The organism is Microbacterium sp. NPDC055988, assembly GCF_042269505.1.
Classification (GTDB): Bacteria; Actinomycetota; Actinomycetes; order Actinomycetales; family Microbacteriaceae; genus Microbacterium.
Window position 1 is genome coordinate 1 of record NZ_JBHJXY010000001.1, and the last position, 54,521, is coordinate 54,521.

Genomic DNA, 54,521 nt, shown 5'->3' on the forward strand with positions numbered 1-54,521 from the left:
AGCTAGACGAGGATAATTTGGCATTTGACAAGTGCACGCTGTTGAGTTCTCAAGGATCGGATGCTCCCACGACCCAGCCATCACAGCCAGGCCCGTAGGGCAACTTCTCTATCTTACCGATCTCGTTTCCGTTGTCAAGTCCGAGTTATTTCGGCCTGACCGTGGGAACGGATCAGCACCTTCATCCTTTTCACTCAGTGAGTGTCTGGGATTCGGGAGGTGTTCGATGCTTGACGGGAGCCGGTCCGAGGACCTCCGCTCAACCGTTTGGGGCGAACAAGTAATAAGTTACGCGGATCCCGGGGATCCGGCAAATCAGGGCGGACCGCCGGGCGTGTCGCGCAGAAACCCGCCTCACAGCGCTGCCTTCGACGGGCGTCGAGAGCACGCCCCTCGATCACGCCCATGCGCGCGCGAGTGCGCTCGAGAACAGGTGCGTCCGACAACGGGTGCGTTCGACGGGGAGAGAAACCGGCGTCGTCGCTCACTCTCTCCGCGGTCACTCCGGCCGCCTGCCGAGCGAGTACGTCGGCCTCGGGAGTCCGAGGAGACAATGAGAAACCGGCAAAAGAAGAAAGCCCCCGGTTCTCACCGGGGGCTTTCATGTTCTGTGGACCTAAGGGGATTCGAACCCCTGACCTCCTCGATGCGAACGAGGCGCGCTACCAACTGCGCCATAGGCCCGTGAACGAGATCTACGCTATCACGACGAAAGCGCTGCTCGCGTCTGCACCGATCAACCGGCGGCACGTCGCGAGAGCATCTCCCGCACATGCGCCTCGATCTCGGCATCGTCGACGAATCCCATCTTCGAATACGGAGACGACGCGGCAGGAAGCTGCACGGGTGCGGCCGGCGCCATCTGCTCGGCGCGCTCACGCAGCGCTGCGACTCTGGCCGCCTTGCGGCGCTGCTCCTGCGCCTCGATCTGGGCCTGCGCCGCCTGCGCGCGTGACCCCGACACGGACACGAGCGGCTCGGGCAGCGGACGCGGAGTCCACGTCGCCGGCCCCTGGTCGTGCAGTACGGGCGTCGCGCGCTCCGCGATCGGCGCCTTCACCTCGTGGGTGGCGCGCGCCGCACGATTCGCGACGGCAGCCATCCTCTGCAGCGCGATCCCGGCGGGCAGGATCAACGCCCCACCGAGCCACAGCAGCAAAGACGAACCGGCAGCCACGAACTGCCAGACGCCGAAACCGACCACGGCAAGACCGAGCAGGAGGGAGATGGTCGCGACCATGCGCACCCTGCGACGGGCACGAGCACGACGGATCACCGGGTCGGCTCGGGTCGCAGCAAGCTCCTGGCGAAGCGACTCGAGCTCGGCGGCCTCACGTTCCGACTGCACCCGCTTGGCGAGCTTCTGCTGAGCCAGCGCCGTGCGGGCGTTCAGCTCGACGTGCACCTCGCCCGGCGTCTCGCTCGTCTCGGCGAGGATGCGGAGCGCCTGGTTCAGTCGAACGGCGTTGCGTTCCGCGGCGTTGTACTGGAAGCGGCCTCTCCACGACGGGAGGAGATAGAGCATCCACAGGAGCACGGCGACGAGCACGATCACTCCCCCGCTCAGCACCGGCCCGTCCATATCGACAACGGTACGGGTTCGGAGGTGACAGAGCCGTACAGAAGGGCGCGTGTCGCGGCGAGTCCGTCAGGATCGCCCGGTGATCACCGGCTCAGAGAGCGATGCGGTCGGACGGGGGCACCGTCGCGGCGTCGGGCGGCACCTGACCGCTGAGCCAGCGTGCGAGAACACCCTGAGGAACGTCTTCGCGGGTCAGCGCGAACGCGTAGTGGTCACGCCAGTCGCCGTCGATATGGATGTACCGGCGGCGCAGACCCTCGTAGCGGAATCCGAGCTTCTGGACGATCCGAAGGCTCGCGGCGTTCTCCGGTCGGATGCAGATCTCCATCCGATGCAGTCCGTACTCCGTGAAGCAGGCATCCGTCGCCAGCGCCACGGCGGTGGGAGTGATGCCCCGCCCCGCGAAACGCTCGCTCACCCAATACCCGATCGTCGCCGAGCAGAGGGAGCCGCGCGAGACTCCCCACACGTTGAGCTGCCCGGCGACCTCGCCGTCGTACTCCATGACGAACGGATAGCCCGAGCCGTCACGGTACTGCTGAAGCAGCCGCCTGATGCTGAGCCGCATGTCGAACGAGACGGAACCGTAGGGGACGGTCGCCTCCCACGGCTGGAGCCATGATCTGTTCGCGAGCAGCTCGTGCTGCAGCGGACGGGCGTCCTTCGCACGCACGAGCCGCAGCTCGATCGGTCCGTGTCGCATTCCCGTCGCCAGATCCATGCCGCACCGACCTCCGCAGAATCGCCTAGAGGCGCTCTGCGAACTCCTTGAGCCAGGGCCGCAGCTCGGGGCCGAGGTCCTCCCGATCCGAGGCGAGCTGGACGATCGCCTTGATGTAGTCGACGCGGTCGCCCGTGTCGTAGCGGCGTCCGCCGAAGACGACGCCGACGACGCCGGGGCCCTCGGGATCGGTCGCGAGCTCCTGCAGCGCATCCGTGAGCTGGATCTCGCCGCCCTTGCCAGGCTCGGTGCGCTCGAGGATCTCGAACACGGATGCGGGAAGCACGTAGCGGCCGATGATGGCGAGGTTCGAGGGAGCGTCTTCCGGCGCCGGCTTCTCGACCAGACCGGTCACACGGACGGCATCCGAGCCCTCGATCGGCTCGACCGCTGCCGCGCCGTACATGTGGATGTTGGCCGGGTCGACCTCCATCAGGGCGATCACCGCGGCGCCGGTGCGTTCGTGCTCGGCGATCATGTCGGTCAGGAGCGGATCGCGCTCGTCGATGAGGTCGTCACCCAGCAGCACGGCGAACGAGCTGTCGCCGACGTGGGTGCGCGCGCGCAGGACCGCGTGTCCGAGACCCTTCGGCTCGCCCTGCCGGACGAAGTGGATGTCGGCGAGGTCGCTGGACTTCATCACGCGCTCGAGGCGCCCCGTGTCGCCCTTCTCCATGAGCTTCACCTCGAGCTCGGGCACCGAGTCGAAGTGGTTGGAGATCGCGTTCTTGTTGCGGCCGATGATGACGAGGATATCGTCGATACCAGCGTCCGCCGCCTCTTCGACGACGTATTGGATCGCCGGCTTGTCGACGACGGGAAGCATCTCTTTCGGCATCGCCTTCGTCGCGGGCAGGAATCGCGTGCCCAGTCCTGCCGCGGGAATGACGGCTTTGATCTTGTGGTCAGCCATCCTCCCAGCCTAGCGGTGAGCGTCGCCGTAGACTCGGAGCCATGTCGAATGACGTCGAACACGCCAAACGCGCACTCCGCGCCGAACTGCGCGAACGACGCCAGCTCCTCTCCGATCCGCAGCGCGAGGCCGCTGCCCTGGCGATCGGCGAGCGCCTCGACGCCCTGGTCGACGAGCTCGGCGCGCGGTCGATCTCCTGCTTCCTGTCGACGACGACCGAGCCGGGCACCCGTGACTTCGTGACGAGGGCGGTGCGCCGCGGCATCCGCGTCCTGCTGCCGGTCACCCGCGCCGACGGTTTGCTGGACTGGGCGGTGGCCACCGACGACGACGAGGTCGCCGAGGGGCTGCATGGTCTGCCGGAGCCGACCGGAGAAGTCCTCGGGCCGATCGCGGTCAACGACGTCGACCTCATGATCGTCCCGGCCGCCGCCGTGGACCGCACCGGGATGCGGATGGGCTGGGGACGCGGCTACTTCGACAAGACGATCGGCTCCATGGAGCAGTGTCCGCCCGTCTATGCGGTCATCTATGATTCCGAGGTACTCGACGAACTTCCGCGAGAGGTGCACGACCAGCCCGTGAACGGGATCGTGACGCCGTCGCAGACTCTCACCCTGTCGCCTCGGCGACGCTGAACCGCAAGGACCTCCATGCCCACCTACGCCTATGCCTGCACGTCGTGCGGACACAAGTTCGACGCCGTGCAGAGCTTCGCGGATGACGCCCTGACGGTGTGCCCCGAGTGCGGCGGCCAGCTGCGCAAGCAGTACGGCTCGATCGGCGTGACCTTCAACGGGTCCGGCTTCTATCGCACGGACTCGCGCGCCAAATCCGGTGGATCCTCGGATGCTTCGGCATCATCGAAGACGGAATCGACGACGAGCGCCAAACCGGCAGCTGCGTCGACTCCGGCCTCTTCGTGAGGCCCTGATCTACTGGGGGTTCCCATGCTCAAGGGGTTCAAGGACTTCATCCTGCGCGGCAACGTCATCGACCTCGCGGTCGCGGTCGTCATCGGCGCGGCTTTCACCTCAATCGTCAACGCGGTGGTGTCCAGCATCATCACACCGCTCATCTCGCTCTTCTTCAAGGCCGACTCGATGGGCGGCTTCGGGCCGCAGATCACAAACATCTACGGCGACAAGGTGACGTTCCCGATCGGTGACCTGATCTCGGCGATCATCAGCTTCCTCGCCGTCGCCGTCGTCGTCTACTTCGTCTTCGTCCTGCCGATGAACACTTTCAAGGCGCATGTCGAGGCCCGCAAGGGAACGCCTGCCGAGGAGCCCGAGGAAGAGCCCGCGGCAGCGACCGAGGCTGAGCTGCTGGTCGAGATCCGCGACCTGCTCAAGGCTCAGCGCGGCGCCTGACGGCCTCCGCTCTTACGCAAGACGCACGGTTCCTCTTCGGAGGGACCGTGCGTCTTTCGTTCGTGGCGCACTCGCCGTCGAACGATCAATAGTGCGGCGGCACGTCCTGGATGAGCTGATCGTCGTTCGGGCCCTTCGCGCCCTTCGGCCGGGCACGCGGCGGGGCCGGATGATCGGTCCCGGTCTCCGGCGCCGGATCGCTCCCGGGCACCGGCGTCAGCCGTGCGCGACGCGATCCGGGGACTCGCACCACCCGCTGACGCGGAACATCAGGGTCGACCTGGTCAGTCATTCGGGGTGTCGGCGATGTCGAGCGGCTGGGTGTCGTTCTCGGCCCGCGGCACGGTGTCGGAGATACCCAGCACGGCAGCAATACGTGTCGCGACCGTCGCCGGATCGCTGTAGAGATCGAAAGCATGCACGCGCACGTAGTGCCAGCCGAGGCGACGGAGCACGTGCGGCCGCAGCCGCAGCGTCTCGCGCAGGGACTCTCCGCGTGACTCCGGGTCGGGCTCGATCACGACCGCTTTGCCCCCGTGCTGCGCGACCAGCGGCAGGAGTCCGCGATAGTCGACGTCGACAGAGGCTCCGAGCCGCCGCAGTTCCCTAGCCAGTGCGAGGGTGAGCGGATCGGCCAGATCCTCGAGCCGCGCATCCCGGCCACGTGCGGCGAGGCCACCGAGGATCGACATGAGTGTGGCTGCGCCGTGCTCGAGGCGTCCGTCATCGAAGGAGGACGGACGGATCGACGAGACGAGGACCATCGAGCGCCGCGCTCGGGTCATCCCGACCGTGAGCAGACGCTCGCCGTCGGGCGTGGAGAGGTCACCGAAGTCGCTCAGGACGCGGCCGTGCTTGGTGAGTCCGAACCCGAGCGAGAAGATCACACGATCGCGACTCTCGGCCACGGACTCCTCGAGGGTCAGGACGGCGAACGGCTCCGCAGTGTCACGACCGACGAAGTCCGCCACGTCGGAACGTCCGGCGAAGGCGGAGGTGACCGCGGCGCGCACGCGCTCGGCATGACGCGCGCTGGCGGTGACGACCATGAGGGATTCCGTCGGCCGGTGCACGGCGTGCTCGACCACGAGGGTCACCACTCGCGCGACCTCGGCATCGGGGCTCTCGACCGCACCGGACACCGGGTCGGGGGTCCCGGTGCCGCCCTCGACGTAGTCGACCGTGAGGCTGCCTCGCCCCAGATACGAGCCCGCCCACGGGAGGGACACGATCTCGCCCCCGTAGAACGCGTCGTTGATGAGCTCGGCGAGATCCTCGCCGCCGGCGCGGTAGCTGCGCGTCAGAGTCATCACGGGCAGGAGCTCGGACAGGCGCTCGAACACGGAGACGTCGTCGAACGGCACCTCCGCCTCCCACGTATCCTCCGGATCGACGGCGATATGGAACGGCGTGGGGCGCTGCGTGACCGGATCGCCGAACGCGACCACCTGGCGTGCTCGGCGGATTGCCGGTGCGGCCTCGGCCAGATTGATCGCTGCGGCATCGACGAGCAGCACGGTGTCGAACTCGACCGACTCCGGGATCTCAGGTACGAGGTACGGGGAGGAGATCCAGACGGGAGCGAGCACGTCGACGAGCGTCGGCGCGGCGCTGACGACCTGCGCCGTGGTCGCGGCGGGCTGAGTCAGCGCGCGCCGGAGATGCTGCGACTGCTGCGGCTCGTCGACGATCCCGATCCGCCACTGGTTGGCGAGCTGCCATGCGAGGAGGGGGCCCGCCATCGCGGCATGCGCCTCGTCGACGAGCCGGAAGTCGCGTTCGAGGCGATCCACGACGGCGGTGTTCGCGCCGAGGAGCGCGCGGTTGTCCTGCAGTGCGCGCTCGAGGAGCGACTGCCACCAGGCGAACTCGAGCTCCTCCCCCACCTGCGACTCGGCCACGTGCCGCACCGATAGCTCGGCGAGCAGCGGCTCGAGCCCGAGGAGCGCGAGGCGATCGCGCAACTGCGCGCGTTCCACGAGGTTCTCGAAGACGTCGGATTTGGCGGCGAGACCGGCAAGAGTGCGGACGAGCCGTGCGACAGGGAGCGATGCGAGCGGCTCGCGGCGGCCCAGGGCGGCATCCAGCTCGGCGAGCTCGGCCTCGACCCGCTGCCAGGCCACGTACACATCGGCGAGACCGAGCGGGATCTCCGGCGCGACGCCCGCCTCGACGTAACGCTGCCACTGTGTGCGCTGGGTCTGGATCCGCAGCAGCGCCTCGTGCATCTCGGTGACGTGGACGCCAGGACGCACGTACTCCTTCGCCAGACGCCGGAGCCGCCGCCGGTTCGCTCCGGAGAGACCAGGGGCGTCACGACGCGAGCCGTGCGCCTGGATGAGCTCGCCGAGCGGCCGCTCGAAGACTGTGGGACTGAAGCGGTCGAGCGAGTCGCGGATGCCCTGCAGCAGGCGCAGATACTCGCCGAGCTCGTCGATCGTCGCGAACGGTCGCATGTGCGTCTGAGCGATCAGTTCGTAGCCGCGCTCGAGAAGAGCGGGGACGCTGTCCGAGTGCAGCCGACCGGCCAGCTCGTGCGCAGCCCGGGCTGCCTCGGTGCTGGTGAAGGTCACGCCGTACCACGGCGAATCGTTCGGGCCGAAGCGGAACTCGCCGAGACGCGCAGCTTGCGCGAGCGCTTCTGCCGCCTCACGTCGATCTGCCGCGAGCCGGCGAAGGGCATCGGTTCCGAGCCGGGCAGTGGTCGACGGCGGCACCGGCAGCGACGCGAGCCGGGTGAGCTGGCGGGTCGCGTCGAGCACCGAGGCGTTCACGCCGGCGATGGGAGCCGTGAGCGCCTGGCGATAGTCGCGCAGGACCGTCCGGAGGCGCACCAGCGCGTCGTCGACCTCGCTGACCTTGGGGGCCGTCGCCTTCTCGTTGCGGCCGATCGCCCTGACCAGGTCGCGACGCACGCTCGCCGGCGAGATCGCCAGGCTGTCGAGCCCGATGCCGGCGAGCCGATGACGAACGCCGTCGAGCGTCGAACGACGGGCCGAGACCACGAGCACGCGCTTGCCGCCGCGGACGAGTTCGCCGAGTGCATTGATCACCGTCTGCGTTCCGCCCGTGCCGGGGAGCGTCGCCACCGTGAGCGAGTGCCCGGCGGCGATGCGGGCGAGAACGGCCTCCTGCTCGGCGTCCGCGTCGAGAAGGAGATTGTCCGATGCGGGAGCCCGATCGTCGGGTCCGGTGTGGTGGGGCGTGGCCCGAGGCGCCGTGACACGCTCTCGGTCGCCGACATGACCGCCCAGCGCGTTGAGGAGCACGTGATCGAGGCTGCCGGCGTCACGCGCCATCGCTCCGGAGACGTCGGCGAAGGTCGACACGACCAGGCGCGGCTCCACCGAGAAGGTGTCGATCGAGCGGGTCAACACGCGCAGGTTGTCGATCACGGGTTGCGGCTTGAAGATCCCGCCGTCGTACGCGAGCGCTGCAAGCGATGCGGCATCGATCGACAGGCCGAAATGGTCCCGGGCGATGCGGACGAGTTCGGGATTGACTTCGAAAGCCCCCTGAAGCTTGAGTTCGAAGTCGGAGTGATGCCGGCGGATCGCCAGCGGCCGCAGCAGTACCGGCGCGGCGAATCCTGCTCCGCCGATGCGCCACCGGGCGACTCCTACCGCCAGGTGCACCGCCTCGATTCCGCGGACCGTGCGCAGTTCGGTGTTCTTCGCCGTGATGCGCTCGGCGGCGAGACGCGCCGTGCGCAGCCCCACCTCGTCGCGGAAGAGATTCGACAGGAGTGTCGATTTTCCGGTGATGAACTGCGGCAGGCTGCCGGGATGGGCCTTGGAGATGTCGATGCCCGATTCCGGGCTGTCGCGGAAGCTGACCAGCGGAGACGGGCCGCCGAGGTCGGCCGCTTCCGCCCGCAACCGGGTGCGCTCAGCCTCGGCGGCATGGGCGATATCGACGCCGGTCGTGGTCTCGTGCAGATCGCCGATGGACACAGCAGCGTCCGCCGCTGTGTTCTCCGCAGTCTTGTCATCACGTCGCCACACAATGACACCCTAGGCGCGAGACCGGGCGAGCTGGGGTATCCCAGGCGGGTTTCCGCCGAATCTCCGCCCTCGAGAGCCGATCCACACTTCTCCTGCCCTGAGCCGATCAGCGTCACGTTCTCCACTCCGCCCGGGAGGCCGGCGCTCGCCGCACGGCGATGCCGGTCAGGATGGTCGCATGACCTTCCGCTATGACTTCGCCCCGACTCCGTTCGGCGATGCCCTCGCGGTGTTCTCGGACGAGGGCATCGTGCGATTCGACCTCTCCGAGTCCGAAGACCCGCTGGTGCCCTGGCTTCTCGAGGGCATCACGCGACAGCTGGGCACCGTTCCCGTCCCCGACCCCGGTGCCGCCGACGAGCTCGCACATCTTCTGGCCGACTACTTCGACGGTGATCCGGTGCGCTTCGACCAGCACCTCCCGCTCGACTGGCGGCTGGTGGATGGCTTCGCTCTGACCGCCCTGCAGACGATCTGCACGATCGAATGGGGCGAGACCATGAGCTACGGGGAGATCGCCGTCCGCGCCGGCCACCCCGGCGCGGCCCGCGCCGTCGGCACCGCGTGCAGGCTCACGCCGTTCTCGATCATCGTGCCGGTGCATCGCGTCGTACGGTCGGACGGAAGCATGGGCCAGTACGGCGCGCACCCGGAGCGCAAGCGATACCTGCTCGACCTCGAGGCCGGTTGAGCGGAGCGGACGCAGACGTGGACCCGGCGAGTAGGCCGCCGGGTCCACGTCTTGCTCGGGTCCGATCCTCCGGACCCCTCGGTCAGTGCTCGACTGCCTTCTCCGCACCGAAGCCCGTGAGGGAGCGCACTTCCATCTCGGCGGCGAGCTGCGGGGACTCCTTGCGGGAGCTCGTCACCGTTCCCAGCCAGCCGAGAAGGAAGCCCAACGGGATCGAGATGATCCCCGGATTGTTGAGCGGCCATACGGCGATGTCGATCCCGGGGATCATCGACGTCGGCGTTCCCGAGAACACCGGCGACAGCATGATGAGCAGGATCGCCGAACCGAGCCCGCCGTACATGCTCCACACCGCGCCGCGCGTCGTGAACCGGCGCCAGAAGAGCGAGTAGAGGATGGTCGGCAGGTTGGCGGAGGCGGCGACGGCGAAAGCGAGCGCGACGAGGAATGCGATGTTCTGCCCCTGAGCTCCGATACCACCGAGAATCGCCAGGATGCCGATCACGATCACCGTACGACGGGCCACCCGAACCTCGCCGTTCGGGTCGGCTTCCACCGGGTTGCCGGCAGCATCCTTGCGCCCCTTCTGGATCACGTTCGCGTAGATGTCATGCGCGAACGATGCGGCCGCCGTGATCGTCAGCCCCGCGACCACCGCGAGGATCGTCGCGAAGGCCACAGCGGAGATGAAGCCCAACAGCACCGGACCGCCGAGCCGGAGCGCGAGCAGCGGCGCCGCGGAGTTGACGCCGCCGGGAGCGGCCGCGATCACATCCGCCCCGACCAGTGCGCCGGCACCGTAGCCGAGTACGAGGGTCAGCAGGTAGAAGCCGCCGATGAGCCAGATCGCCCAGACGACCGAGCGACGTGCCTCCTTCGCCGTCGGCACCGTGTAGAAGCGCATGAGCACGTGCGGCAGGCCCGCGGTCCCGAGCACCAGCGCCATGCCGAGGGACAGGAAGTCCCACGGGTTCGCGCCGTACTGCAGCCCCGGAGCCAGGATCGCATCGCCCTTGTCGGAGTTCGCCACGGCGGCCTCGAGAAGGGTGTTCAGGCTGAAGCCGTTGATCGCGAGCACCCAGATCGTCATGCCGACGGCACCGCCGATCAGCAGGACCGCCTTCACGATCTGCACCCAGGTGGTCCCCTTCATCCCGCCGATCAAGACGTAGACGATCATCAGCAGTCCGACCACGGCGATCACGATCGACTGGCCGAGCCGTCCGTCGATGCCGAGCAGCAGCGACACCAGCCCGCCTGCGCCGGCCATCTGCGCGAGCAGATAAAAGAAGCACACGGCGAGCGTCGTGATCGCGGCCGCCATGCGCACCGGCCGCTGCTTCAGGCGGAACGACAGCACATCCGCCATCGTGAACTTCCCGGTGTTGCGCATCAGCTCCGCCACCAGCAGCAGCGCGACGAGCCAGGCGACCAGGAAACCGATCGAATAGAGGAAGCCGTCGTAGCCGTTGATCGCGATGGCGCCGCAGATGCCGAGGAAGGACGCCGCGGACAGATAGTCACCGGCGATGGCGAATCCGTTCTGCGGCCCCGTGAAAGAACGGCCGGCCGCGTAGTAATCGGCGGCCGTCTTGTTGTTGCGGCTGGCGCGTATGACGATGAAAAGCGTCACCGCGACGAAAGCCAGGAAGATCGAGATGTTGAAGACGGGATTGATTTCGAGAGCGACCGGATCGACCGCCGTGCGTACCGCGTTCATGCGTGTCCCTGCGCCTTCTCGAGTTCTTCACGGATCTCCGTCGCCAGTGGGTCGAGCTTTCGATTGGCGAACGAGACGTACGCCATCGTTATGCCGAACGTGGTGACGAACTGTCCCAGACCGAGGAGGAGCCCGATGGTGATATCACCCCACACCCGTTGCCCCATGAACTCGGGAGCGAATGCTGCAAGGAGCACGTAAGCGAAATACCACAGCAGGAAAAACACGGCGAGCGGAAAGATGAACGATCTCTGGGTGCGTTTCAAACTCTGGAACCGTGGAGACTGCTCGACGGCGATGTAGTCGATCCGACCGTTCGAATCGGCGTGCGTCTGATCACTCATGGGGCCTCCTTGCCACATGTCCGGTCCCCGCGCAGTGGCACTGCGCGGATGCTAAAGTCGACGCTACGAAACGGGGAACGCAGTCGTCACCCCCGGAAGTAGGTAGTTGTGAGCGCACCAGTCCCTCTCGGATCCGAGTCGGAGCTCGTCGCCCAGGCGGTGCGAGAGCTCGCCCGGCGAACACGCTTCCCTGTCGCGTTCGGTGGCCTCATCGAAGAGGGCGTCGTGAGCGTCACCAGCATCGTGGGCGCACGAACGCGATCGCTGGACGGGCTGCGGGTGCGACCGGAGCGCGGTCTCGGCGGGCGGGCGATGATGGAGCTCCGACCCCGGATGACGAGCGACTACGGCTCGTCGCAACAGATCACCCACGACTACGACGTCTTCGTCCTCGGCGAAGGGCTGCGTACGCTCCTCGCGCTCCCGATCGTCGTGCACGGACGGTCCCGCGGCGTGCTCTACGCCGGCGCGTGGGACGAAGAACAGGTGGGCGGCATCACGACGGCACCTGCCATGCAGGTCGCGCAGTCCGTCGCCGATGAACTGCGGATCCGCGACGAGGTGCAGCGGCGACTGGAGGCGAGCCCGTTCGCGAGTGACGTCGTGGCGCCCCCGCAACGAGAGGCGCTCCGAGAGAGCTTCGCCGAATTGCGCAGCATCGCTGCTTCCGTCGACGACGCGGCGATACGCGCTCGGATCGCGGAGGTCGAGCGTCGCCTGGTCGCTCTCGCCGCGGACGCGGCGCCCGCGACGACAGCTCCTGTTCCGACCGTCCACCTCTCGCCGCGTGAGACCGACGTGCTCGCGTGCGCGGCACTGGGATCGACCAACGCGGAGATCGCCGCCCAACTCGGGCTCCGCGAAGGCACGGTGAAGGCATACCTTGGCACCGCGATGTCGAAACTCGACGCGTCCACGCGTCATGCTGCGGTCACCCGGGCACGGCGTGCGGGACTTCTTCCCTGAGCCCATCGACGACGTGAATCATGACGGTGCGATATTCATTTCTTGTCGCATTGCCCTTATGCCGGTAAAGTCACTCGCATGGCGAGACGAATTGTGCACCAGCTGGTCGACGATATCGATGGCAGCGTCCTGGAAGTCGGAGAAGGCGAGACCGTGCATTTCTCGGTCAACGGCACTTCCTACGAGATCGACTTGAATGCCGCGCACGCGGAGGAATTGCGAAAGGCGCTCGAGCCGTATATCGCTGCGGGCCGTCGCGCCGGCTCCTCCAGCACCGCACGTTCCTCTTCTCCTTCCCGCAAGCGACCGGCGCGCAATCCTGAGGTCGCCGCCATCCGCGCGTGGGCCAACGAGAACGGCTACACCCTCTCCGAGCGGGGGCGCATCCCGGCCCCGATCCTGGACGCATACAAGGCAGCGCACTGAGTTCGGCCCCTCGCGGGCCGAACTCTCTCAGTCGGACGTCTGCTGTAACCAGGCTTCGTCGCGCAGCGTGATCTCGTCCGTCATGTCCGTGAGGAATCGGATCACGACATCTCGTTCCGAAGGGGACAGACGGGCGGCGGCATAGAACCGCTTGGCCTGCTGCCGACCGACGGTCTCCATCGCCGCGAGCCGGGTCTCCTTCGTGATGCTGATGCGGAGCGCCCTTCGGTCGGTCGGGTGGGGTGCGCGGGTGATATGCCCGCCCTTCTCCAGCCGATCGAGCAGCTTGGTGGTCGCAGCCGTCGACACGTCCAGGTGGTGAGCGATTCCGCCGGGCGTCGCGACCAGGTTCCGGTTCGCGCACACGATCAGATAATGCAGCGCGCGCATGTCCGTCTCGTTCAATCGCATGTAGCGCCGCGAGGCCTGAGAGAGAGTCTGCTCGGCTTCTCGCAGCCCGGCGAGCGACTCCATGAGGCGGGCGATCTGCCGCAGCTCCTCCGGCGGCACGCCCGTTCGGTCGACCAGCGCGCTTCGAGGGTCGCTGGCTTCCACGTCGTAGATCGCGGCGTGGCTCAGGCCGTCCGGCGCGCGGTCGACACGGCTCATATCGCCGTCTTCCGGCGGATCCGTCGCCTGCGACCCCGCGCGCGGGGTGGTGCCGGGCTCGGTGTCCATGCGATCATGTTACACACCCACAGTTTCATGCTAAGTTGACTACTCACCAAGTTAGCAATCTTGAGAGGCTTCGAAAAGGGAGATGCCATGGACTACGTGACCCTCCTGGCCGAAGACGGACGCGCGGTCGGCACGCTGCCGAAGAGCGACGTGCACACGAACGACACCCCGCTGCATCTCGCCTTCTCCTGCTACGTCCTCGACGCCGGAGGGCGTCTGCTGGTGACTCGCCGATCCCTCGCGAAGCGGACGTGGCCCGGCGTGTGGACGAACAGCTTCTGCGGCCATCCGCGCCCCGACGAGGAGATGCTCGACGCTGTGCGGCGGCGAGGCCTCGATGAACTCGGCATCCGACTCTCCGACATCCGCCTCGCACTGCCCGACTACCGCTACCGCGCCGTCGATGCGAGCGGAATCGTCGAGAACGAGATGTGCCCCGTGCACGTCGCGATCGTCGAGGGACACCCCACCGCCGACCCGGACGAGGTGTCCGAGTGGACGTGGGTCGAAGTTCCCGACCTGATCGAAGCCGTCACACACGCGCCGTTCGCGTTCAGCCCATGGCTCGTCGAGCAGCTTCCTCTGCTGCGACGGCTCGGCGAGGTCTGAACAATGAGTGCGACCGCGACGGAAGAAGCACTCGGCACGCAGATCGAAGCAGCGCTGCGGCAGCGCTTCTCCACCCACACCGCGGCGGCCGAGAAGTACGGCCCCGAGTTCACGGAGCTCTGGGCAGTGGCGGCTGAGCACGCCCTCGGCGGCAAGCTCATCCGTCCACGACTGCTCGTCGATCTGGTGCAGGCGCTCTCCCCCACACCCCTCTCCGAAGAGGCGAGCAGAGCCGCGATCGACGTCGCGGCCGAGGTCGAGTTGCTGCACTTCGCGTTCCTCCTGCACGACGACGTCATCGACGGAGACCTCATCCGACGGCGCGGCCCGAACCTCATCGGCGCTCTCGTCGCCGATCGCCCCGAAGCCCCGGCCGAGTCCGCACTGCACTGGGCGCGCTCGAGCGCGATTCTCCTCGGAGATCTCCTCTTGACCGCGGCGGTGCTCGGGTTCGCGAGGGTGGAAGTCCCGGCACAAGCCCGCGATCGCCTGCTCTCGCTGCTGGAACAGACCATCCTCGAGACGGTCGCCGGCGAGCATGCCGATGTCGCTCTCAGCGACGGCATCATCACTCCTGATCTGCGGACGATCCTCGCGACCAGCGCCTACAAGACGGCGACGTACTCATTCGTGCTCCCTCTGCGCGCCGCGGCTGTGCTGGCCGGGTCGTCGTCGGCGACCGAGCAGCGACTCACGTCGATCGGCCGACACCTCGGACTCGCGTATCAGCTGCAGGACGATCTGCTCTCCGTGTTCGGTGACCCCGATGAGCACGGGAAAGACCCCTTCTCCGACCTCCGGGAAGGAAAGGAGACCGCGATCATCTCGTACGCCCGCATGACGAGTCATTGGGAGGGGATCGAAGAGCACTTCGGCAGACCGGATCTCAGCGGTGCAGACGGCTCACGCGCACGCGATCGGCTGCGCGAGTGCGGGGCGGAGGCGTTCGTGCGCGGGCTCGTCCGCGAGCACCTCGAGGCCGCGTCGACCATCCTCGGCGATGCGGAGTCCGCGGGCATCCTCCCGACGGCTGCCGCCCGGACGATCCGCGCGCTGGCTTCCCGTGTCGACGGTCGCGAGCGATGAGCGCGAATCCGCACGATCCCTCCGATGACGCCGCCCTCCGCCGATTCAACCGCACGGCGGAGATCGCGACGAGCGACGTCATCCGCACCTACTCGACATCTTTCGGACTCGCGACCCGCCTTCTCGGACGGAGACACCGTCAGCATGTGCGCAACATCTACGCCATGGTGCGTATCGCCGATGAGATCGTCGACGGTGTCGCGGCCGAGGCCGGACTGGACAGCGCGGCGCAGTCGGCGGCTCTCGCCTCCTACGTGGAGGCGACGCACCGCTCGATGCGCAGCGGGTACAGCAGCGACCTGATCCTGCACGCCTTCGCTCGGACGGCGCGCGAGTGCGGCATCGGCGAAGACCTGACCACGCCGTTCTTCGATTCGATGAGTGCCGACATCGATCGTGAGCCGGGGTTCGCCGCCTACGACGCCGATGCCCACGCCGCCTACGTTTACGGGTCCGCCGAAGTCGTCGGACTGATGTGTCTCCAGGTCTTCCTGCGCGACTCGCCCCGCACCCCCGAGGAGGTCGAGATTCTCCGACGCGGTGCGCGACAGCTCGGCGCAGCCTTCCAGAACGTGAACTTCCTGCGCGACCTCGCCGACGACACGGATCGTCTGCACCGCGGCTACCTCGGCGGAACCGCGCGTCTGAACGATGCCGACCGGGACGCCTGGGTCGACACGATCCGTCGACAGCTGTCCGACGCCCGCGCCGCGATCCCGCTGCTCCCGAAGGACGCCCGCGCGGCCGTGCGCAGCGCACTGGCGCTGTTCGCGGCACTCACTCGCCGCGTCGCGAAGACGCCCGCCGACGTCCTGTACCGACGGCGCGTGCGCGTCCCCGACCCGATCAAGGCCCTGCTCGCCGCTCGCGCAGTCGCCGTCACCTCGATGGAACGTGACCGATGAGCCGCGTGGTGGTGATCGGTGCGGGCGTCGCCGGCCTCGCGACTGCGGGACTGCTCGCGCGAGACGGGCACGAAGTCGTCGTCCTCGAGAAGAACGACCGCGTCGGAGGGCGGGCCGGAACGATCGAGCGCGAGGGCTTCCGTTTCGACTCCGGACCATCGTGGTATCTGATGCCCGAGGTGTTCGATCATTTCTTCGCGATGATGGGCACCACGACCGAGGAACAGCTCGACCTCACCCGACTGGATCCCGGCTACCGCGTGTTCCGCGACCCGACGGCAGCGGATGCCCCGTGCGACGCCGTGACGGTGCCCGCCGGCCGGGAGGCCGTGACCCGGCTCTTCGAAGCTCTGGAACCGGGATCTGCGCCAGCTCTGGACTCCTACCTGCAGTCGGCGCGTCAGGCCGGCGAGATGGCGCAGAAGTACTTCCTCTACAACCCGTTCACCCGGACACGGTCGCTCATGGCACCGGAAGTGCTGCGGGCGCTGCCCCGGTTGTTCTCGCTGCTCGGCACTCGGCTGCAATCCTTCGCGGCGCGACGTTTCCGGCATCCGGTCGTGCGGCAGATCCTCGGCTACCCGGCCGTGTTCCTCGGCACCGACCCGCGCAGCGCCCCCGCGATGTACCACCTGATGAGCGCCCTCGACCTGGACCAGGGAGTCAGCTATCCGCAGGGCGGCTTCTGGCGGGTGATCGAACGCATCGAGTCCTTGGCCCGCGATGCGGGAGCCCGGATCGTGACGGGAGCCGACGTCACCGGCATACGCACCCAGGACGGCGACGGCGGAACATGTGTGACCGGCGTCGATTGGGTGGACGGCTCGGGAGCCTCGCATGTCGAGCGCGCCGACGTCGTCGTCTCCGCCGCGGACCTGCACCACACCGAGACCCGGCTGCTGCCGCGATCGCTGCAGAGCTATCCCGAATCGTGGTGGACTCGTCGCACCAGCGGCCCCGGCGGGGTGCTCGTGATGCTCGGAGTGAAAGGCACCCTGCCTGAGCTCCCTCATCACTCCCTGTTCTTCACCGATGACTGGGATGCGAACTTCGACGCGATCTTCGGCCCCACCCCGTCCGTCCCCGCCCCGGCCTCGACATACGTCTGCAGACCGAGCGCGTCCGACCCCGATGTCGCGCCGCCCGGCTACGAGAACCTGTTCATCCTGGTTCCCGTTCCGGCAGATGTCGAGCTCGGGCATGGCGGATCCGACGGATCGGGATCAGCGGAGATCGAGCGAGCAGCCGATGCCGCGATCGACCAGGTCGCGGCGTGGGCGGGCATCCCCGATCTCCGGGAGCGGATCGTCGTACGAGAGACCAAGGGGCCGGCCGACTTCCGCGACGACTACCGCTCGTGGCGGGGCGGGATGCTCGGGCCGGCGCACATCCTGTCCCAGAGTGCGATGTTCCGTGCCCAGAATGCGTCTCGGCGCGTGCAGGGCCTCTTCTACGCCGGGGCCACGACGGCCCCCGGCGTCGGGGTGCCGATGTGCTTGATCAGCGCCGAGATCGTCCTGAAGCACCTCCGCGGTGATCACTCCCCCGGCCCACTCCCGGAGGCGGCTCCGGCTGCGGGCGGAACGGCGGACTCTTGATGGGCGCGTTGTACCTGACTGCGCTGCTGGTCTCGCTGGGCTGCATGCTTCTTCTGGACTGGCGGTTCCGGCTGTTCTTCTGGCGGGATGCGATCTCGGCCGCCGTCGTGACCCTGGTCGGCCTGGTCTTCTTCCTCCTGTGGGACGTGGCGGGCATCGTGAACGGCATCTTCCTCCGCGGCGACGCGGCGATCGCGACGGGGCTGGTGCTCGCACCCGAACTGCCCGTGGAAGAGCCGGTGTTCCTGCTCTTCCTCGTCGTGTGCACGATGGTCATCTACACCGGCTCGGCCCGCCTGCTCGCTCGGAGGCGCGACCGGATCCGGACCAAGGGGGGTGGCGCATGAGCTACATCCACGTCGCGGCCTGCTTCCTCCTGTTCGCCGCCGGCGGTGGCCTGATCCTGACCCTCGCCTCGCGTCGACGCGGCCCCGTGCCCGCGGCCGTCCTGCTGACGGTGCTCGTGCTGTTCCTCCTCACGGCTGTGTTCGACACCGTGATGATCGCGAGCGGGCTGTTCCACTACGCGCAGGATCCACTTCTCGGTCTGCATATCGGCCTCGCCCCCATTGAGGACTTCGCGTATCCGCTCGCGGGCGCGCTGCTCCTCCCCGCTGTGTGGACGGCTCTGCGCGCACGGCGGCGAGCGCGCGAAGCATCGCCCGAGGATGACGAGGCCCGCGGATGAACGCCCGATCCGCACCCGAGCGCACCTTCGGACGGGATCTCGCGCAGATCGTGCTCTCCTCGCGGCCGATCAGCTGGATCAACACCGCGTTCCCCTTCGCGGCGGCCTATCTCCTCGCCACCCGAGAGCTCGACGTCACCTTCGTGATCGGGACCCTCTACTTCCTCGTCCCATACAACCTCGCCATGTACGGGATCAACGACGTCTTCGACTACGCCTCCGATCTGGCGAACCCGCGCAAGGGCGGCATCGAGGGCGCACTCCTGGCACCTCGCATCCACCGCGCCACGCTCTGGGCGGCGGCCGCCACGAACATCCCATTCCTCGTCTACCTCGTGGTCGTCGGGAACCCGGCATCCTGGTTCTGGCTCGCCGTCAGCGTGTTCGCCGTGATCGCCTACTCGGCACCCGTGCTGCGGTTCAAGGAGCGGCCGTTCCTCGATTCGATCACCTCGAGCACGCACTTCGTGAGTCCGGCGATCGTCGCTCTCGCCCTGGTCGGCGCCCCGGTGACGGGCAGCACGATCATCACTCTCGCCGCCTTCTTCCTGTGGGGCATGGCCGCCCACGCCTTCGGCGCCGTGCAGGACATCGGCCCTGATCGGGAGGGCGGCATCTCATCGACGGCCACCGTGATCGGGGCTCGGGCGACGGTACGGCTCTCCCTCGGCCTCTGGACGGTCGCCGGAGCCGCGATGTTGTTCACCCCCTGGCCCGGCCCGCTCGCCGCCATCCTCGCCCTGCCGTACATCGTCAATGCGGCGCCGTGGTGGAACGTCGACGACGCCGGCTCCGCGTCGACGAATCGCGCCTGGCGTCGGTTCATCGCCCTCAACTACTTCGCCGGATTCCTCGCGACGATGATCCTCATCCTCGCCTGGGTCTCGTGACTGCCGACTCCGCTTCTGAACGACCGTCTCCCGAAAGGCACCTGATGTCCCGCCCCGACTCTCCACCGACTCCGCCCCTCAGGGAGCGCTCGCGAAACCACTCCTGGGCGCGTGTCTTCATCCCCGTGGCTCTGATCCTCGTGTGGCTGGTCGGCGCCTCCCTCGGCGGCCCGCTGTTCGGCAAGGTCGATGAGGTCTCCTCCAACGAGCAGACGACGTACCTCCCCGAGTCCGCACAGGCCACCGAGGTGCAGGAGCTGCTGGGAGAGTTCAACGACAGCGACTCGATCCCGGCGATCGCGGTGTTCACGTCCGAGGACGAGCTCACGCAGACCGAACTCGACGCGATCGCGGATGCTGTGGCGGATGCGTCGTCCGTGGAGGGCGTCGGCGAGGACGTGTCCCCCGCCCTGCCCTCGGACGACGGGCAGGCGGTTCAGGCATTCATCCCGATCGACAGCGACGCCGAACTGGCCGACACGACGGCGGCGCTCGGTGACGAACTGCGCGGCGCCGTTCCGGACGGCATCACCGTGTACATCACCGGGCCCGCGGGGTTCAGTGCCGACCTGGTCGCGGGCTTCGCCGGGATCGACGGGCTGCTCCTCGGTGTCGCGCTCCTGGCGGTGCTGGTCATCCTGGTTCTCGTCTACCGCTCGTTCCTGCTGCCTCTGGTCGTGCTCTCGACGAGCCTGTTCGCCCTTTGCGTGGCGCTCCTCGTGGTGTGGTGGCTGGCGAAGTTCGAGGTGCTGCTGCTCAGCGGCCAGACACAGGGGATCCTGTTCATCCTCGTGATCGGCGCCGCGACCGACTACGCGCTGCTCCTCGTCGCACGCTTCCGCGAGGAGCTGCGAGTCGCACAGGACAAGGGCGTCGCGCTCCTGGCCGCGTGGAAGGGCTCCGTCGAACCGATCGTCGCCTCGGGCGGCACCGTGATCGCCGGGCTCCTCTGCCTGCTGCTCAGCGACCTGAAGTCGAACAGCACGCTGGGCCCCGTGGCGGCGATCGGCATCGTGTTCGCCATGCTCTCCGCCCTCACGCTGCTTCCATCGCTGCTGCTGCTCTTCGGTCGGGCCGTGTTCTGGCCCCGGCGCCCGCGCTTCGAACCCGACGTCGTCACCGCCGAACACGGCATGCGCACGACGGGACTGTGGGCGCGGCTGGCCGGTTTCATCAAGCGGCGACCGCGGGTCATCTGGATCGTGACGACCCTCGTCCTCGTCGCCGGAGCGGCGGGTGTCACCCAACTCGACGCGAACGGCGTACCGCAGTCCGACCTGGTGCTCGGGGCTTCGGAGGCTCGCGACGGTCAGGTGGCGCTGGGCGAGCACTTCCCCGGCGGATCCGGCAGCCCGGTGTACGTGGTCGTCGATGAGGACCGGCTGCAGGATGCCGCGGACGTCCTTCTCGCGAACGACGGGATCGATGCGGTCTCCGTCACCGCCGCGGACTCCCCCAGCGGCACCGCCCCCGTGACCGAGGAAGGCATCACCGCTGTCGGCCCTCCGGGGACGCCCGCGCCCGACCCCACGACGGTCGACGGGCAGGTGCTGCTTCAGGGCACGCTGACGGACGCGGCCGATTCGGATGCCGCTGCCGTCACCGTGCGAGAGCTGCGATCCGATCTCCAGGGCACGGAGGCGCTCGTGGGCGGCGTCACCGCGACCTCGATCGACACGAACGACGCCTCCATCCACGACCGCAACCTGATCATCCCCGTCATCCTCCTCGTGATCATGGTGATCCTGATGCTGTTGCTGCGTTCGATCCTCGCGCCGGTGCTGCTGATCCTGACGACGGTTCTGTCGTTCGGAACCGCGATGGGGGTGTCCGCGCTGGTGTTCAACGGAATCTTCGACTTCCCCGGTGCGGACCCGGCTGTTCCGCTCTTCGGGTTCGTGTTCCTGGTGGCGCTCGGCATCGACTACAACATCTTCCTGATGACGCGGGTCCGCGAGGAGTCGAAGCAGCACGGCACCCGCGAGGGAATCCTTCGGGGCCTGTCGATCACGGGCGGAGTGATCACCTCAGCGGGGCTCGTGCTCGCGGCGACGTTCGCCGCGCTCTCCGTGATCCCCATCCTGTTCCTCGTGCAGCTGGCGTTCATCGTCGCGTTCGGGGTGCTGCTGGACACGTTCGTCGTCCGTTCGCTGCTCGTCCCGGCGCTGACGTACGACATCGGCAAGGCGATCTGGTGGCCGTCCAAGCTGTGGCGCCGCGGCGAGGACTGATGCGCGAGGGGGCGTGTGGACGGTCGCCTAGACTGGACGCACGCCCTCGTAGCTCAGGGGATAGAGCAGCCCTCTCCTAAAGGGCAGGTCGCAGGTTCGAATCCTGTCGAGGGCACGACGTGCTGAAGGGGAGCCGCCCGGAGGGTGGCTCCCCTTCAGCACGTCTCAGGGTCTCGTCAGCGGGCCCCGCCGGCCAGGAGGCTCCGCGCGCCGCCCCCTGTTCCCACCGTTCCGCGCCTGCGATCTCGCGGCGCGTGGAGGGGCTGGCGGAGGACTCGAGGGCAGGTCACGCCGCCAGTGCCAGGTACGGCTCCCACCGCGGGTCGCTGCGCTCGGTTCCGCGCACGGTCCAGGCAGTGCCATGCGGAGGGCGAGGGGTGAACCGCAACTGCCAGCGCATCTCCTGCGGGGTGCGGTCGCTCTTGACGTTGTTGCACCGAAGGCAGCAGGCCACCAGGTTCTCCCAGGAGTCCGCTCCCCCGCGCGAGCGTGGCAGCACGTGGTCGATGGTCGAAGCCGCCTTCCCGCAGTAGCCGCAGCGGTGGTCATCGCGACGCAGCACACCGCGGCGAGTGACCGGCACACGTCTGCTCGTCGGCACCCGGACGTACCGGGCGAGGATGATGACGGCCGGACGTTCATACACGCCGTGGGTCCCCCAGACGGGGTCATCTTCCACGCGTTCGATCACCGTCGCCTTGTCGTTCATCACGAGGACCAGGGCTCGCTTGAACGACACGATCGCGAGCGGCTCGTATCCGGCATTCAGGACCAGTGTGCGCATTCGTCATCCTCTCGATCCGCCGGGACGGCTTCCCGGCACTCTCGACTCACACGAGGTCGTGCAGGAGGCAGATCGATCGCGGGGACGAAAAAAGGCGCCGTCTAAAGACAGCGCCTTTCGCGCACGGCAACGCCGTGGCATCCCTGCGGGCTATGCAGAAGGACGTGACGACCGAGGGCATCCATGGTTCGGATGGTCGGTATTCGCTCCATCAGCCTCTCCCACCTGTACGACAACGGGATCAGGCTAACCCATCCAGCTGCATGCGAGGCGAAACGGCGGGTGAATGGAGCGAGGCGTGTCCGGGAATCAGCCGGCGTTGACCGAGAGCCACGACATGGGCTCGACGAGTCCGCCGTTGATCCAGGTCTCGAAGTGGAGGTGGTTCGCGGTCGAGCGCCCGGTGCTGCCGACGTAGCCGATCAACTGGCCTGCCGCGACCGTCTGTCCGACCTGCACCTGTCGCGAACCGTAGATCATGTGGCCGTAGGTGGTCTGCACTCGCTGACCACCGACGACGCTGTCGAGCATGACGCAGACGCCGTATCCGCCGATGCTCTCGGCAGATGCACGGACGACGCCGGCAGCGGCGGCGTAGATCGGAGTGCCGGCGGGAGCGAGCATGTCTGCGCCGTTGTGGCCGCCGCCGATCGTGCGGCTGACGTTCCAGGAGCCCATCGGGAGCGGATAGCGCACCTCGCCCGAGCCCGGCGAGGTCAGTGCGTAGCCGGCGGTGTTGAACTGGCCCGACGACGACGCCGTGGATGCCTTCGCCGCGGCGGCGGCGCGAGCGGCAGCAGCCTCTTCGGCCTTCTTCTTCGCGATCTCCTCCGGAGTCGTCGCGCTGAAAGTGCCTCGACTCAACGGAGCGGCCGTGGCCTGCGAGGCCACGACCAGGGACTGCGCGTCGACTGCGGCGAGCTGCTGCAGGGTCGTCGGAGCGGCTTCGCTCGGCTTCGACTGCGCGAAGGCAGGAAGGGCGATGCCGGCGACCAGCGCACCGACGGCTCCGAAGATGGCGATCGATCGGAGTGGCTTGACGGCCTTGCGAGCAGTCGCCCGCGCACCTGCGCGTCGGGCGGGTACTCGGTCTTCAGATGTCTTCTTCGCGGGCTGTTCGATGTCTGCGGCCAAAACGTGGTCCTCCTGGGCCCTTGCGCTTTCGGGTAGCGCTGGCTCGTCGGCACTCTGCTCTCGTGGCACGAACGCATCTCGGGCATTTTGTGCGTTCCTGCCGTGAAGACGACGAGCCTCAAAGGCGTATCTTCGCGATCCATCTCCAGCGGGCTTCTTCGCTGGCGACTCGACCGAGGTTACCGGAAGATAACGATCATGTCACCCCGGGAACCTGACAATCGCCGCAGAGGGCGGTCGTGGAGCGCTCCGTCGCCGACAGTCGGGCTCGGAAACCCCTTCGGATCAGGCGGGTTCGCCCACCAGGAAGATGTGCGACGCAAGCTCCACGGGGAGCTCGAGACCGTCTTCCTTGCCGTCCATCTGGATGAGGACGTAGCCCTCGCTGAAGCGGAAGTCGCCGTGCGCCCCGGGAACCACCCCGGCGTCGCGCAACTGCTCCAGCAGCTCGGGGTCGACCTGTGCGGGCTCGGCGAGGCGGCGCACGGTCCCCTCGACGGGCTCGCCTGCGGCGTTGAGCCGTTGGACGAGACCGATGACGCCCTCGTCGAAGGTGCGAGCCGGCAGGTCGCCGAGCTGGTCGAGCCCCGGGATCGGGTTTCCGTAGGGCGATTCGGTCGGGTGGCCGAGCAGCTCCACCAATCGTCGCTCGACCTGTTCGCTCATCACGTGCTCCCAGCGGCAAGCCTCTTCGTGCACGTACGCCCAGTCGAGTCCGATGACGTCCGACAGCAGGCGCTCTGCGAGACGGTGCTTGCGCATCACGTCGACGGCCTTGCGGCGGCCGGCGTCGGTGAGCTCGAGGGTGCGGTCCTCGGAGACGATGACGAGACCGTCTCGTTCCATGCGCCCGACCGTCTGCGAGACCGTGGGACCGGAGTGGCCGAGCCGTTCGGAGATGCGCGCGCGCAGCGGCACGATGTTCTCTTCCTCGAGTTCGAGGATGGTGCGGAGATACATCTCCGTGGTGTCGATCAGATCGGTCATGTGCAGGCCCTCCGAGGTTCTTAGGCAAGCCTACATTCCCGGACGGACATCCGGCCGCCGACGGTCGGGGCCTCGCCCGGCGCCCCCTTAGAATCAACCCATGGCGATCGAGATTCCCCGTGACCTCCTGCCCGCTGACGGCCGCTTCGGCTGCGGTCCCTCGAAAGTGCGCCCGGCGCAGCTCGAGGCGCTCGTCTCATCCGGGGCGACGATCCTGGGCACCTCCCACCGCCAGGCCCCCGTGAAGAACCTCGTCGGGAGTGTCCGCGAACAGCTCGCCGCCCTCTTCCGGGTCCCCGAAGGCTACGAGATCCTCGTCGGCAACGGCGGCTCGACCGCGTTCTGGGACGCGGCGGCCTTCGGTCTCATCGAGCGACGCAGCCAGAACCTCGTCTTCGGTGAGTTCGGAGGTAAATTCGCTGCATCCGCCGGAGCCCCCTGGCTCGAGGCGCCGGACGTGCGCAAGGCGGAGCCCGGATCCCTGACCGTCGCCGAGATCGTGCCCGGCGTCGACGTGTACGCCTGGCCCCACAACGAGACCTCGACCGGCGTCGCAGCGCCCGTCCGGCGCATCGAGGCCGACGGCGCACTGACCGTTATCGACGCCACGAGCGCCGCCGGCGGGATCGAGTTCGACGCAAGCCAGGCCGACGTCTACTACTTCGCCCCGCAGAAGAACCTCGGCTCGGACGGCGGACTGTGGTTCGCGGCGGTTTCGCCGGCGGCGATCGAGCGCATCGAGCGCATCGCGGCATCCGGTCGCTACATTCCCGAGTTCCTGAGCCTGAAGAACGCCGTGGACAACTCCCGGCTCAACCAGACGCTCAACACCCCCGCGATCACGACGCTGCACCTTCTCGACAGCCAGCTCCAGTGGATCCTCGACAACGGCGGGCTCGCCTGGGCGGCGTCCCGGACATCCGAGTCGTCGTCGGTGCTGTACGACTGGGCCGAAGCCTCAGCGGTCGCGACACCCTTCGTGGCGGAGGCCGCGGATCGCTCTCCTGTGGTCGCCACGATCGATTTCGATGACAGCATCGACGCCGCGGCGATCGCGAAGACCCTCCGCGCCAACGGCATCGTCGACACCGAGCCGTACCGCAAGCTCGGCCGCAACCAGTTGCGCGTCGCGACCTTCGTGTCGATCGACCCGGACGACGTGCGTCAGCTCACCCGCTCGATCGACTTCGTGCTGGAGAACCTGGGCGCCTGAGCGCCCGGGATTCACTCCTCTTCGTCGACCTCGCCGGCGTCCGCATCCAGGGCGTCGGCGTCGTCGTCTTCGTCTTCGTCTTCGTCTTCGTCTTCGTCGGACGAGTCGTCGAGTTCGTCGATGTCGACCCCGTCGAGGTCGCCCGCGTGCAGGGTGTCCGCGGCACGGTCATCGTCATCGTCATCGTCATCGTCGAGTTCGTCGTCGTCGAGGATGTCGTCATCGAGCGCGTCTTCGTCATCGATGCCATCGGCATCGTCGAGGGCGTCGGCATTCTCGCCCCCCGCGGCGGCCGCTGCCTCCGCGATCTCGACCTGATGCGCACGATACTCCGCCAGGCGCTCGGCCCACGGCACCCATTCCGGCGCCAGGAGCGCGCCGTCTCCGGGCAGCAGCTCGATCTCGAGGACCGTGGGGTCCTCATCGTCCACCTGCGCGACGGTCACGGTCCAGTACCAGCCGGGGTAGCCGGCGAGGCGGTTCTCGAACCGCAACGACACCGAGCCGTCTTCCTCGGCGAGGTACCCGGCTGCCGGACCGACCGTGGACGCCGGAGTGATCTCCCCCAGGGCTGCCAGGGCGAGGTCGTGGGCGCCGATGAGACGGGCGTCGGCGTCAGGCTTCGAGGTCATCAGCGACCTTGCGCAGGACGGCAGCGATCTTGCGGCCGTGTCCGGAAGCGGGGTAGCGCCCGCGACGCAGGTCTCCGCCGATGCCGTCGAGCAGCTTCACGAGGTCTTCGACGATGATCGCCATGTCATCGGCCGGCTTCCGCTTGGCCTTCGAGAGGCTGGGCGGCGCTTCGAGCACTCGCACCGACAGCGCCTGCAGACCGCGCTTGCCGTCGGCCACGCCGAACTCCACGCGCGCACCCGCCTTCACCGCGGTGCCGGTCGGCATCGCTGAGGCGTGCAGGAAGACGTCCTGGCCGTCATCGCTGGCGATGAAGCCGAAACCCTTGTCTTCGTCGTAGAACCTGACCTTGCCGGTGGGCATGGGAGAACCTCGCTGGAATCGATATGCAGAACGATGGGCGCGCTCGAGCGCGTACCCCCAGCCTACCGGTCGCCTGGGCCGCGGAACCGAAGGCCGCGGTACGAGTAGGCTGGGACGGATGAGCACGCAGAATTCCGAACCGGATGTCCCCATCCGGCGGGTCGATCGCTTCCTGGCCTTCGGTGCGCTCGGAATCGCTGCAGCGTCGGTCGTGTGCTTCTTCGCCATCATCATCGGCACCTGGGTCGGGATGGATCAGGCCGCTTTCGGCGAGGGAGCGTGGCCGATCATCGCGGCGATCCCCTACTGGGGCCTGCCTCTCGCCTTCGTGATGATCATCGCTCTCCTCACGATGAGCTTCATCCGGAAGGGCCGCGCGTCTTCGCGTTCGTGAGGCATCGGCCATGAGCACTCACGCGCGACCGCTGGCTGATTGGCTGTCGGCTGCGAGCGATGACGACCTCCGAGGGCTGTTCGCGGCGCGGCGGGTGCGACCGGACGTCAGCTGGCAGGACTTCTTCGACGCGGCGGAGTCGCTGCTCGACCCCGCCTCCCTGTCGAAGGTGTTCCCGTCGCTGACCGCAGCCGAAGCGAGGGCGCTGATGGATGCCGCATCGGGAGAAGGCGCCGGAATCCTGCAGAAGAGCCTGACGGCGCTCGCCCTGCTCCGCCCGGACGGCACACCGTATCCTCCCGTGGCGGCGGCGCTCGCCGGGCGTCCGGTTCCGGACGTCTCCGCAGATCAGCCGGCTGCCGATCCGTCCTCCGAGACGGCATCGGCCCACGCCGCGGAGCGCGCGTTCACGACCGTCGCCGTGCTCGCGGACCTACTTCTCGTCGCGAGAGAGAATCCCTTCTCGCTGCTCACCGGCGGCGGGGTGAACGCCGGCGAGAAACGACAGCTCGGCGAAGCCGGCGTCCCCGTGGAGATCGTGGACACGCTCGTGTCGATCGCGCTCGAGTCCGGGCTCGCGGTCGCGGCGGACCGCCGATTGCGGTCGAGCCGCGCCGCGGAGGACTGGCTGCGATCCTCGGCCGTCACGCGCTGGAGCGTGCTCGCGACGTCGTTCCGGGACGCCCTCCCACGCGGTGTCCGTTCGCCGGGCGGCGGCTGGATCGCGCCGCAGGCATGGAGCGACGCGCATCCCTGGGATCCGACCTGGCCCGATCGCGCCCGCGTCCTGCGCGAGGCTGCGCGACTGCTCGGCTTGATCGCCGAAGACGGCAGCGAACCGGAATGGGCGGTCGGCCTGCGCAGCGGCGGTGCGGCCGACCCTCGCGCCCTCGTGCGCCTGCTGCCGGCCGAAGTGGACCGCATCTTCCTGCAGAACGACCTCACGGCGATCGCCCCCGGCCCGTTGGAGCCCGCACTCGACGTGCGTCTGCGCACGATCGCCGCGCGCGAGTCGGCGGCGCAGGCGTCGTCGTACCGGTTCACCACGGAGTCGGTGGCACACGCCTTCGTCGCCGGCGAGACCGAGCAGTCGATCCTCGAGTTCCTCGGCTCCCTCTCCCTGACGGGTATCCCGCAGCCGCTCGGATACCTGATCGCGCAGACCGCGCAACGCCACGGCCTCGTCCGCGTGTTCACCGATGAGGAGACCGGGCGCACGCGGATCGAGAGCACGGATTCACATCTCATCCAGGCTATGGCGGTCGACCAGTCGCTGCGCCCCCTCGCACTCGCCGCGCACGTCGGTTCGCTCACCACGCGTGTCGGCCGGGAGACCGTGTACTGGGCGCTCACCGACGCACGGTATCCGGCGACACTGGTCGGAGCCGACGGTGGCCTCCTCGTGCGCGAGCGACACCCAGCTGTCCCGGCGACGCAGCCCGAGCCGGACGCCGGCGACCTGACACCCCTTATCGCGCGTCTGCGTTCCCACCAGGGCCCGGACGCCGACGCCGCCTGGCTCGACCGGGAACTGGAGGCGGCGGTGCGCGCGAAATCCGTCCTGCAGGTCACGGTCGGCATGCCGGACGGCTCGACACGAGAACTCCTCCTCGAGGCGACGGGGATGGGCGGTGGTCGCCTTCGCGGCCGTGACCGCGCGGCCGACGTCGAGCGCACTCTTCCGGTGTCGAGCATCCTCGCCGCGACGATCGTCGCGCCGTAGGCCGAGTGGCTTCCGCGACCGGTAAACTGGACAGCTATGTCTGATGGCCCCCTGATCGTCCAGAGCGATCGCACCGTGCTGCTCGAAGTCGCCCACGCCGATGCCGAGAGCGCCCGCCATGAACTCGCGATCTTCGCCGAGCTGGAGCGCGCTCCCGAGCACATCCACACGTACCGGATCACCCGCCTCGGGCTGTGGAACGCCCGCGCCGCCGGGCACACCGCGGAGGACATGCTCGAGACGCTCGACCGCTGGTCGCGCTTCCCGGTCCCGCCGTCGGTCTCCGTCGATCTGCGCGAGACGGTGAACCGCTACGGGCGACTGGTCATCGAGCGCGACGACGAGGGGACGCTGATCCTGCGCTCCACGGATCCCGCGGTCCTGGCCCAGGTCGCGAACAACAAGCGCATCCAGCCCCTCCTGATCGGGCATCCGACTCCCGAGACCTTCGTGGTGGATGCCTGGGCACGCGGGCAGATCAAGCAGGAGCTGCTGAAGATCGGCTGGCCCGCCGAGGACCTCGCCGGGTACACGCCGGGTACTCCGCACGAGATCGATCTCGCGGAAGACGGCTGGCGCATCCGCCCCTACCAGCAGGATGCCGTCGACGCCTTCTCGAAGGACGGATCGGGCGTCGTCGTGCTGCCGTGCGGTGCGGGTAAGACGATCGTCGGAGCCGGCGCGATGGCGGCCACCAAGACCACCACACTGATCCTCGTCACCAACACCGTCTCCGCCCGCCAGTGGCGCGACGAGCTGCTCAAGCGCACGAGCCTTACCCCGGAAGAGATCGGCGAGTACTCCGGCCAGGCCAAAGAGGTCAAGCCCGTCACGATCGCGACCTACCAGATCCTGACCGCCAAGCGGAAAGGCGAATACGCACACCTCGCGCTGCTGGACGCGCTCGACTGGGGCCTCATCGTGTACGACGAGGTCCACCTGCTCCCGGCGCCCGTGTTCAAGCTCACCGCCGACCTCCAGGCCCGCCGCCGCATCGGGCTCACCGCGACGCTCGTGCGTGAGGATGGTCGCGAGGGCGACGTTTTCAGCCTGATCGGCCCCAAGCGCTTCGACGCGCCGTGGAAGCAGATCGAGGCCCAGGGCTTCATCTCCCCTGCTGCCTGCTACGAGGTGCGCGTGGACCTCCCGCCGAGCGACCGGCTCGAGTACGCCGCGGCGACGGACGACGAACGATACCGACTCGCCGCTTCCGCTCCGGCCAAGGTCAAAGCGGTGCGTGAGTTGATCGCGAAGCACGAGGGCGAGCGCATCCTCGTGATCGGGCAGTACCTCGATCAGCTCGAGTCCCTGTCGGCGGCGCTGGACGCTCCCCAGATCACGGGCGCGACTCCGATCGACGAGCGCGAAGAGCTGTATCGCGCGTTCCGCGAAGGCGACATCTCGCTTCTCGTCGTGTCGAAGGTCGCGAACTTCTCCATCGACCTGCCCGAGGCATCGGTCGCCATCCAGGTATCCGGCTCGTTCGGATCGCGCCAGGAGGAGGCACAGCGACTCGGCCGGCTGCTGCGCCCCAAGCAGTCAGGGCACACGGCGAGCTTCTACACGCTCGTCGCGCGGGACACGATCGACCAGGACTACGCGCAGAACCGTCAGCGCTTCCTCGCTGAGCAGGGCTACAGCTACACGATCATGGATTCGGCCGCCATCGCTGCGTGAATCACCCTTCGGCTGTCGTACGGCTCAGCCGTGCAGCATCCGGTCCAGGCGATGGGTGCCGCTTCCGACGGCGACCCGGCTCGCGGTCCGCGCGATGCCGAGCCTGCCCGCCCAACGATCGGCGAGAAGCGCGTAGACGACCATCGCGATCGTCGACGCGAGCAGATCGACCGGCGTCCCCGTAGTGGCGTTGGCATCGACCGGGCCGACGGCGCCGAGCAGGAAGATGAGCGCATTGTTGACGATGTGCAGGGAGATCGCGGCTTCCAGACCGCCCGTGCGCCAGGTCAGCCACGCAGCGACGAGCGCGAACATGCCCACGCTCGCGGCCCCCCAGATGTCGTAGCCGTGGCCGAGGACGAACAGCGGCACCGGAAGCAGGATGGCGAACGCCGGATGCCGCAGCCAGCCGCCGACGAGCTGCATCAGATAGCCGCGGAACACATACTCCTCTGCGGCGGCCTGCAACGGGATCAACAGCAGCACGAGCAGCACCATGACCCACAAGGTGGGATGGGAGAAGTCGACGACGATCGCCTCGCCCGTAGCGGCCGCCCAGCCGAGCACGACGGCGAAGTACATCACGAACACGGCGAGTGCCAGCAGCAGGCTCCTGCCGAGCCAGCCCATCCGCAGCCGTCCGGTGACCGATGACAGCAGGCCGACACCGCGCCCCTCGACGATGCGCGACGCGAGCAGCAGCGCCGGGATCATCAGGATCAGCGGCACCACCAGAGCGAGGAAGAGCCACGGGCGGTCGAGGTCGAAGTATTGGACGGTCGTGAGGAGGACCTGCATCTCCGCTCCCCACCCCGGCACCAGCAGCGAAGCGACGACGAGCGGAACGATCAGGAGCAGCAGCATCGCGACGTAGAGCCCCACTCCGAGGACCCCGGTCACGAGCATCCGCCACCAGCGATACCGCGGTCGCAGGTGCGCAAGTCGGTGGTAGGGGATCTGTTCGGCGCGCGATGACCGGGCCGGAGCGATGGCGGATGCGGGGGCGGCGGAGGCGTCCTCGTTCGAGCTCATGCTTCCATCCTCTCAACGATGCAGAGGAGTGCGAGTGCGCGCCGTTCCGGACAATAGTCAGCATCTGCATGGCCGAAGTCACCATAATGGGGACATGACTGCTCCGCGCATCCTGGTCGTCGACGACGAACCCAACATCCGTGACCTGCTCTCGACGGGTCTCAGCTTCGCCGGATTCCAGGTGAAGACGGTGGCCAACGGCGCCGCCACGATCTCGGCCGTCCTCGAAGAGGAGCCGGACCTGATCATCCTCGACGTCATGCTCCCCGACATGAACGGGTTCAGCGTCACCAAGCGTCTCCGCGGCGCAGGATTCACCGCTCCGATCCTGTTCCTCACCGCGAAGGACGGCACCGAAGACAAGATCGAAGGCCTCAACGCCGGCGGCGACGACTACGTCACCAAGCCCTTCAGCCTCGACGAGATCGTCGCGAGGGCCCAGGCGATCCTGCGACGCACGATGCAGGCCGACGAGGAGTCGATCATCCGCGCAGGCGAACTGTCGATGGATCAGGACACGCACGATGTCCATGTGGGCAAGGAGCCGATCGAGCTGAGCCCGACCGAGTTCAAGCTGCTGCGCTACCTGATGCTCAATCCGAATCGCGTGCTCTCGAAGGCGCAGATCCTCGATCACGTGTGGGAGTACGACTTCAACGGCGACGCCGGGATCGTCGAGAGCTACATCTCGTACCTGCGTCGCAAGATCGACCCTTACACCGAGGAGTCGCTGATCCAGACCAAGCGCGGGTTCGGATACATGCTCAAGGTCGGCAAGTCGGTCTGACGACCGACCCCGACCATCGGCGCCGCCCTGCGGCATGGTGAACGCCCGAGGAGGACCGCATGGCGCACAAGCCCGATGCGGTCACCGCCTGGTGGCGTCGAATCAGCCTACGCGCGAAGGTCACCGGCGTCACGGTGGCGGTGCTCGCTCTCGGTCTTCTCGTCGCGGGCCTCGGAACCGTGCCGATCCTGCGCAACGCGCTCGTCGCCAACATCGACGCGCAACTGCCCGCACTGGTGTCCAGCGATCTGGTCGAGCGCTACTTCGAGGCGACGACGATAGACGGGGTCACGACCTACACCCCGCGTGAGGAGCAGCCGCGGGACTTCTCTTTCGCGATCTACGACGCGACGGGGGTGCTCCGTGCCACTGCTCGCGGCACGTCGGGCCAGGCTCCGCTCTTCCCCTCCGAGTACTCGCTCGCCAAGGCGACCGCGGACACGGATCAGATACCGCTGGAGATCCCCGGCGCCGACGGCACCGTCTTCCACGGAGCGGTCGCCGTGGTGGGATCGGAGGGCGGCGCGCTGCGCATCCAGTTGGTCGCCCTTCCGCTCGCGCCCGCCGACCGCATCATCAGCCAGTACTTCGGGATCTACATCACCATCGCGCTGATCACGATCCTCGTCGCGGCCCTCCTCACCCGAGGGCTCGTCACGCTCACCTTCCGCCGGCTCGGACAGGTCGAGGCGACGGCCATGTCCATCGCGGCAGGCGACTTCCGGCAACGGCTGACCGACCTCGAGCCGACCACAGAGGTCGGGCGTCTGAACACGGCGATCAACACCATGCTCGATCGCGTGGACGGCTCGCTCGCGCAGCGCGACCGCAGCGTCCAGCACATGCGACGGTTCATCGGGGACGCGAGCCATGAACTGCGCACGCCGCTGGTGAGCGTGCGCGGCTATGCGGAGCTGTATCGCATGGGGGCGATCAAGGGCGAAGAGGATACGGCGAGGGCCATGGAGCGGATCGAGAAGGAGGCCATCCGCATGGGCGTCCTCGTGGAGGACCTTCTCGCACTCGCCCGTCTGGACGAAGAGCGCGAGCCCGAGATCGTGGCTCTCGACCTGCGGCCGATCGCACGGGATGCCGCCCTCGATCTGCGCGCCGCGGCTCCGGGGCGGACGGTGACGGTGATCGACCGCACGGTCGAGGCGATGTCCCCCATCCCGCTGCGGGAGACGTCTTCCCCGCAACCCGACCCGACGAGTGCGCCACCCGCGCGAGGGCTCTCCCGCACCGCGCTGTCGCGTCTGCGTCGTCGCCCGCGGCAGCCGGAGCCGGCACCGGCGATCGACTTCACCGAGATCCCCGACATCCCCGTGCGCACCCCGCCGATCGTTCTCGGCGAGGAGAACAAGGTGCGCCAGGTCGTCACCAACCTGCTGGGCAACGCCCGCCGCTTCTCCCCCGAGGACGGTCCGCTCGAGATCGTCGTCGATTCGGACCGGGTGCGCGGCACCGGCAGCATCTCGATCGTGGATCACGGGGAGGGCATCCCCCCGCAGATCCGGGAGCAGATCTTCGAGCGCTTCTGGCGCGCAGACACCTCTCGCGCACGGGAGACCGGCGGTTCCGGTCTCGGGCTCGCGATCGTCGCGTCGATCATGAAGGCGCTGCATGGCGGCGTCGCTGTATCGGAGACGCCCGGCGGTGGAGCGACCTTCACGGTCACGCTTCCGCTCGCGCCCGCGCGCGCCACACCCGAGCACCTTCTCGAGGACACCCAGCCCCTGGAACGGCTCGATCTGAGCTGACGGCTCTGCACGATCGACTGTCGGTCGGGGTTCTGCACACCCACGGCAAGCAGGCGTCGACGGGACGGATCGGGCGCGACCGGCCCTCTAGCGTCGGAACTCCAACAGAAGGAGTTCACATGTCCGTCTTCACCGTCGACACCGAAGCCGTCCACGCCGCGCACGGGGCGACCCGAGCCACCATCGAGCGGCTGCAGAGCGAGTCGGCCACCCTCATGGCCCAGTTGCGCCAGCTGCAGTCCTCCTGGGTCGGTAGCGCATCCGCTGCGTTCCAGGGCTGTGCGGAGCAGTGGCAGGGCGCGCAGCTCCATGTCGAGCAGGTGCTCGACTCGATCGGCACCTCACTCGGCTCGGCAGCCTCTCAGTACGCGGACGCCGACCAGTACTCGGCCAGCCTGTTCCGCTGAATCGCGCCTGGCACAACGCAGAACGCCCCCGGCCGGAGCCGGGGGCGTTCTGTCATGAGGGCTGGATCAGAAGTCCATGCCGCCCGACGGGTCACCCATCGGAGCAGCAGCCTTCTCGGGCTTGTCAGCCACGACGACCTCGGTGGTGAGGAACAGCGCCGCGATCGAAGCTGCGTTCTGCAGCGCCGAACGCGTCACCTTGGCCGGGTCGATGATGCCCGCACCGAACATGTCGACGTACTCACCCGTGGCCGCGTTGAGGCCCTGGCCCGCGGGGAGCTCGGAGACCTTGTTCGCGACGACGCCCGGCTCGAGACCGGCGTTGAGAGCGATCTGCTTGAGCGGAGCCTCGATCGCCACGCGGACGATGTTCGCACCGGTCGCCTCGTCACCCGTCAGCGTCAGGCCGTCGAGAGCCTTGGTGCCGGACTGGATCAGCGCGACGCCACCGCCGGGGACGATGCCCTCTTCGACGGCTGCCTTCGCGTTGCGGACGGCGTCCTCGATGCGGTGCTTGCGCTCCTTGAGCTCGACCTCGGTGGCCGCGCCCGCCTTGATGACGGCGACGCCACCGGCGAGCTTCGCCAGACGCTCCTGCAGCTTCTCGCGGTCGTAGTCGCTGTCGGTGTTCTCGATCTCACGACGGATCTGCGTGACGCGACCCTCGATCTGGTCTGCCTCACCGGCGCCCTCGACGATCGTGGTCTCGTCCTTCGTGACGATGACCTTGCGCGCACGGCCGAGAAGGTCGAGCGTGGCGTTCTCCAGCTTGAGGCCGACCTCTTCGGTGATGACCTGACCACCGGTGAGGATCGCGATGTCCTGCAGCTGCGCCTTGCGGCGGTCGCCGAAGCCGGGAGCCTTGACGGCGACCGACTTGAAGATGCCCTTGAGCTTGTTCAGCACGAGCGTCGCGAGAGCCTCGCCCTCGACGTCCTCGGCGATGATGACGAGCTCCTTGCCGTCCTGGATCACCTTGTCGACGATCGGCAGCAGGTCCTTGATGTTGGAGACCTTCTGGTTCGCGATGAGGATGTACGGGTCTTCGAAGACCGCTTCCTGGCGCTCCGGGTCCGTGACGAAGTACGGGTTCAGGTAGCCCTTGTCGAAGCGCATGCCCTCGGTGAGCTCGAGCTCGGTGCCGAACGTCTGCGACTCCTCGACGGTGACGACGCCTTCCTTGCCGACCTTGTCGATCGCCTCGGCGATGAGCTCGCCGATCGCCGGGTCTGCAGCGGAGATGGATGCCGTGGCGGCGATCTGCTCCTTGGAGTCGATCTCCTTGGCGCTCGACAGGAGCTCCTCGGTGATCGCGGCGACGGCCTTCTCGATGCCGCGCTTGAGCGAGATGGGGTCGGCGCCGGCTGCGACGTTGCGCAGACCCTCGCGGACCAGAGCCTGTGCGAGGACCGTGGCGGTGGTGGTGCCGTCACCCGCGACGTCGTCGGTCTTCTTCGCGACCTCCTTGACGAGCTCCGCGCCGATCTTCTCGTACGGGTCGTCCAGCTCGATCTCCTTGGCGATGGAGACACCGTCGTTCGTGATCGTGGGAGCGCCCCACTTCTTCTCGAGGACGACGTTGCGACCGCGCGGGCCGAGGGTCACCTTGACCGCGTCGGCGAGGATGTTGAGGCCGCGCTCGAGGCCGCGGCGGGCCTCCTCATCGAAAGCAATGATCTTTGCCATGAGTTTTTTCGTCCCTCCTGGACGTAGACGTTGGGTTTAGCACTCAGAGTATGAGAGTGCTAACGCCATTCTGGCACTCGACACCTTCGAGTGCAAGCCGCCGGAGGAGCGCGCGTCCCAGGTCAGGAAGCGGGCGCCTCGTCGGGTGTCTCGGGTGCCGAGGTCGACCGATCGAGACCGATCACGACGGTGAACTGCTTCTGCCCGTCCTCCGTCTGCCCGGAGTAGTAGTCGCTCTGCTGCACCGCCGCACCGCCGAGGAGGTCAGCGAGCCCGACGGCTGCGAGTTCGTCTGCCTCCTCGACGTAGAAGACCGTCGTGGTGGCGAAGTCCTGGCTGGAGCTGTCGCCGGCGAATACGTCGTCGGCCGCCCAGCCGTTGTTGATCAACGTGTCGCGCATCTGCGTATCGAGCCCCTCGTCGGGCGTGCCGTTCAGGATCATCACCGAGATGCTGGTATCGACGATGCCGGTCTCCTGCGGGGTGGGAGCAGCGCTCGGCGCAGCCTCGGGGAACAGAGAGACGCGCCCCATGACCACCAGGGATCCGAAGATGCCGGCGATGATGAGGACGAGAGCGGCGACGAACGACCAGAGCAGCACGACCCAGCCGTTCATTCCCGGCGCTTCGGCGCGGTGCGCTCCCACTCGTCCGGACGTACGGGGCGCATCATCGAAGCGATCGCGGAGGGGCTTTGACACCCCTCGATGCTAGCGGCACCTTCCTGTCAATCCGTTTCGCCGCACGCGCGGACCCTCCGGGCCGGTGCCTTGTCGGCTCAGCCGACGAAGCCGGGCAGCCGCGCGGTACGCCGTGCCGCGCGCGAATCGCGGATGCGGCGAAGGCGACGAACCAGCATCGGATCGTACTCGAGCGCGGACTCGGATTCGATCAGTCGTCCGAGCAGCTGGTAGTAGCGTGCGGCGCTCATCCCGAGCTGCGCGCGGATGATCTCTTCCTTCGCCCCGCTGTGGCGCGGCCACGCCACTTCCAGGGCCAGGATCGCGCGATCGCGCTCCGTGAGATCTCCGAGCATGGCTCCAGGTTAGGACGCAACCGCCGCCACTTCGGGTCGCCACTCCCACCATCGCCCGAGCGGATCCGCGGCCGCGCGCACCTGCCCGTCGAGCGCGACCACGAACCCCGGCCACCGATCCGCATCGACCGGCGGATCCCACACGTCTGTGACCGCGGGCGGATCGATCGTGATCCAGCGCGCGTCCATGCGCGTGATCCTCGCGATCAGGGCCGCCCGCTCCGCTCGAGGGATGTGCACCAGCACCCCGGGAGTGGTGAGGACGAGGGTCGCCCGCGGCGGTGCCGCCGCCGCCAGCGCGGCGAGGTGCGTGACGGCGTCCCCTTCCACCAGAAGAGGAGGGTCGCCGGCTGCGACGTCGAGGGCGGCCTCGATGCGCTCCTCGCGCCCCGACTCCCCCGGCCACACGAGACCACGCAGCCACCGACGATCACGCTCGTCGGCGGCATCGAGCGGCGCCAGGTCGATCCCGGCGCGCCACACGACGTCCGGCATCCGGAGCGCAGGAAGCGGACCGGTCACGCGACTCTCGAGCACGACCGTCGAGACGCCGTCGGCCGGGTCGAGCGCGGCGCGCAGCGCCCCGTCCTCGCCGGTGAAGCGATACGAGTACCGATCGGGGTAGAGACACAGTCCCGCCGACGCCCCGATCTCGAGCAGCGCAATCGGCCCCTCGATCTCGGAGAGCACCGGAAGAAGTGCCGCCAGACGCAGCGGCTCGTTCGTCTGCAGCGACCTCCGTGCGCACTCGACGACGACCTCGTCCGCATGCCGGAGCACGACGTCACGCCATTGCGCGTACTCGTCGAGCGGAACGCCGAGCATCCGGGTGACGGCGAACACGAGCGGGGGCTGGCGTCTCGTCTCCGGGATCCGGAGCAGGACGCGCCGCACGTCCTCATCCCCGGCGACCCCGGCGGCCCACTCCGCGTAGAGGGCGCTCCGGCCCGGCGCCTCATCACGGGCGAAGCGCGCGTAGCGCTCCTGCACAGCATCGGTCATCCGTCCATTGTGACTCGACGCACCCGAGGCACCACCACAGGAGGGAGAATGGACTCGACTGAGGAGGACACATGTCGTACAGCGTGGACAAGACCGAAGACGAATGGCGCCGCGAGCTCGGCGATGAGCAGTACGCCGTGCTGCGTCAGGCCGCGACCGAGCGGGCCTGGACGGGTGAGCTGCTCGACGAGGAGCGCGCCGGCCTCTACACCTGTGGGGCGTGCAACGCGGAGCTGTTCAAGAGCGGCACCAAGTTCGACTCCGGATGCGGCTGGCCGAGCTTCTACGAGTCGATCCGCCCCGATGCGGTCGAGCTCATCGAGGACGACAGCCTGGGTATGGTGCGAACGGAGGTGCGCTGCGCGAACTGCGGCTCGCACCTCGGCCACGTGTTCCCCGACGGGTTCGGCACGCCGACCGGAGATCGCTACTGCATGAACTCGATCGCACTGAACTTCACCCCCGACGCCTCGTGAGTGCTCTCGACGCGGTCCGCGCGCGTCAGTCCTGGTCGAAGGTCGAAGATTCGGCGCCGGGCCGCGAAGAGCTGCTGACGCTCGTGGCCGCGGCCGGCCGCGTCGCGGATCATTCGTCGCTCCGCCCGTGGCGGCTCGTCGAGTTGCGCGGGTCCGATCGTGAAGTGCTCGGCGCCGCCATCGCCAAAGCGCAGGGGGACTCGTCCCCGTCGTCGAAGCCCCTGCGTGCTCCACTCCTGATCGCGGTGGTCGCCAGCTATCGCAAGAGCGACAAGGTCCCCCGGTGGGAGCAGGAGGCCGTCGCCTCCGGAGTGGCGCACACCCTGAGCCTGCTCCTCGACGAAGCCGGCTGGGGCGTCATCTGGCGCACGGGCCACTACACACGCGCGAAGGCCGTCGCCAAGGTCCACGGCCTCGACAAGAACGAGGAACTCCTCGGCTGGCTGTACGTGGGCGGCAAGCCCGCGGGCAAGAAGCCGGGTCGCCGCAAGGCCGTGGATGCGCGGAAGCTGATCACCCGGATGCCGAAGGCCGGGCCGAAGAAGGCGAAGAAGAAGTAGCGGGTCAGCGCCGGCGTCTGCGGGGAACGGCGACGATCACGGACGCCACCGCGACGATGACCATGGCGACGACCTGCCAGAGCGCGGGCCCCGCCGCCGGAGGCCAGATCAGGTCGATCACGACCGAGGTCACGAGCTGTCCGAGCACGGAGCCCAGCCCCATCAGGAGAACTCCGGTGTGCGCGACGATGAACGCGCCGAGCAGGATGTAGGCCGCTCCGAGGAACCCGCCCAGGTACAGCCAGGGTTCGGCCGGCAGGGCATCGGGCATCCCACGGAAGGCGATGCTCGTCCCGGCCGCGAGCAGCAGGACGACGGTGCCGGTGATGAAGCTCATCAGAGTCGCAGCGAGCGGCGACTGGACCCGCTGCGAGAGGCGACCGTTCGTGGCCGCCTGCCACGCGATACCGACTCCGGCGGCGAACGGCAGCAGCAGCATCCACAGCGGAGCGGTGGCGAGCACGTCGCCCGAGAGCGAGATGGCGACAGCGGCGAGCGCGAGAACTCCGCCGGCGACCCGGCCGGGGGTGACCGCGACGACGCCGGCGGGACCGAACCCGATCCGATCCAGCACGAGCCCGTGCAGCGTCTGCCCCGCGACGACGCCGACGCTGAACAGAGAGACGCCGAGGATCCCGGCCGTCAGCCCCTGGGTGGAGACGGTGAGGGCGCCGCAGGCGCCGCCCAGCAACATCCAGAACGGGATCGTGTGACGTCGGATGCCGCTCCAGAGGCGTCCCACTCCGCGCCGGGCGGACGGGATGCAGCAGATCACGGCGACCAGCGCCAGCAGGCCCACCGAGAACGAGAGCAGGCCCGCGACGATCCCGTCGTCGACGCGAACCCCGAGGACGCCGTTGATCCGGGCCTGGATCGCCGTCATGACGCCGATCGCGACAGCCCCTCCGAGCGCCAGGGGCGCGGGGAGTCGACGAGATTCTGGCACCCGTCGACCCTACCGGAGGCCCGGATTCGCCATGGCGAGACGGATGTCGGCGGCCGGCGCTACGCTGGCGGCATGTGCGCGAGCTACGGTCTCGATCCCCGGTTCACCGATGCGGAAGTCCTCGCCGCCGCCGACGATGCGGTACTCGAGGGCCTACGAACCTGGGCGGAGGAGAACGCGGGTGAGACCATCCGTCCGACCGGGAAGAACCTCCGCAACCTCAACCCCGTGATCGTGCAGCCCGACGCTGCTCCGACTCTGGAACCGGCGTGGTGGGGCTTTCTCGTGAACGGGGAACCCGCGAAGTTCCCGTCGATCAACACCCGATCGGAACGCCTGCAGGAGCGTCCAGGCGGAGCGAAGTCGCGAGCGATCGTCCCGGCGACGAGCTGGTACGAGATGCAGAAGCCCTCCCGGCAGTGGAACGAGTTCATCATCGATGACGGAACCCTTTTCGGCATGGCGGCGGTCACGCAACGGGGTCGCACCGCAGACGGCGAGTGGTACACCTGCTATTCGATCGTGATGCGTCCCGCCCCCGACCACCTCGTCGATCTGCACGACCGCATGCCACTGCTCGTTCCGGCGTCATTGAGCCACGACTGGCTGACGGCGCCGCCGTCGAGGGAGATCATCGATGAGGCGATCCTCGCGTCGGATGAGATGGCCGCGCGAGTCCAGGCCCGCCCCCGCTCCTGAGTCCGACTTGTCCACCACCGGGAGGACATCCCGAGCAGAAGGACGGTACCTGAGGAGGACGCGCGGCTGAGCGGCCCTCCGTAGCGTTGTACCCATGATCACAGCAGAAGGCCTCACGAAGAGGTTCGGAGACAAGACGGCCGTCGATGACGTGTCGTTCACCGTCAAGCCGGGCAGCGTCACCGGCTTCCTCGGCCCCAACGGTGCCGGCAAGTCGACCACGATGCGCATGATCGTGGGCCTCGACCGGCCGACGTCCGGACGTGCAGAGATCGCCGGTCGCGAGTATCGCAAGCTTCGGGCGCCCCTCACCGAGGTCGGCGTCCTGCTCGATGCGAAGGCCGTGCACACCGGTCGGACGGCGCGCAATCACCTTCGCGCGATGGCGGCGACCCATGGGATTCCCTCCTCTCGCGTCGATGAGGTCATCGAACTCGCGGGCATCGGCTCGGTTGCTCGCAAGCGTGCCGGGAAGTTCTCGCTCGGAATGGGACAGCGCCTCGGTATCGCCTCGGCGCTGCTCGGCGATCCGCACACGCTGATCCTCGACGAGCCGGTCAACGGCCTCGACCCCGAGGGCGTCCGCTGGGTGCGTCAGTTCGTCCGGCACGCAGCATCCGAAGGACGAACCGTGCTCCTGTCGAGCCACCTGATGAGCGAGATGGCGCAGACCGCCGACCACGTCATCGTGATGGGTCGCGGCCGGGTGCTGGCGGATGCTCCGCTCGCCGACCTCGTGCGCTCCTGGACGCAGAACACGGTGCGTGTACGCACTCCGCGGCCCACCGAGCTCGCCGCCGCCGTCGGCGGCCCGGACGTGGAGATCGTGAGCTCGGCACCCGACCTCCTCGACATCGTGGGACTTCCCGCCGCCCGGATCGGCGACCTCGCCGCGGACCGCGGCATCCCGCTGCACGAACTCACCCCCACCACCGGTTCACTCGAGGACGCCTACCTCGCCCTCACCGGCGATTCCGTCGAGTACCGCACCAAGGAGATCTCATGACCACGACACAGGCACCCGCGCCCGCGCGGCCGCGCGTCGACACCGGTCGCCGGCTGACATTCGTTCGCGCACTCCGCGGCGAATGGATCAAGCTCGCCACGCTGCGTTCGACATGGTGGTCCATCGGGATCGCTGCGGCTCTGACCATCGGGATCGCCGTGCTCATCGCGCAGGCGATCGACATGCCGGGGTTCGAGCCGATTCAGGCCGTCGTCATGCCGATCCAGTTCACGATGCTGCTGGCCGGCATCATCGGTGCGATCTCCGTGACAGGCGAGTACTCGACCGGCATGATCCGTTCGACGCTCACGGCCAACCCGATCCGCGGCTCGGTGCTCGCGGCCAAGTCGACCGTGCTCGCGGTCTTCATGTTCGTCTCGTCTCTGGTGATCTTCGGCCTCGCGGCCGTCGCGGTCTCGCTCATCGTGGCGCCGCGCGATCAGAGTATCGATTGGTCGGACCCTGCCGCATCCTTCCTGCCCATCGTCGTCTCCTCCCTCGCCATGGCGGTTTTCGCCCTGATCGGAGTCTCCTTCGGGTTCATCCTCCGTTCCGGGGCCGGAGCCATCGCGGCGACCGTCGGAGTCCTGTTCGTGCTGCCGATCGTGGCGAACTTCTTCTCCTTCGCCGGTGAGGCATGGGCATGGGTCATCGAGGCATCCGCCTACCTCCCGGTGGCCGCAGCGCAGAGCGCGATCCTGCCGGGCGACGGTGCAGCACTCGATGCACCGGTCGCGTTCCTGACCCTCGCCTGCTGGGTCGCCGGCGGAGCACTCGTCGCCTGGGGCGTGCTGCGCACCCGCGACGCGTAAAGTCGGCCTGTGAGCAGAACGCGAAGCCGCAGCGACTCGATCCGAGAGGACGAGGAGCTGCGGCTTCCGCGTGCGCCGGGGCTCTTCCGGCGATTCTGGGCGCGGCATCCACTGTTCGCCGACATCCTGCTGACGCTGCTCTGCCTGCTCCTCTCGCTCGCCCCGGCGGGTCGGTTCGCCGAAGAGTCGGTTCCGGAATCCACCTACATCGCGATCAACATCGCCACGCTGGCGATGATCGTGGTGGCGTGCAGCACACTCCTGTGGCGACGACGGGCGCCGCTCGGTCCTTTCGTCGCGGCGGTGATCCTGGGAACGGTCGGCTTGTTCACCGGGTTGTCCAGCGGAATCATCCTGCTGCTCGTCGCCTGTTACGGTCTCGCGGTCTATCGGTCGTCGCGCGCGGCCTGGACCTGCTACGGAATCGGCGCGGCGTGGTTCCTCCTGCTCAGCGGACTCCTGATGCTCACCGGCGTGATCGTGATGCAGAACGGACTCGACACCGCGCTCAGCTACATCGTTCTCGGCCTCATCGGCACGCTCATCGGCGTCAACGTCGGCGGCCGCAAGCGCTATCTGTCGGCCGTCATCGATCGATCGCGGCAGCTGCTCGTCGAGCGTGACCAGCAGGCGCAGCTCGCCGCCGCGTCCGAGCGGGCGCGCATCGCTCGGGAGATGCACGACATCGTCTCGCACTCGCTGACGGTGATCGTGGCACTGTCCGAAGGCGCCGCGGCGACGCCCGACCGCGAACAGGCACGCAAGGCGGCGACCCACACGGCGGACACCGCTCGTGCCGCCCTGACCGAGATGCGATCCATGCTCGGTGTGCTGCGGGATGATGACGCGTCTCCGCTGCCCCTGGCCCCCATGAATCCGGCCCGGCCGCGCGACACGGTCGAGGCGGCCCAGCGCGCCGGATACCCCGCGACGCTCACGGTCGCGGGGCACGCCGAGGTCACTCCCGCCGTCGCACATGCGATCGGACGCATCGTGCAGGAGGGCGTCACGAACGCGATGCGTCATGCCCCCACCGCCTCGACCATCGGTGTGCGACTGGACTACGCACCGGATTCGGTGACGATCGACATCGTCAACGACGGCGTGTCCGGCGGCATCGGGACCGAGGGCTTCGGTCTGCGCGGACTCGCCGAGCGCGCCGCCCATGTCCAGGGAAGCGTCGAGTCCGCGCCGTCCGGTGCAGGACGATGGGTTCTACACGCCGTGCTGCCGACGAAGGCGACCGGCCCGGCCGTGCCGAGCGAATCGATGGAGGACGACCGATGACGGATCCGATCAGGGTGCTTCTGGTGGACGACCAGGAATTGATCCGCGTCGGGTTCCGGATGGTCCTCGAAGCGGAGGGCGACATCGTGGTGGTGGGCGAGGCCGGCGACGGGCGTGCGGCGATCGCGCAGAGCGCCGCACTCGCGCCAGACCTGGTGCTCATGGATATCCGGATGCCGGAGCTGGACGGCATCGCCGCCACGGAGGCCATCGTGCGAGACCACCCTCAGACAAAGGTGCTCGTGCTGACCACGTTCGATCTCGACGAATACGCCTTCGGCGCCATCCGCGCAGGCGCGAGCGGGTTCCTCCTGAAGGACGCACAGCGCCACGAGATGATCTCCGCGGTGCACGCTGTGTACCGCGGAGACGCCGCGCTCTCTCCTCGGATCACCCGAATGCTGCTCGAGCACGTGACCCCGCAGCTCGGCTCGTCATCCGCCCGGACACCGGATGCCGCGGAGAGCGCGGCATTGGAAGCCCTCACCGATCGTGAGCGAGACGTGTTCCTCGCGATCGGGCGCGGACTGACCAATGCCGAGATCGCCCGCACCCTCTACGTCGGCGAATCGACCGTGAAGACCCACGTCGGCCGGGTGCTGGCGAAACTCCACGCGCGCGACCGCATCCACGCCGTGATCCTGGCGCACCGACTCGGCCTCGTCGGAAACGAGACCTGACGCATCAGGCGCCGGCGGGGGTCCATTCCGACACGCGGTCGAGCAGGCGCACCTCTTCGGCGGAGAGCTCGAGTCGAGCACCCGCCAGCAGGTCCGGCACCTGCGCGATCGTGCGAGCACTCGCGATCGGCGCGACGACGGTCGGCTGCGCCCGCAACCAGGCGAGAGACGTCGCGGCGACCGACGTCCCGTGAGCATCGGCGACCTGCTCGAGCGCATCGATGATCCGCAACCCGGCCTCGGTCGCGTACTTCGCGGCGCCCTGCGCGCGCGGGGAATCCTGCTCCGAGCTGTCGGTCGAGCGATACTTGCCCGTCAGGAATCCGCTCGCCAGTGCGTAATAGGGAACCAGCCCGAGATCGAACTCCTCGGCGACCGGGATGATGGTGTCCTCGACCTCATTGCGATGAACGAGGTTGTAGTGCGGTTGAACGGCTACCGGCACGGCGACGCCCGTGCGCCGCGCGATCTCGATCCATTCCCTGATGCGCTCCGCCGAATAGTTCGACACCGCCACATGACGAACCAGACCGTCTTCGACGAGTTGTCCGAACGCGGCGACTGTCTCCTCCAGCGGAACGGTCGCGTCGTCGAAGTGCGCGTAGTACAGATCGATCTCGTCGGCGCCGAGACGCCGGAGCGAGGCCTCGGCCGCCTTTCGCACGTTCGGTCCGGAGAGGCCGCGGAACTGAGGGTGCTGGCTCACCTTGGTGGCCACGACGACACCGGACGGCTTACGGGATGCGAGCCACTCCCCGATGATCGTCTCGCTCTCGCCACCCTCGTTCCCCGGCACCCAGGAGCTGTACGAATCGGCCGTGTCGATGAAGTCGCCACCGCCGTCCACAAATGCATCGAGCACGGCGAACGAGGTATCGTGATCGGCCGTCCAGCCGAACACGTTGCCGCCGAGCGCGAGCGGGAGGACGTCAAGATCACTGGTGCCGATACGAGTCATGACCAGGACAACCGCGGATCGGGATCCACGCATTCCCGGATGACGTCATGTTTCCGCATCGGCGCGGGAAGGGTTCGTCTTCGGCGTCTCACCCTCGTCGTAGATCTGCGAGGGTCGCCCGACGAGCCGTGAATCCGGAGCGTGGGCGACCAAGGGATCCTTGCCCGGGTAGTCGAACCGGGCGAGAACGCACCTCATCGCCTCGAGTCGCGCCCGCTTCTTGTCGTTCGACTTGATGACGATCCACGGCTCGGATGGTGTGTCCGTGTGGAAGAACATGGCTTCCTTCGCCGCCGTGTAATCCGCCCAGCGGTCGATGCTTGCGAGGTCCGTGGGGCTCAGCTTCCACTGCTTGACGGGGTCCTCGCCGCGCCGCCTGAACCGACGACGCTGCTCCGCCTCTCCCACCGAGAACCACAGCTTGATGAGGCGGATGCCCGAGCTCACGATCATCCGTTCGAACTGCGGAGCGGTCTGCATGAACTCCTCGTACTCGGTGGACGAGCAGTAGCCCATGACCCGCTCGACGCCCGCGCGGTTGTACCAGGAGCGGTCCATCATCACGATCTCGCCGCCGGAGGGCAGATGTGCGATGTAGCGCTGGAAGTACCACTGCGTCCGCTCCGCATCCGTCGGCTTGTCGAGAGCGACGACCCGAGCGCCCCGAGGATTCAGGTGCTCCATGAAGCGTTTGATCGCCCCACCCTTCCCCGCCGCGTCCCGTCCTTCGAACAGGATGAGCAGCCGCTCGGAGGAATGCTTGATGTGCGACTGGAGCTTCAGGAGCTCGATCTGCAGCAGCCGCTTCTCCCGTTCGTACTCGGCCGTCGAGATCTTCTTCGTGTAGGGGTAGTCGTGCTGCCACTCCGGCGTGACCGTCGCTGTTTCGGGTGCGCTGCTCAAGATCTCGCCCTCTCAGGTGCTCTGGATCCCCGAATTCGAGCAGGCAAGCGCAGGTGGCCGGAGCGGGGAGGCGGCCACCTGCGCGTCTTCTACCTGGCACGATCCATCGGCCCACCAGGAAACCTGCCTGATGTGTAACATATCATCGACTGAGGCGATACATCGGAATGCGTGGTCAGCACCAGGCGGCTATCGTTCTGGCATGGGAACGATCCAGTACGGCAACGGTGATGACATCCACATCGAGGACCGCGCCCTCGCGCATCTGAAGGTGGTCATCGCCACGAAGCTCCGCCGCAACGAGAGCTTCACCCTCTCCTGGCGGCATCCCGAAGGCCAGCAGGTGGGTCGTTCGACGATCTGGTTGCATCCGTCGATACCGTTGCGCTTCACGTTCGAGGAACCGGAGGCGCCGCAACTGAACCCGAAGTGGATTCAGGATCTGATGCAGTCTGCGAGTTCCACGGGCGGCATCAGCCTCATCGAAGAGGTGATCGACGCACCCGAGGCCTCCGCCGAGAAGTGAATCCGCGAACCCCACTCTCGTGAGGGATTGAAGAGCCGACTACGGGACTCGAACCCGTAACCCCCGTATTACAAGTACGGTGCGCTACCAATTGCGCCAAGTCGGCGGATGCCACCAGCTTAGCGATGGCATCGACCCGGCTTCGACCTACGGAGTCGTCGTGGGCGAGGGGGTCGCCGTCGCGCGGGAGGCATCGCTCGCCACGCTCAGCACGAACTGCGAGAACTCGGCCGGGTCGTCCAGCGCCCCGACGTAGGCCTCGCCGTTCGCGACGATCATCGGCGCGGCGGTGAGCACCAGGTCATCGGAGCCGGCGAGCGGTCCGTCCAGAGCCCTGGTCGTCGCCTCCTTCGCCCAGCCGACGAAGTCGCCGTCCTCGATGCACGAGCGCACGGCCTTGGCGTTGTCGACGCCGACCGCGCCGGCGAGGTTCGCGAGGTCCTCATCGGAGAGGCCGTCGCTGCCGACCTCGGGCTGGTCGTCGAGCAGGTCGTGATTGAACGCGTAGAACTGTGCAGGCGAGTGCGTGGCAACGCACGCCGCAGCCGCGGCCGAACGGAGGGAGTACTTGGTGCCGTTGGAGCTGGCGGTGAGCAACGCGACCGGGTGGTAGCTGACCGTGACCGCGTCCTCGCTGATCCAACCGGCGAGCTGTCGAGCATTGGCACGCTCGAACTCCCCGGCGTCGGGCGACAGGTAGTCGACGTACACGTGGATGTCGACCTTCTCGGACGCCGTCGGGTCAGGCGTCGGGCTGGCCGATTCGCCGGCGTCGGACGCTTCGGGACTCGGAGTCTCCGGCACGGCACCCGTTCCGGCGAACGACTCGAGATCGGTGACGACGACGCCGTCCGACTCCATGCCGGTCGGTGTGAGCCTCGGCTTGGAGACCTGGGAGGACACCGCGAGCGTCACCGCAGTGCCGATCGCGCCCACCGCGACGAGCGCTACCGCGCCGATGATGATCCGTCGCATGAGGCGCGCCCTGGACTGCTGGGCGTGCACTCTCTGAGCCTTCTCCCGTACGACCTCGCGGGAATTGCGAGGCGTCGGGACGTTCGGCGTTTCGTCGCTCGACATCGTTCCTCTGTGAGTCTCAACGGGGGTCCGGGTTGGCCCCGACCGCCGCTCGGCGACGATCGCCGCTGCGCGCGGCCGAGTTCGATGGTAGTCAGTGAGGCTGAGAAATACCCAGGTACCGCCGTTCATGTCATACTGATCCCGACCCAATGACGGGTCACGGCGGGGTCACCCGCCGCTTCATCACTACGGATCGTCCGGCACGTACCTGCCGGTGAAGGAGAAAAGACAATGGCATCTGTGACTTTCGACGAGGCCACCCGCCTGTACCCCGGCGGAACCCGTCCGGCCGTCGACAAGCTGAACCTCGAGGTCGGTGACGGCGAATTCCTCGTCCTCGTCGGTCCTTCCGGTTGCGGCAAGTCCACGTCCCTCCGCATGCTGGCCGGCCTCGAAGAGGTCAACGCCGGCCGCATCCTCATCGGCGACCGCGACGTGACCGACGTCCCGCCGAAGGACCGCGACATCGCGATGGTCTTCCAAAACTACGCGCTGTACCCGCACATGACCGTCGCCGAGAACATGGGCTTCGCGCTCAAGATCGCCGGCGTCGGCAAGGAAGAGCGCGCATCCCGCGTGCTCGAGGCCGCCAAGCTCCTCGACCTCGAGCCCTACCTGACCCGCAAGCCGAAGGCCCTCTCGGGTGGTCAGCGTCAGCGCGTCGCCATGGGTCGCGCCATCGTGCGCCAGCCGCAGGTGTTCCTCATGGACGAGCCGCTGTCCAACCTCGACGCCAAGCTCCGCGTGCAGACCCGTACGCAGATCGCGTCGCTGCAGCGTCGCCTCGGCGTCACCACGGTCTACGTCACGCACGACCAGACCGAGGCTCTGACCATGGGCGACCGCATCGCGGTCCTCAAGGACGGCCTGCTCCAGCAGGTCGGCTCCCCGCGCGACCTGTACGAGAAGCCGAACAACGTCTTCGTGGCCGGCTTCATCGGCTCGCCCGCGATGAACCTGTTCGCCGCTGACCTCGCCGACGGCGGCATCCGCTTCGGCTCCGAGGTCGTCCCGCTCGACCGCGACACCGTCGGCCGTGCGAACGGCAGCCAGGTCACGGTCGGCGTGCGCCCCGAGGACATCACGGTCGGACCGGCCGACGGCAAGGGCCTCCCGGTCGTCGTCGACCTCGTCGAAGAGCTCGGCGCCGACGGCTACCTCTACGGCCACACCGAGATCAACGGCAAGCGCAGCGACATCGTCGCCCGCGTCGACGGTCGAAGCCACCCGAACGCCGGCGAGACGGTCACGCTCGCTGCGAACCCGGGCCACGTGCACGCGTTCGACATCGAGTCCGGCGAGCGTCTGAACGACAAGCCGGTCGTCTCCGCCTGATCGGATCCACAGACGCGGCGCAGGCTGACTTCGGTCACCTGCGCCGCGTCTCTTTTCCGACTCATCTCGACCAGGGAGCATCATGCAGGATTCGCTGCGGATCACCGCCAGCAAGATCGATCCGGGGCTGCTGGCCCTCCCCTGGTCCACGACGCTGGCGAAGTGGCCGTCCGAGCACATCGTGTCGCTCCCGAAGGGGCTGTCCCGTCACCTCGTGCGCTTCGCCGATCTCTCCGGCCGGGTGATCGCGGTGAAGGAGACCACGGCGGAGATGGCCCAGCGCGAGTACGACATGCTCGGCAACCTCTCCCGCCTCGACGTGCCCTGCGTCGACCGGGTCGCGGTGATCGCCGGACGTACGGATGCCGACGGCGAGGCTCTTCCGGCCGCCCTGGTCACCTCTCACCTGCGCTTCTCGATGCCGTACCGCGCCCTGTTCACCCGGGTACTTCGCCCCGACACCGCGACCCGCCTCGTGGATGCCCTCGCCCTGCTGCTGGTGCGGCTGCACAACGTCGGCTTCTACTGGGGCGACGTCTCCCTGTCGAACACGCTGTTCCGTCGCGACGCGGGCGCGTTCGCCGCATATCTGGTCGACGCGGAGACGGGTGAGCTGCATGAGGAGGGGCTGACCGACGGGCAGCGCGCCTACGATCTCGACCTGGCCCGCACGAACATCGCCGGCGAGATCATGGACCTCGCCGCGGGCGGTCGCCTCGAACACGGGGTGGACGCCGTCGCGATCGCCGACGGGATCGTCTCGTCGTACCGGTCGCTGTGGGCCGAACTCACCGCACAGGAGTCGTTCTCGGCGGCGGAGACCTGGCGCATCACCGAGCGGGTCGAGCGCCTGAACGCCCTGGGCTTCGACATCGACGAGATGTCCATGTCGACGACCGCGGACGGCACCGTCGTCGAGATCCAGCCCAAGGTGGTGGATGCCGGCCACCATCAGCGCCGGCTGATCCGCCTGACCGGCCTCGACGTCGAGGAGAACCAGGCACGGCGCCTGCTGAACGACCTCGACGAGTTCCGCGCCCGCTCGACGAAGCAGTGGGCCGACGAGGAGATGTACGCGCACGAGTGGCTCACCCGTGTCTTCGAGCCGGTGGTGCGGGCGATCCCGTACGAGCTGCGCGCCAAGCTCGAGCCCGCCGAGGTCTTCCACCAGGTGCTCGAGCACCGCTGGTACCTCTCGCAGGCGCAGGGGCGCTCGGTTCCCCTCGCGGAGGTACTGACCAGTTACATCAACGAGGTGCTGCGACACCGGCGCGACGAGGCGACGATCATGGGACCGCCCACCGAGACGATGAGCCTGCCTGTCGTCACCGGTGTGACGCCGGTTGCCGACGAGGACGAAGACATCGACTGGCGCGACCTGGTCTGACGCGAGGACGCGCGCCGAGTGCACGGGTTGTTTCCGAGCGCACCGGGTGCAGGCGTCGACGAGCCGCACATTCGGCGAAAACTCGTGCAGTCGCCGAGGATCGTGGCGTCAGTAACCGACCGTGAACCGCCCGCGGTGATGGTTGCCCTGCTCGATCTCGTCCACCACGGCGACGGCGAAGTCCGCACCGGAGATGAACGACTTCCCATCCGCATCGCGGACGATCACATCACCGCCGTCGCGGTAGTGTCCGGTGCGCTCGCCTTCAGCCCACGGGCCGAACACCTCAGCGGGGTGGATGAAGAACCAGTCGAGGTCGGCACCCGTCCCCTCGAGGAGCGCGAGGGAGTCGATGCCGACCTGCGCCTCGTGCTTGTACTCCTCGGGGAAGTCCTGATCGAACAGACGCGGTCCTCCGGGCGCGACGAGGCTGCCACCCGCGCCCCCGACGACTCCGAGACGCGTCTCCGTGCCCGCGAGCCGGTCGACGACGTTCGACAGCGCCTCGAGCGCCCGGTCCTCCATGTCACCACGAGGTGAGAGCGCCGACACGACGGCGTCCGCTCCGACGAACGCCTCGGCGAGAGGACCGAGGTCGAGGGCGGATCCCTGCAGATACGCGGCTCCCGCAACCGGGTCGGTGGGCACGGAGCGGGAGATCGCGATGACCGCATGGCCGCGACTCACCGCCTCACTGACGATGTGACGACCGGCGTAACCGGTGCCTCCGAGCACGACGATGCGAGCCATGATCTGCCTTTCCTCGGACGGTCTAGTTCTTGGCGGCGCGGAGAGACGCGACCTGGTAGAGCGCGACCGAGGTCGCGATGCCTGCGTTGAGCGACTCGGTGGCTGCCGAGATCGGGATCGAGACGATCTGATCGCAGGTCTCGGAGACCAGGCGCGACAGGCCCTTGCCCTCGGAGCCGACCACGATAACGACGGGACGATCGGCCAGCTGCAGCTCGGGGAGCGACACATCGCCGTCTCCGTCGAGGCCGAGCACGAACACACCCTGCTTCTTGAACTCCTTGAGCTGCGTGGTGAGGTTGGTCGCCAGCGCCACGGGCGTGCGGGCGACGGCTCCGGCGCTGGTCTTCCAGGCAGCGGAGTTGACACCGGCCGAGCGGCGCTGGGGAAGGATGATGCCATGACCGCCGAACGCCGCAGTGGAGCGGATGATCGCGCCCAGGTTGCGCGGGTCGGTGATGCCGTCGAGCGCCACGAAGAGTGGCACCTCGCCCTTGTCGATGACCTGCTCGAGAAGATCCTGCGGATGCGCGTACTCGTACGGCGGCACCTTGATCGCGACGCCCTGGTGCACGCCGTCGAAGCCGGCCATGCGGTCGAGTTCCGGACGGGTGACCTCCATCACGGGGATCCCGCGATTCGTGGCGATCGCCAGCATCTCCTTCACGCGGTCGTCCATCTCGACGCGCTGCGCGATGTAGAACGCCGTCGCCGGAATCTTCGCCCGCAATGCCTCGAGGACGGAGTTGCGACCCGTGACGTTCTCGGTGTCATCTCCTGCCTTCGCCTTCGGCGCGCGGTTCGAACCGCCACCGGAGCCCTGGCGACTGCCGCCGGGGCGACCCTTGCCGCCCGTCGCTGCGGCGTAGCGCTCGGCCGCGGCCTTGCGCTTGCCCGCCGGGTGCCAGGCGCGGTCCTCCGCCTTCGGCGTCGGTCCCCGCCCCTCGAGCGCCTTGCGCCCGAGTCCGCCGGTGCCCTTGGTCGGGCCCTTCTTGTTTCCCTTGCTCGCGCCGGGGCGCCCTGGCTTAGCCATCGATACTCCAATGAGTTCCGGCCGGAGTGTCCTCCAGCGTGATTCCTGCGGCGGCGATCGCATCTCGGATGCGATCCGCCGCCGCCCAGTCTTTGTCAGCGCGCGCTTGTGCGCGCTGGGTGATCATCGTCTGGACGAGTGCGTCCAGAGCGGACGCCGATGCGCCGCCCTTCGTCGATGACGTCGGGGTCAGGCCGAGGACGGACGTCATCGCTAGAACGGCAAAAGCCGAATCCAGCGCCGCATCGGTCTCGCCCGCATCGAGCGCGGAGTTCCCTGCGCGCACCGTCTCATGCAGGACGGCGAGGGCCTGCGGCACACCGAGGTCGTCGTCCATCGCGGCCGCGAATGCCTCGGGAAGGCTCTGTGAGTAGGACCTTCCCCGTCCCCCGTCCTCGTCACGGAACGCGCGCTGGAGGAACGAGCCGATTCGGCCCAGCGCCGCTTCGGCCTCGGTCCACGACGACTCGCCGAGGTCGAGGCTCGAACGGTAGTGCGCCGCAGCGAGGGCGTAGCGCACCACCAGCGGGTCGTGCGCGCCGAGAACGTCGGCCGCCAGCGTGAAGTTGCCGAGCGACTTGGACATCTTCTGTCCGTCGACGGTCACGAGCCCGTTGTGCACCCAGTAACGGGCGAAGCCGTCGCCCGCGGCGGTCGACTGCGCGAGCTCGTTCTCATGGTGCGGGAAGCGGAGGTCCAGCCCGCCGCCGTGGATGTCGAACTCGGCGCCGAGGTAGCGCTTCGACATCGCCGAGCACTCGATGTGCCAGCCCGGGCGACCGGCTCCCCACGGGGAGGCCCACCTCGCATCCGCCGGCTCCCCCGGCTTCGTGCCCTTCCAGAGCGCGAAGTCCTGCGGATTCCGCTTACCGCGGGGATCAGCATCCTCCGCCGCCTCCATGGCGTCGAGCGACTGATGCGTCAACGATCCGTAGTCGGACCACGAACGCACGTCGAAGTACACGTCTCCGGAGCCGTCCGGAGCCGGGTAGGCGTGCCCCCGCTCGATCAGCAGCGCGATCAGCTCCTGCATCTGCGGGACGGATGCCGTAGCGCGCGGCTCGTAGGTCGGAGCGAGGATGCCGACGCCGGCATACGCCGCGGTGAACTCCCTCTCCATCCGGTAGGCGAGCGCCCACCACGGCTCAGCATCCGTCGCGTTGGCGAGCACCTTGTCGTCGATGTCGGTGACGTTGCGGACGAAGGTGACCCGACCGTACCGATGCTCGAGCCAGCGACGCAGGAGATCGAAGCTCAGAGCCGCCCGGACATGGCCGATGTGGGGGCCGGACTGCACCGTGGGTCCGCAGACGTACATCGTGATGTTCTCGGGATCGAGAGGCACGAAGTCGCGCAGCAGCTGTGCGCGGGTGTCGTAGAGGCGGAGGGTCACCGCACAAGCCTACTCGGGGACTGCTGAGCGCCCGCCCCGCGGAGACGATTCACCGAGGTTGTGACGTTCCGCCGACGTATCGGGGGGTATTTCTCGGCCGATCGTCACATGCTCCGCGGAACGTCGGCCACCACCACCGCGGCGATGGCCGTGACGGCGATGCCTTCACCGCGACCGGGGAATCCGAGGCCGTCGGTCGTCGTGGCCGTGACCGAGACGGGAGCGCCCAGAATCGCTGACAGGACCGCCTCCGCTTCCCGGCGCCGAGAGCTGAAGCGCGGCCGGTTCCCCTGCAACTGCACGGAGACGTTCCCGATCGCGAACCCGGATTCGGCGAGCAGTTCACGCGTGCGAGCGAGGAACACATCGGCATGCGCGCCGGAGTACTCGGGGTGGGACGTACCGAAGTGCTCACCGATGTCGCCGAGGCCTGCCGCCCCCAGGAGTGCATCGACGATCGCATGGGCGACCGCATCGCCGTCGGAGTGCCCGGAGAGCGGCTGCTCCCCCGGCCACTCGAGGCCGGCGAGCCAGAGGTTCCCGTCGCCGCCGAAGGCATGGACGTCCGTGCCGATACCGACGCGAGGGATGCCTGCGAGTTCGACCGATGCCGGGCGAGGCGCCGGAGTCGATGCGTCCAGCAGGTG

At 68.0% G+C, this 54,521-nt stretch carries 57 protein-coding genes and 3 tRNA genes (1 of these 60 running past the window's edge); 32 read left to right on the forward strand and 28 right to left on the reverse strand.

Annotated elements, in window-relative coordinates; genetic code table 11:
• Positions 1 to 611: 611 nt before the first annotated feature.
• The 4 genes from ACFC14_RS00005 to galU all read right to left on the reverse strand — a co-directional run bounded on the left by ACFC14_RS00005 (position 612) and on the right by galU (position 3,216).
• Positions 612 to 684: transfer RNA gene (locus ACFC14_RS00005), tRNA-Ala, on the reverse strand.
• A 52-nt stretch (positions 685 to 736) separates the two neighbouring features.
• Positions 737 to 1,582, reverse strand: coding sequence for a hypothetical protein (locus ACFC14_RS00010; RefSeq protein WP_376100287.1), 846 nt, complete (start codon positions 1,580 to 1,582; stop codon positions 737 to 739).
• Between the two features lie 91 nt (positions 1,583 to 1,673).
• Complete coding sequence (locus ACFC14_RS00015) at positions 1,674 to 2,303, reverse strand: GNAT family N-acetyltransferase (protein WP_240745008.1); 630 nt, start codon at positions 2,301 to 2,303, stop codon at positions 1,674 to 1,676.
• Between the two features lie 25 nt (positions 2,304 to 2,328).
• Complete coding sequence (gene galU, locus ACFC14_RS00020; RefSeq protein WP_376100290.1) at positions 2,329 to 3,216, reverse strand: UTP--glucose-1-phosphate uridylyltransferase GalU; 888 nt, start codon at positions 3,214 to 3,216, stop codon at positions 2,329 to 2,331.
• 41 nt (positions 3,217 to 3,257) lie between these two features.
• On the opposite strand from galU, the gene ACFC14_RS00025 reads away from it, so the two are divergent.
• The 3 genes from ACFC14_RS00025 to mscL are packed head-to-tail and all read left to right on the forward strand — an operon-like array spanning position 3,258 to position 4,589.
• Positions 3,258 to 3,854, forward strand: a complete 597-nt coding sequence (locus tag ACFC14_RS00025) for a 5-formyltetrahydrofolate cyclo-ligase (RefSeq protein WP_136041120.1) — start codon at positions 3,258 to 3,260, stop codon at positions 3,852 to 3,854.
• Positions 3,855 to 3,869: 15 nt separating this feature from the next.
• Positions 3,870 to 4,142 (forward strand): FmdB family zinc ribbon protein, encoded by a 273-nt coding sequence (locus tag ACFC14_RS00030; RefSeq protein ID WP_091029182.1) that lies wholly within the window; start codon positions 3,870 to 3,872, stop codon positions 4,140 to 4,142.
• Positions 4,143 to 4,166: 24 nt separating this feature from the next.
• Complete coding sequence (mscL, locus tag ACFC14_RS00035; protein ID WP_091029179.1) at positions 4,167 to 4,589, forward strand: large conductance mechanosensitive channel protein MscL; 423 nt, start codon at positions 4,167 to 4,169, stop codon at positions 4,587 to 4,589.
• Positions 4,590 to 4,674: 85 nt separating this feature from the next.
• On the opposite strand, the gene ACFC14_RS00040 is transcribed toward mscL, so the two are convergent.
• Positions 4,675 to 4,881, reverse strand: coding sequence for a hypothetical protein (locus ACFC14_RS00040; protein ID WP_376100295.1), 207 nt, complete (start codon positions 4,879 to 4,881; stop codon positions 4,675 to 4,677).
• Positions 4,874 to 8,542 carry an AAA family ATPase gene (locus ACFC14_RS00045; protein WP_376100298.1) on the reverse strand — a complete coding sequence of 1,223 codons (3,669 nt, stop codon included), beginning with the start codon at positions 8,540 to 8,542 and terminating at the stop codon, positions 4,874 to 4,876. The genes ACFC14_RS00040 and ACFC14_RS00045 overlap by 8 nt, the downstream gene beginning before the upstream one ends.
• Positions 8,543 to 8,771: 229 nt before the next feature.
• Between ACFC14_RS00045 and ACFC14_RS00050 the strand changes: the two genes are divergently transcribed.
• On the forward strand, positions 8,772 to 9,284 hold the full coding sequence (locus tag ACFC14_RS00050) for a methylated-DNA--[protein]-cysteine S-methyltransferase (RefSeq protein WP_376100301.1): 513 nt from the start codon (positions 8,772 to 8,774) through the stop codon (positions 9,282 to 9,284).
• 82 nt (positions 9,285 to 9,366) lie between these two features.
• On the opposite strand, the gene ACFC14_RS00055 is transcribed toward ACFC14_RS00050, so the two are convergent.
• On the reverse strand, positions 9,367 to 11,004 hold the full coding sequence (locus ACFC14_RS00055) for a cation acetate symporter (RefSeq protein WP_376100304.1): 1,638 nt from the start codon (positions 11,002 to 11,004) through the stop codon (positions 9,367 to 9,369).
• Positions 11,001 to 11,348 (reverse strand): DUF485 domain-containing protein, encoded by a 348-nt coding sequence (locus ACFC14_RS00060; protein WP_376100307.1) that lies wholly within the window; start codon positions 11,346 to 11,348, stop codon positions 11,001 to 11,003. Before ACFC14_RS00060 ends, ACFC14_RS00055 begins: the two co-directional genes overlap by 4 nt.
• A gap of 108 nt (positions 11,349 to 11,456) precedes the next feature.
• On the opposite strand from ACFC14_RS00060, the gene ACFC14_RS00065 reads away from it, so the two are divergent.
• Together ACFC14_RS00065 and ACFC14_RS00070 are read left to right on the forward strand one after the other, a co-directional pair.
• Positions 11,457 to 12,314 carry a LuxR C-terminal-related transcriptional regulator gene (locus ACFC14_RS00065; RefSeq protein ID WP_376100310.1) on the forward strand — a complete coding sequence of 286 codons (858 nt, stop codon included), beginning with the start codon at positions 11,457 to 11,459 and terminating at the stop codon, positions 12,312 to 12,314.
• A 93-nt stretch (positions 12,315 to 12,407) separates the two neighbouring features.
• Positions 12,408 to 12,740: an Lsr2 family protein gene (locus ACFC14_RS00070; protein ID WP_376100313.1), complete on the forward strand. Its 333-nt coding sequence runs from the start codon at positions 12,408 to 12,410 to the stop codon at positions 12,738 to 12,740.
• A gap of 27 nt (positions 12,741 to 12,767) precedes the next feature.
• Here the strand turns inward: ACFC14_RS00070 and ACFC14_RS00075 are convergent, their stop codons facing one another.
• A complete protein-coding gene (locus ACFC14_RS00075) occupies positions 12,768 to 13,418 on the reverse strand; it encodes a MarR family winged helix-turn-helix transcriptional regulator (RefSeq protein ID WP_376100316.1) in 651 nt (216 codons plus the stop codon).
• 87 nt (positions 13,419 to 13,505) lie between these two features.
• Between ACFC14_RS00075 and idi the strand changes: the two genes are divergently transcribed.
• From idi to ACFC14_RS00120, 9 genes are all read left to right on the forward strand, one after another.
• On the forward strand, positions 13,506 to 14,027 hold the full coding sequence (idi, locus tag ACFC14_RS00080; RefSeq protein ID WP_376100319.1) for an isopentenyl-diphosphate Delta-isomerase: 522 nt from the start codon (positions 13,506 to 13,508) through the stop codon (positions 14,025 to 14,027).
• A gap of 3 nt (positions 14,028 to 14,030) precedes the next feature.
• Positions 14,031 to 15,113, forward strand: coding sequence for a polyprenyl synthetase family protein (locus tag ACFC14_RS00085; RefSeq protein ID WP_376100322.1), 1,083 nt, complete (start codon positions 14,031 to 14,033; stop codon positions 15,111 to 15,113).
• Positions 15,110 to 16,018: a phytoene/squalene synthase family protein gene (locus ACFC14_RS00090; protein ID WP_376100325.1), complete on the forward strand. Its 909-nt coding sequence runs from the start codon at positions 15,110 to 15,112 to the stop codon at positions 16,016 to 16,018. Before ACFC14_RS00085 ends, ACFC14_RS00090 begins: the two co-directional genes overlap by 4 nt.
• Positions 16,015 to 17,616: a phytoene desaturase family protein gene (gene crtI, locus ACFC14_RS00095; RefSeq protein ID WP_376100328.1), complete on the forward strand. Its 1,602-nt coding sequence runs from the start codon at positions 16,015 to 16,017 to the stop codon at positions 17,614 to 17,616. The genes ACFC14_RS00090 and crtI overlap by 4 nt, the downstream gene beginning before the upstream one ends.
• Positions 17,616 to 17,963, forward strand: coding sequence for a lycopene cyclase domain-containing protein (locus ACFC14_RS00100; protein WP_376100331.1), 348 nt, complete (start codon positions 17,616 to 17,618; stop codon positions 17,961 to 17,963). Before crtI ends, ACFC14_RS00100 begins: the two co-directional genes overlap by 1 nt.
• A complete protein-coding gene (locus ACFC14_RS00105; protein ID WP_376100334.1) occupies positions 17,960 to 18,304 on the forward strand; it encodes a lycopene cyclase domain-containing protein in 345 nt (114 codons plus the stop codon). The genes ACFC14_RS00100 and ACFC14_RS00105 overlap by 4 nt, the downstream gene beginning before the upstream one ends.
• On the forward strand, positions 18,301 to 19,194 hold the full coding sequence (locus ACFC14_RS00110; RefSeq protein WP_376100337.1) for a prenyltransferase: 894 nt from the start codon (positions 18,301 to 18,303) through the stop codon (positions 19,192 to 19,194). The genes ACFC14_RS00105 and ACFC14_RS00110 overlap by 4 nt, the downstream gene beginning before the upstream one ends.
• 44 nt (positions 19,195 to 19,238) lie before the next feature.
• A complete protein-coding gene (locus tag ACFC14_RS00115) occupies positions 19,239 to 21,425 on the forward strand; it encodes an MMPL family transporter (protein WP_376100340.1) in 2,187 nt (728 codons plus the stop codon).
• A 42-nt stretch (positions 21,426 to 21,467) separates the two neighbouring features.
• Positions 21,468 to 21,540, forward strand: a tRNA-Arg gene (locus ACFC14_RS00120).
• 171 nt (positions 21,541 to 21,711) lie between these two features.
• Here the strand turns inward: ACFC14_RS00120 and ACFC14_RS00125 are convergent.
• From ACFC14_RS00125 to ACFC14_RS00135, 3 genes are all read right to left on the reverse strand, one after another.
• Positions 21,712 to 22,209 carry an HNH endonuclease gene (locus tag ACFC14_RS00125; RefSeq protein WP_376100343.1) on the reverse strand — a complete coding sequence of 166 codons (498 nt, stop codon included), beginning with the start codon at positions 22,207 to 22,209 and terminating at the stop codon, positions 21,712 to 21,714.
• 309 nt (positions 22,210 to 22,518) lie between these two features.
• Positions 22,519 to 23,343, reverse strand: a complete 825-nt coding sequence (locus ACFC14_RS00130; protein ID WP_376100346.1) for a M23 family metallopeptidase — start codon at positions 23,341 to 23,343, stop codon at positions 22,519 to 22,521.
• Between the two features lie 285 nt (positions 23,344 to 23,628).
• A complete protein-coding gene (locus ACFC14_RS00135) occupies positions 23,629 to 24,330 on the reverse strand; it encodes a metal-dependent transcriptional regulator (protein ID WP_029262734.1) in 702 nt (233 codons plus the stop codon).
• A gap of 100 nt (positions 24,331 to 24,430) precedes the next feature.
• Here ACFC14_RS00135 and serC point away from each other — a divergent pair, with 100 nt between their 5' ends.
• Positions 24,431 to 25,543, forward strand: coding sequence for a phosphoserine transaminase (gene serC, locus ACFC14_RS00140; protein ID WP_376100350.1), 1,113 nt, complete (start codon positions 24,431 to 24,433; stop codon positions 25,541 to 25,543).
• Between the two features lie 11 nt (positions 25,544 to 25,554).
• On the opposite strand, the gene ACFC14_RS00145 is transcribed toward serC, so the two are convergent.
• Positions 25,555 to 26,175 (reverse strand): DUF3027 domain-containing protein, encoded by a 621-nt coding sequence (locus ACFC14_RS00145; protein ID WP_376100353.1) that lies wholly within the window; start codon positions 26,173 to 26,175, stop codon positions 25,555 to 25,557.
• A complete protein-coding gene (locus tag ACFC14_RS00150; protein WP_029262737.1) occupies positions 26,159 to 26,539 on the reverse strand; it encodes a cold-shock protein in 381 nt (126 codons plus the stop codon). The genes ACFC14_RS00145 and ACFC14_RS00150 overlap by 17 nt, the downstream gene beginning before the upstream one ends.
• A 118-nt stretch (positions 26,540 to 26,657) precedes the next feature.
• Between ACFC14_RS00150 and ACFC14_RS00155 the strand changes: the two genes are divergently transcribed.
• The 3 genes from ACFC14_RS00155 to ACFC14_RS00165 are packed head-to-tail and all read left to right on the forward strand — an operon-like array spanning position 26,658 to position 30,333.
• A complete protein-coding gene (locus ACFC14_RS00155; RefSeq protein WP_136041142.1) occupies positions 26,658 to 26,933 on the forward strand; it encodes a multidrug ABC transporter ATPase in 276 nt (91 codons plus the stop codon).
• A gap of 10 nt (positions 26,934 to 26,943) precedes the next feature.
• A complete protein-coding gene (locus ACFC14_RS00160) occupies positions 26,944 to 28,656 on the forward strand; it encodes a helicase-associated domain-containing protein (protein ID WP_376100357.1) in 1,713 nt (570 codons plus the stop codon).
• A gap of 36 nt (positions 28,657 to 28,692) precedes the next feature.
• Positions 28,693 to 30,333 (forward strand): DNA repair helicase XPB, encoded by a 1,641-nt coding sequence (locus tag ACFC14_RS00165; protein ID WP_376100360.1) that lies wholly within the window; start codon positions 28,693 to 28,695, stop codon positions 30,331 to 30,333.
• 24 nt (positions 30,334 to 30,357) lie between these two features.
• Here ACFC14_RS00165 and ACFC14_RS00170 read toward each other — a convergent pair whose 3' ends face one another.
• A complete protein-coding gene (locus ACFC14_RS00170; protein WP_376100363.1) occupies positions 30,358 to 31,365 on the reverse strand; it encodes a lysostaphin resistance A-like protein in 1,008 nt (335 codons plus the stop codon).
• Positions 31,366 to 31,459: 94 nt separating this feature from the next.
• On the opposite strand from ACFC14_RS00170, the gene ACFC14_RS00175 reads away from it, so the two are divergent.
• The 3 genes from ACFC14_RS00175 to ACFC14_RS00185 all read left to right on the forward strand — a co-directional run bounded on the left by ACFC14_RS00175 (position 31,460) and on the right by ACFC14_RS00185 (position 34,319).
• On the forward strand, positions 31,460 to 32,152 hold the full coding sequence (locus ACFC14_RS00175; RefSeq protein ID WP_136041146.1) for a response regulator transcription factor: 693 nt from the start codon (positions 31,460 to 31,462) through the stop codon (positions 32,150 to 32,152).
• Positions 32,153 to 32,211: 59 nt separating this feature from the next.
• On the forward strand, positions 32,212 to 33,912 hold the full coding sequence (locus tag ACFC14_RS00180) for an ATP-binding protein (protein WP_376100366.1): 1,701 nt from the start codon (positions 32,212 to 32,214) through the stop codon (positions 33,910 to 33,912).
• A 119-nt stretch (positions 33,913 to 34,031) separates the two neighbouring features.
• Entirely contained in the window at positions 34,032 to 34,319 is a 288-nt protein-coding gene (locus tag ACFC14_RS00185) for a WXG100 family type VII secretion target (RefSeq protein ID WP_136041148.1), read from the forward strand.
• A gap of 66 nt (positions 34,320 to 34,385) precedes the next feature.
• Here the strand turns inward: ACFC14_RS00185 and groL are convergent, their stop codons facing one another.
• The 4 genes from groL to ACFC14_RS00205 form a co-directional block, all read right to left on the reverse strand.
• Complete coding sequence (gene groL / locus ACFC14_RS00190) at positions 34,386 to 36,005, reverse strand: chaperonin GroEL (RefSeq protein WP_376100369.1); 1,620 nt, start codon at positions 36,003 to 36,005, stop codon at positions 34,386 to 34,388.
• Positions 36,006 to 36,127: 122 nt separating this feature from the next.
• Positions 36,128 to 36,706, reverse strand: coding sequence for a LytR C-terminal domain-containing protein (locus tag ACFC14_RS00195; protein WP_376100372.1), 579 nt, complete (start codon positions 36,704 to 36,706; stop codon positions 36,128 to 36,130).
• A 77-nt stretch (positions 36,707 to 36,783) separates the two neighbouring features.
• Positions 36,784 to 37,041 carry a DUF3263 domain-containing protein gene (locus tag ACFC14_RS00200; RefSeq protein WP_136041150.1) on the reverse strand — a complete coding sequence of 86 codons (258 nt, stop codon included), beginning with the start codon at positions 37,039 to 37,041 and terminating at the stop codon, positions 36,784 to 36,786.
• Between the two features lie 9 nt (positions 37,042 to 37,050).
• Positions 37,051 to 38,043 carry a DUF2332 family protein gene (locus tag ACFC14_RS00205; RefSeq protein ID WP_376100375.1) on the reverse strand — a complete coding sequence of 331 codons (993 nt, stop codon included), beginning with the start codon at positions 38,041 to 38,043 and terminating at the stop codon, positions 37,051 to 37,053.
• A gap of 71 nt (positions 38,044 to 38,114) precedes the next feature.
• Between ACFC14_RS00205 and msrB the strand changes: the two genes are divergently transcribed.
• Positions 38,115 to 38,519, forward strand: coding sequence for a peptide-methionine (R)-S-oxide reductase MsrB (gene msrB, locus ACFC14_RS00210; RefSeq protein WP_136041152.1), 405 nt, complete (start codon positions 38,115 to 38,117; stop codon positions 38,517 to 38,519).
• On the forward strand, positions 38,516 to 39,079 hold the full coding sequence (locus ACFC14_RS00215; RefSeq protein ID WP_376100379.1) for a nitroreductase family protein: 564 nt from the start codon (positions 38,516 to 38,518) through the stop codon (positions 39,077 to 39,079). Before msrB ends, ACFC14_RS00215 begins: the two co-directional genes overlap by 4 nt.
• Before the next feature lie 4 nt (positions 39,080 to 39,083).
• Here ACFC14_RS00215 and ACFC14_RS00220 read toward each other — a convergent pair whose 3' ends face one another.
• A complete protein-coding gene (locus ACFC14_RS00220) occupies positions 39,084 to 39,995 on the reverse strand; it encodes a DMT family transporter (protein ID WP_376107042.1) in 912 nt (303 codons plus the stop codon).
• Positions 39,996 to 40,097: 102 nt separating this feature from the next.
• Between ACFC14_RS00220 and ACFC14_RS00225 the strand changes: the two genes are divergently transcribed.
• From ACFC14_RS00225 to ACFC14_RS00245, 5 genes are all read left to right on the forward strand, one after another.
• Entirely contained in the window at positions 40,098 to 40,724 is a 627-nt protein-coding gene (locus ACFC14_RS00225; RefSeq protein ID WP_376100382.1) for an SOS response-associated peptidase family protein, read from the forward strand.
• Between the two features lie 94 nt (positions 40,725 to 40,818).
• Positions 40,819 to 41,730, forward strand: coding sequence for an ABC transporter ATP-binding protein (locus tag ACFC14_RS00230; RefSeq protein WP_136041155.1), 912 nt, complete (start codon positions 40,819 to 40,821; stop codon positions 41,728 to 41,730).
• The gene (locus ACFC14_RS00235; RefSeq protein ID WP_376100385.1) at positions 41,727 to 42,542 is read left to right on the forward strand and encodes an ABC transporter permease; all 816 of its coding nucleotides are present in this window, start codon (positions 41,727 to 41,729) and stop codon (positions 42,540 to 42,542) included. Before ACFC14_RS00230 ends, ACFC14_RS00235 begins: the two co-directional genes overlap by 4 nt.
• 9 nt (positions 42,543 to 42,551) lie before the next feature.
• On the forward strand, positions 42,552 to 43,829 hold the full coding sequence (locus ACFC14_RS00240) for a sensor histidine kinase (RefSeq protein ID WP_376100388.1): 1,278 nt from the start codon (positions 42,552 to 42,554) through the stop codon (positions 43,827 to 43,829).
• Positions 43,826 to 44,509, forward strand: coding sequence for a response regulator (locus tag ACFC14_RS00245; protein ID WP_376100391.1), 684 nt, complete (start codon positions 43,826 to 43,828; stop codon positions 44,507 to 44,509). Before ACFC14_RS00240 ends, ACFC14_RS00245 begins: the two co-directional genes overlap by 4 nt.
• Positions 44,510 to 44,513: 4 nt before the next feature.
• Here the strand turns inward: ACFC14_RS00245 and ACFC14_RS00250 are convergent, their stop codons facing one another.
• Together ACFC14_RS00250 and ppk2 are read right to left on the reverse strand one after the other, a co-directional pair.
• A complete protein-coding gene (locus tag ACFC14_RS00250) occupies positions 44,514 to 45,467 on the reverse strand; it encodes an aldo/keto reductase (protein WP_376100394.1) in 954 nt (317 codons plus the stop codon).
• Between the two features lie 45 nt (positions 45,468 to 45,512).
• Positions 45,513 to 46,370, reverse strand: coding sequence for a polyphosphate kinase 2 (gene ppk2, locus ACFC14_RS00255; protein WP_376100397.1), 858 nt, complete (start codon positions 46,368 to 46,370; stop codon positions 45,513 to 45,515).
• 202 nt (positions 46,371 to 46,572) lie between these two features.
• On the opposite strand from ppk2, the gene ACFC14_RS00260 reads away from it, so the two are divergent.
• Positions 46,573 to 46,896 (forward strand): hypothetical protein, encoded by a 324-nt coding sequence (locus ACFC14_RS00260; protein WP_376100400.1) that lies wholly within the window; start codon positions 46,573 to 46,575, stop codon positions 46,894 to 46,896.
• A gap of 33 nt (positions 46,897 to 46,929) precedes the next feature.
• Here the strand turns inward: ACFC14_RS00260 and ACFC14_RS00265 are convergent.
• Both ACFC14_RS00265 and ACFC14_RS00270 read right to left on the reverse strand, forming a co-directional pair.
• Positions 46,930 to 47,002 (reverse strand) — tRNA-Thr (locus tag ACFC14_RS00265).
• A gap of 41 nt (positions 47,003 to 47,043) precedes the next feature.
• Positions 47,044 to 47,976 (reverse strand): thioredoxin domain-containing protein, encoded by a 933-nt coding sequence (locus ACFC14_RS00270; protein ID WP_136041162.1) that lies wholly within the window; start codon positions 47,974 to 47,976, stop codon positions 47,044 to 47,046.
• A gap of 231 nt (positions 47,977 to 48,207) precedes the next feature.
• On the opposite strand from ACFC14_RS00270, the gene ACFC14_RS00275 reads away from it, so the two are divergent.
• A complete protein-coding gene (locus ACFC14_RS00275) occupies positions 48,208 to 49,311 on the forward strand; it encodes an ABC transporter ATP-binding protein (RefSeq protein ID WP_029262761.1) in 1,104 nt (367 codons plus the stop codon).
• A gap of 82 nt (positions 49,312 to 49,393) precedes the next feature.
• Positions 49,394 to 50,698 (forward strand): DUF4032 domain-containing protein, encoded by a 1,305-nt coding sequence (locus tag ACFC14_RS00280; protein ID WP_376100404.1) that lies wholly within the window; start codon positions 49,394 to 49,396, stop codon positions 50,696 to 50,698.
• Positions 50,699 to 50,806: 108 nt separating this feature from the next.
• On the opposite strand, the gene ACFC14_RS00285 is transcribed toward ACFC14_RS00280, so the two are convergent.
• The 4 genes from ACFC14_RS00285 to ispD all read right to left on the reverse strand — a co-directional run.
• Positions 50,807 to 51,448: an NAD(P)-dependent oxidoreductase gene (locus tag ACFC14_RS00285; protein WP_376100407.1), complete on the reverse strand. Its 642-nt coding sequence runs from the start codon at positions 51,446 to 51,448 to the stop codon at positions 50,807 to 50,809.
• A 22-nt stretch (positions 51,449 to 51,470) separates the two neighbouring features.
• Positions 51,471 to 52,481 carry a 23S rRNA (guanosine(2251)-2'-O)-methyltransferase RlmB gene (rlmB, locus tag ACFC14_RS00290; RefSeq protein WP_136041165.1) on the reverse strand — a complete coding sequence of 337 codons (1,011 nt, stop codon included), beginning with the start codon at positions 52,479 to 52,481 and terminating at the stop codon, positions 51,471 to 51,473.
• A complete protein-coding gene (cysS, locus tag ACFC14_RS00295) occupies positions 52,474 to 53,874 on the reverse strand; it encodes a cysteine--tRNA ligase (protein WP_376100410.1) in 1,401 nt (466 codons plus the stop codon). Before cysS ends, rlmB begins: the two co-directional genes overlap by 8 nt.
• Before the next feature lie 104 nt (positions 53,875 to 53,978).
• Positions 53,979 to 54,521, reverse strand: the 3' end of a protein-coding gene (ispD, locus tag ACFC14_RS00300) for a 2-C-methyl-D-erythritol 4-phosphate cytidylyltransferase (protein WP_376100413.1). Its footprint extends 681 nt past the window's final position; only the last 543 of its 1,224 coding nucleotides appear in the window; the start codon falls outside the window, past its right edge; the stop codon is at positions 53,979 to 53,981.

Coding starts and splice junctions, on each gene's coding strand:
- ACFC14_RS00010 (WP_376100287.1), bottom strand. CDS start 1,582: ATGGACGGGCCGGTGCTGAGCGGGGGAGTGATCGTGCTCGTCGCCGTG.
- ACFC14_RS00015 (WP_240745008.1), bottom strand. CDS start 2,303: ATGGATCTGGCGACGGGAATGCGACACGGACCGATCGAGCTGCGGCTC.
- galU (WP_376100290.1), bottom strand. CDS start 3,216: ATGGCTGACCACAAGATCAAAGCCGTCATTCCCGCGGCAGGACTGGGC.
- ACFC14_RS00025 (WP_136041120.1), top strand. CDS start 3,258: ATGTCGAATGACGTCGAACACGCCAAACGCGCACTCCGCGCCGAACTG.
- ACFC14_RS00030 (WP_091029182.1), top strand. CDS start 3,870: ATGCCCACCTACGCCTATGCCTGCACGTCGTGCGGACACAAGTTCGAC.
- mscL (WP_091029179.1), top strand. CDS start 4,167: ATGCTCAAGGGGTTCAAGGACTTCATCCTGCGCGGCAACGTCATCGAC.
- ACFC14_RS00040 (WP_376100295.1), bottom strand. CDS start 4,881: ATGACTGACCAGGTCGACCCTGATGTTCCGCGTCAGCGGGTGGTGCGA.
- ACFC14_RS00050 (WP_376100301.1), top strand. CDS start 8,772: ATGACCTTCCGCTATGACTTCGCCCCGACTCCGTTCGGCGATGCCCTC.
- ACFC14_RS00055 (WP_376100304.1), bottom strand. CDS start 11,004: ATGAACGCGGTACGCACGGCGGTCGATCCGGTCGCTCTCGAAATCAAT.
- ACFC14_RS00060 (WP_376100307.1), bottom strand. CDS start 11,348: ATGAGTGATCAGACGCACGCCGATTCGAACGGTCGGATCGACTACATC.
- ACFC14_RS00075 (WP_376100316.1), bottom strand. CDS start 13,418: ATGGACACCGAGCCCGGCACCACCCCGCGCGCGGGGTCGCAGGCGACG.
- idi (WP_376100319.1), top strand. CDS start 13,506: ATGGACTACGTGACCCTCCTGGCCGAAGACGGACGCGCGGTCGGCACG.
- ACFC14_RS00085 (WP_376100322.1), top strand. CDS start 14,031: ATGAGTGCGACCGCGACGGAAGAAGCACTCGGCACGCAGATCGAAGCA.
- ACFC14_RS00090 (WP_376100325.1), top strand. CDS start 15,110: ATGAGCGCGAATCCGCACGATCCCTCCGATGACGCCGCCCTCCGCCGA.
- crtI (WP_376100328.1), top strand. CDS start 16,015: ATGAGCCGCGTGGTGGTGATCGGTGCGGGCGTCGCCGGCCTCGCGACT.
- ACFC14_RS00100 (WP_376100331.1), top strand. CDS start 17,616: ATGGGCGCGTTGTACCTGACTGCGCTGCTGGTCTCGCTGGGCTGCATG.
- ACFC14_RS00105 (WP_376100334.1), top strand. CDS start 17,960: ATGAGCTACATCCACGTCGCGGCCTGCTTCCTCCTGTTCGCCGCCGGC.
- ACFC14_RS00110 (WP_376100337.1), top strand. CDS start 18,301: ATGAACGCCCGATCCGCACCCGAGCGCACCTTCGGACGGGATCTCGCG.
- ACFC14_RS00115 (WP_376100340.1), top strand. CDS start 19,239: ATGTCCCGCCCCGACTCTCCACCGACTCCGCCCCTCAGGGAGCGCTCG.
- ACFC14_RS00125 (WP_376100343.1), bottom strand. CDS start 22,209: ATGCGCACACTGGTCCTGAATGCCGGATACGAGCCGCTCGCGATCGTG.
- ACFC14_RS00135 (WP_029262734.1), bottom strand. CDS start 24,330: ATGACCGATCTGATCGACACCACGGAGATGTATCTCCGCACCATCCTC.
- serC (WP_376100350.1), top strand. CDS start 24,431: ATGGCGATCGAGATTCCCCGTGACCTCCTGCCCGCTGACGGCCGCTTC.
- ACFC14_RS00145 (WP_376100353.1), bottom strand. CDS start 26,175: ATGACCTCGAAGCCTGACGCCGACGCCCGTCTCATCGGCGCCCACGAC.
- ACFC14_RS00150 (WP_029262737.1), bottom strand. CDS start 26,539: ATGCCCACCGGCAAGGTCAGGTTCTACGACGAAGACAAGGGTTTCGGC.
- ACFC14_RS00155 (WP_136041142.1), top strand. CDS start 26,658: ATGAGCACGCAGAATTCCGAACCGGATGTCCCCATCCGGCGGGTCGAT.
- ACFC14_RS00160 (WP_376100357.1), top strand. CDS start 26,944: ATGAGCACTCACGCGCGACCGCTGGCTGATTGGCTGTCGGCTGCGAGC.
- ACFC14_RS00165 (WP_376100360.1), top strand. CDS start 28,693: ATGTCTGATGGCCCCCTGATCGTCCAGAGCGATCGCACCGTGCTGCTC.
- ACFC14_RS00170 (WP_376100363.1), bottom strand. CDS start 31,365: ATGAGCTCGAACGAGGACGCCTCCGCCGCCCCCGCATCCGCCATCGCT.
- ACFC14_RS00175 (WP_136041146.1), top strand. CDS start 31,460: ATGACTGCTCCGCGCATCCTGGTCGTCGACGACGAACCCAACATCCGT.
- ACFC14_RS00180 (WP_376100366.1), top strand. CDS start 32,212: ATGGCGCACAAGCCCGATGCGGTCACCGCCTGGTGGCGTCGAATCAGC.
- ACFC14_RS00185 (WP_136041148.1), top strand. CDS start 34,032: ATGTCCGTCTTCACCGTCGACACCGAAGCCGTCCACGCCGCGCACGGG.
- groL (WP_376100369.1), bottom strand. CDS start 36,005: ATGGCAAAGATCATTGCTTTCGATGAGGAGGCCCGCCGCGGCCTCGAG.
- ACFC14_RS00200 (WP_136041150.1), bottom strand. CDS start 37,041: ATGCTCGGAGATCTCACGGAGCGCGATCGCGCGATCCTGGCCCTGGAA.
- ACFC14_RS00205 (WP_376100375.1), bottom strand. CDS start 38,043: ATGACCGATGCTGTGCAGGAGCGCTACGCGCGCTTCGCCCGTGATGAG.
- msrB (WP_136041152.1), top strand. CDS start 38,115: ATGTCGTACAGCGTGGACAAGACCGAAGACGAATGGCGCCGCGAGCTC.
- ACFC14_RS00225 (WP_376100382.1), top strand. CDS start 40,098: ATGTGCGCGAGCTACGGTCTCGATCCCCGGTTCACCGATGCGGAAGTC.
- ACFC14_RS00230 (WP_136041155.1), top strand. CDS start 40,819: ATGATCACAGCAGAAGGCCTCACGAAGAGGTTCGGAGACAAGACGGCC.
- ACFC14_RS00235 (WP_376100385.1), top strand. CDS start 41,727: ATGACCACGACACAGGCACCCGCGCCCGCGCGGCCGCGCGTCGACACC.
- ACFC14_RS00245 (WP_376100391.1), top strand. CDS start 43,826: ATGACGGATCCGATCAGGGTGCTTCTGGTGGACGACCAGGAATTGATC.
- ACFC14_RS00250 (WP_376100394.1), bottom strand. CDS start 45,467: ATGACTCGTATCGGCACCAGTGATCTTGACGTCCTCCCGCTCGCGCTC.
- ACFC14_RS00260 (WP_376100400.1), top strand. CDS start 46,573: ATGGGAACGATCCAGTACGGCAACGGTGATGACATCCACATCGAGGAC.
- ACFC14_RS00270 (WP_136041162.1), bottom strand. CDS start 47,976: ATGTCGAGCGACGAAACGCCGAACGTCCCGACGCCTCGCAATTCCCGC.
- ACFC14_RS00275 (WP_029262761.1), top strand. CDS start 48,208: ATGGCATCTGTGACTTTCGACGAGGCCACCCGCCTGTACCCCGGCGGA.
- ACFC14_RS00280 (WP_376100404.1), top strand. CDS start 49,394: ATGCAGGATTCGCTGCGGATCACCGCCAGCAAGATCGATCCGGGGCTG.
- ACFC14_RS00285 (WP_376100407.1), bottom strand. CDS start 51,448: ATGGCTCGCATCGTCGTGCTCGGAGGCACCGGTTACGCCGGTCGTCAC.
- rlmB (WP_136041165.1), bottom strand. CDS start 52,481: ATGGCTAAGCCAGGGCGCCCCGGCGCGAGCAAGGGAAACAAGAAGGGC.